The following is a 54,927-nucleotide window of genomic DNA, read 5'->3' on the forward strand; positions in this document are numbered from 1 at the left end:
ACTGGAAAGCCGTTGAAAAGTTTTACAAGCGCCATGCCAAGGGGTATAATAGTCTTATAGAAGCTAAAGAAGATTTAGAAAAAGATATTCTGTTGGCACTCTCGAAAGCCTCGCAAGAGGAATTAGTAAACGTTCTAAGTGAATATGCATCGAGCAACTGGCGGACTAATGAACCTTATGCAGAATGGTTTACACTTTTTATACGTGACGGAGGGACGCAGAGTGCCCGACTAGATAAATTATTTAAGGAGGTGTTTAGGCATGTTGATGACTAAAGAGCAATTAAAGCCTTATAAAGGACTGGCTGAGATTTATAAGCCCTACCTTAAAATAACTGATAAAGGGCATCTATACCTGCCCGAAGACGCTCCGGAATCGGCAAAAAAAGCGTGGGCCAAGCAGTTGGAATTGGATAAGCAATGCGAGGAGTGGGGCTAATACACTCCGAAAAATATATTAAAAGCCACCCAACCGGGGTGGCTTTTGTGTTGAAAGGAGATTATTTATGAAAGTGCTTTCAGGTTTAACGGAGGAGCAATTGGAGCAGGCTCTGGCCTTGGTTGAGAAATTAAATTACAGGCAGTGGTCAAGGCTTTCAAGCGCCATAGAACGTTTGTACACAAGTAAGGTCCCCCAAGTTACTCTGGGAGACCTTGAAAATGAGCGAGAATTACTGCAACAATTATTGATGTAGCTTATTCTGATGTTGAAACGACTTGGAGGAAAATAGGGTTGATGCGATAGGTAACGCCTTTGTAGTAAATTAGAACATAATCAAGTTCCTTGAATTGGTGTTCCTCTTCGCGTTTTTCGGGCGCATATACATCTGCTGAGTTACGCCACCAATCTAAAGGCGCTTCCCTATGCAACCCCATAACGCAACTAGGATCATCTCCTAAATCAACCCATTCACCTAGTAGGCACGCATAAATCTTAGTCATAAAATTCACCCCCTTTCTCGATACATTTATATTATATATTTTAAGAGGAGGCAAGCCATGGCCAAAGATGACTACCACGTTATCGTCTACTACCTACTTAGCTACCTGTACGACTGCCTGAAAAAGGGCAGGCCGGTAGATAAAAGCATTATCCGCCTGGAGGCCTATCCGGAGGAAATAGATCCGGACTACTATAGGTACATCCTTGAACACCTGCTGAAAGACGGCCTAATTGAAGGAGTATCCATACACGAAGTACCCATTTTAGGCCAGCGCAATGCCAGTCAATTGCGCGGCTTGGACAATATGCGGATTACCCCGGCGGGTATCGCCTACCTGCAGGAAAATAGCTTCATGAAAAAGGCCTATGAGACCTTAAAGGCCTTGAAAGACATCATGCCCTTTATCTAGCCAAGGAGAAGCCCATGGACAAGAAAGAAGTAAGCGGATGGCTTATGGACCTAGCCCTACAGGTAGCCGAAATCATAGCGGAAAAACGCCCCGGGGCCGCTGTCATCATTGACGCCAGCGGGGTACGGTTTGTAGAGACCGCCAAACACCTCCCGGCGACTGAACGTAAAAAGACCTGAGGTGATCCACTATCTCCCGTGCAGGGTTAAGCACAATATGTTTGATAACCTTTCAAAATGTGGTATAATCTAAGTAAGACAGAGCCTTTGCCGCCTGTCAAAAGAAGCCAATGCCAGCATGTATGGCACAAAAAACCACCGGGGGTGAGCCGGTGGTTTTTCTTTAGGCTGGTTGTCATTTGCTTTCTTCCTTATCCAGCCATTTGCAGATGAGGTGAGTAATGACACCTGCTATGATAGGGAAAGCTAAAGAAGCCAATACTTCTAGCATGCATGACACCTCCCTTCCGTTGCCGGAATGGGTAATGACAACAGAAATAGTATACCATACCGACCTGGACAAGTCGTTAAAAGGTCTATTTTCTATACCTAAAATTGGTTGCCCGACCTAAAACGGGAACGCCCGGTCATGGCGACGACCTAAAAAGCCTAGGCGAGAGAGGAGACCCCATGAATACAGACACCCTGAAAAAGTTAGGCCTAACCCAAGAGCAAATAGATGCAGTCATGGCAGAAAACGGTAAAGACATCAAGGCCGAGCAGGGCAAGGCGGAGAGCCTGAAAAAGGAAAGAGACACCCTCCAGGCCCAGCTGGTCGACGCCACCGAGACCATCAAGGGCTATAAGGACATGGACATTGATGCCATTCAGAAGTCCGCTGACGACTGGGAGGAAAAATACAAGGCCAGCGTCCAGGAACTGGAAGATCTCCGCTTTGATAGCCTCCTAGACAAGGGGCTAACCGGGAGCGGCGCCTACGACGCCGACATCGTGAAAAAGCTCCTGGACCGGGAGGCTCTCCTGGTCAAAGACGGCAAGCTAGAGGGCCTAGACAAGCAACTGGCCCACATGCAGGAACATCGTCCCTACCTATTTGCACCGCAAGAAAAGCCAGATGAGCAGCAAGAGACTAAGCCCGAGGGCAGTGGCTTCAAGCCCTTTGTCCCTCCGGCCGGCGGCGATGGCGCCGGAGGCAAAACCTCCATGGCCCAGGAAATCGCCGCTATTTTTAACCCAAGCCAAGCGGCAGATACGAAAGGATGAAGAATAAATGGCAATTAATACCTTAGAATTTACGACTCTAATGCAGACCAATCTGGACCAGCACATCGTGGCGGGGGCCGTTACCGGCTTTATGGAAGCCAATGCCGGCCAGGTCCAGTACAATGGCGGCCGAACCATCAAGCTGCCGACCATCTCCACCACCGGCCTGGCCGACTACGACCGGGACAAGGGCTTTAATAACGTCGGTTCCGTCACCCTGGAATTTACCCCCTACACCATGACCCAAGACCGTGGCGCCAGCTTCCAACTAGACGCTATGGATGTCAACGAAACCAACTTTATCGCCACTGCGGCCAACGTTATGCGGGACTTCCAGACCAACCACGTCATCCCCGAGATTGACGCCTACCGCCTGTCCACCATCGCCCAAAAGGCCAAAGAGGCCACCAACAATGAGGCCCTGGCCCTGACCGCCGACAACGCCTTCGCAAAGGTCCGGGAGCATGCCAGAGCCGTCCGTGACTATGTCGGTCAGCAGGTACCGCTTGTTTGCGCCATCACCGGTGAGGCCATGGCCTTAATCGAGGACAGCGACAAGTTCCAACGGCTGGTCAACATTGTTGGCACCGGCGCCCAAGATTTGAACCTCGGCATCCGGTCCATCGACGGGATCCAATTTATGATCGTCCCCGGTGGCCGCATGAAAGACAAGTACGAGTACTTAACCGGTGCCGGTGCAGGCAGTGCTCAAGAGAAGTTTGGCTTCAAGCCGGCCAGCGACGCTAAGGACATCAACTGGCTGCTCTTCCCGAAAAACGTGCCGATTGCCGTATCTAAGACTGATACCGTCCGCCTGTTTACGCCGGAAACCTACCAAAACGCCCACGCCTGGAAAATCGACTACCGGAAATACCACGATTTGTGGGTCAAAAAGAGCATGCTGAAAGCCCTGTTTGCATGCACCAAGGCATAAGGAGTGACAATACATGACCCTATACGTCATGGAGTGGGAGGCGGCCGTCAAGACCATTGACGCCGCCAACACCGCTAAAGTGGAAGAACTGCAGGACCTAGGCTACCGGATCGTGGCTACAAAGGAGACCGCCCATGCAGCTAAAGCTAAAGCAGAAGTACAAGCGGCAAAAAGTCCCGAAGCAAAGCCCAAATCTGGGCTCAGTGATTCGGGGCTGACCGTAGCAGAGATTAAAGCCCGCCTGGAGGCCGCCGGGGTGGGCTATCCCGGCAGCGCCAGAAAAGACATGCTGGTGTCCATCGCCCAGGCAAATGGGGTGGCGCTATGACGGCCGACGTCATCGACGCTTACGCCCGCGATTTAGCCATTAAGCTCCGGCCCTATATCCGCCAGCAGCTGGAAAGCAAGCTCCAGGTCCTCACTTTTTGCGAACCTAGCGATGACGAAATCGAGGCCATCGCCTGGGAGGGCATTGTTGACCTCCTGTACGATTGCAACCGGACCGATATCCCGTCCCACGCAGAGCTCCGGCTGGCCCGCTGGCTGGCCCTAAAGGTGCTGGTCCAGGACGCATCCTTTTCCCGGGCCCGGGCGCTAGCCGAAGAGGCCGAGAGTACAACCGGTACCGTCCAGTCCGTGACGGCCCTGTCGACCAAGGTGGACTACGCAGTCCCAGATAAGAAAAGTCGGCAGCTGGAGAGCCAGCTCCGGGCCTACGAGGCCAAGGCTGACGACATCTACCGGAAGCTGGTCCACAGCCTGCGCCGGTTCCCCCGGTGGCCGAGGCGGTCCTATGATTAATTGGGCCGCCCACCGGGCACAGGTCGAGCAGCTATACGAGGACCGGGCCACCATCATCGTTGCCCGGATGCAGCGGGACCCGAAGACCCACGAAACCGCCGAGGTATGGGTCGATACAGACACTTACCCCTGCCACTTGGACTGGCAGGGGGCCGGCATCGAGGCATCAGACACCGTGTCCCGGCAGAGCCAAAGCGTCCAGGTCATCCTGCCACCGGAGGCAGATATCCCGCCCGGCTGCCGGATGCGCATCCAGCTGGCGGCAGGTAAAAGCATTTTGTTCAAGGCCTGCTCGCCGATCGCCATTAAGCCCTCCCACCAACTGGTGGGCCTAGAGCTCCCGGAGGCGGTGGTCTGATGGCGGGGCGGGTCGATTTTAGCGAGTTTACCGGCTGGCTGGAAAATATGGACCGGATAAGCGACCCCAAGGCCACAGAGGCCTTTATGCTATCCTGCGTGGACCGCCTGGGGAGCCAGGTCTTGAGGCGGGCCATTGACCGGACCCAGGTCGGCAAAGACAGGCGGGTTAGGGGCGTGCCAATAGAAGGCGGCACGCTAAAGGGGAACTGGCAGCAAAAGCCGGCTAGGCACACCGGTACAGTCTACAAGAGCGTGATTTTTAACAACACGCCTTATGCCATTTTTGTAGAAAAGGGGCATAGGATTGTCCGGGGCGGTCGGACCATCGGCTGGGTGCCCGGGCAGTTTATGCTGGAGTCGTCGCTGAAAGAGGTCGAGGCCACCATCCCGACCTACCTGGACCGGCGGCTCCAACGGTTTATTGAAGAGGGGTGGATGTGATGCTGGAAAAGCTCATCATAGCGGTACAGGAGAGCCTGGAGGAGGCCTTCGGGCTACCCATACACGGTAAGGCCGTCGAGGAGGGCCTCAAGCTACCGGCCCTATTTGTGTCCTTGCTGCCTATCACGACAACACCCTTTTTAGACAAGAAAGGGATGCACCGGCTGACCATAGCCGTCGACTATGTAGACGACGATATGACGGCCCGGGAGATGGCAGGGGTCCACGCTAAGCTGTTCAAGGCCCTACGCTACGTCCAGGATGCCGACGGACACCTCCACCGGGGCTGGGATATCCGGCAGACGACCACCGAGGAGAACGTGCCACAGATGGTCGTCAGCTACTCAGTCGTGTTTGACCAAGACAAAGACATTGAGTATGTCGAGCGGCTCCTGCAGAGCCAATACATGAAGAAAGAGCAGACAGATATGTGAAAGGAGCAATTATATGAGCGGATGGGGCGGCGGTTTATATACCGTCCAAAACAAAGAAATTCCCGGCGCATATTTTAAATTTGAAAGCGAGCCCTCCACACCTAACGTGTTCTCGGACCGGGGCGTGGTGGCCGTCGCCGCAGAGCTGGACTGGGGCGCCGAGGGTAAGGTCGTTACGATTGACCGGGAGACCTTCCTCCGTCAATCGGACCAACTCTTGGGCTATGCCTTTACGGATAGTGAGCTAAGGCCCTGGCGGGAGTTATTCGTCGGAGCTAATAAGGTCCTGGTATATCGCCTGGGTAAAGGGGTAAAAGCCAGCAATAAATTAGCCGAGGCTGTCTACCCGGGCACAGTAGGCAACCTCCTAGCGGTGGCCATTGAGGCCACAGGCGACAAATTCGACGTGGTGACCTACCTACGGGGCCAGGAGGTCGACCGACAAACAGTCAAGGCGGCAGCAGACCTTAAGGCAAATGCCTGGGTTACCTTTAAAAGCGGCGACCTGGCCAAGGCGGAGGCCCTACCCCTCACTGGCGGCACCAGCGGCACGGCGACCGGCACCGACCACCAGAAGGCCCTGACGGCCTTTGAGGGTTACCGGTTTGACGTCCTCCTGTGTGCCTCTGACGATAAGACCACCAAAAAGCTGTACGTGGAGTGGACCAAGCAGGCGGTCCGGGAAGCGGGCCTTTACCACCAGCTGGTGGCCCATAATCTGGAAAAGGCCGATGACGAATATATCATTAACCTGTATAACACCGTCACGGACCCGGGGGCGCCTAAACACGCCCTGGCCTGGTACCTGGCCGGAATTGAGGCTGGGTGCGCTGTCAATAAGGACCTGACGGCCCATGCCTACCTAGGCGAGTACGCCATCGACACAGAAGGCCTAGGGGCCAGCAGGCAGAAAGAATTAAAGGCCCAAGGCCGGCTGGTGTTCATCAACGTGGACGATACGCCGACCGTCTTTATGGACATCAACAGCCTACACACCTTCAGTCCGGAGCACGGCGAGGACTTCCGCTATAACCAGTGCATGCGGGTCCTGAACCAGCGGGCCAACGACGTGCAAAAAATCTTTACCCGCTTTTACCTGGGCAAGGCCGGCACAGATGCCGACAGCCGGACTATGTTTAAAAACGATATTGTCAATAACATGACCAATGGCATGATCGCTGTCGGCGCGGTTAAAAACTACCTGCCTGAGGACACCATCGTTGATTTGGGTCAAGACCCCCGGAGCTACCATGTCCGGGAGCGGATTATCCCCAACATGGCCGTCCTCTACCTCTACCAAGACATCTACATCGCACGGGAAGGGAGTGCTAATTAATGGCGATTCCGTCTTTTTTAAATAACGACGTCATCAATGTTGAGAACCTTGTTGGCGGTACAGAGGCCCGGTGTTTTGCCGTCTTCCCGGATGGCCGACGCTTTAACATGGGCAACTTTATCAACCTAGAGGCCAAGCAGGACTTTAAGAAGTCCAAGGCCCCGATTTTAGGGAATCCCGGTGGCGGCAACCGCAAGGGGGCCCCGACCAATAAAATTACCGGGAAGGTCCACTACAACAATAGCTTGTTCCGCCGCTTTGCCCAGGAGTACCAGCGGATGCGGAAGGACCTTTACTTTGACATGGTCATTGTAAATAGTGATCCAACGTCTACGGTCGGGGAGCAGCGGGTCATCCTCCACGGGGTCAACATGGACAGTACCGTTATCGCCAAGTTTGACGCCGAATCTGAATTCCTGACCGAAGACTTCTCCGCTACCTTTGAGAGCTGGGAGCTGGATACTGAATTTAACAATACAGGCGTTCGTGAAGCCTAATTGAAAGGAGCTTATCCATATGGAAACAACCCTGTCTGAGTTTTTAGAGTGTGTCCCGGAGCTGCCGGAAAATGTAAAATATGTCGCATCCGAGCGGTTCAAAAGCCCCACTACCGGGGAGCCGCTGGAGTGGGAAATCCGACCCCTGTCCAATGCGGAGTCCGAGCGCATCAAGGTCCAATGCCAAAAGGAGGCCACCAAAAAGGGCCGGCTGAACCAGGCCCGGTTTACCAAGCTATACAATGACACCGTCATGGTGGAGTGCACTGTCTTCCCGGACCTCCGCAACGGCCAGCTGCAAGATAAATTTGGTGTAAAGTCCGCCGACCCGGTAGAGCTTTTAGGCAAAATGCTCTGCCTGCCCGGTGAATACAACGGCTACCTAGAAAAGGTCACCGAGGTGAATGGCTTTGTCGTCAACCAGTACGAAGAGGCTGCAGAAGAAGCAAAAAACGATTAAAGGGCAACGACTTATTTTTTAGCGTTGCCTATTTTTGTGCGGTCAAGATGGGCCGGTTTCCCCATGAGTACGCCAACCTGCCTGCCCGGGAGCGGGCCCTGGTAGACGCCATAGCGCTGGAGTGGGCAGAAAATGAGCGGAAAGCGGCCGAGGCCGCCCAGTAAAGCGAAAGGAGGTAAGCGATGGGAACCGTAAGAGGCGCCATGATTTTAGACGATCGGATGACCAGCGTACTCAAGGCCACCACCCAGGCCCTGCACATGGTCGTGGACGGCATGGCCAGCATGAATGATGAGATGGGCAGGACCCCGGACATGTCCCAGCTGGCCGCGGCTAAACGGCAGCTACAGGGCATAGACCGGGACTTTGCCAGCATCGAGCGGGAGGTTGGGGCAGCTAATGCTAAGCAGAAGCAGTTTAACACCAGCCTCAATAATGGTGCCAAGCACGCAGGGCTGCTGGAGAGCAAGATGAAGGGCGTCTTGGCGGCAGTTGTCAGCGTGGCCAGTGCCGCCAGCGGGCTCAAGGCCTTTGCCAACTACGCCGACGATATGGCCCGGATAGATGGGCGCATAAGCATCATCAATGACGGCCTCCAGACCAATGACGCCATCCAAGAGCGGATTTTACAAAAGTCCTATGAGTCCGGGGCGAATTTTAAGTCCATGGCCGATATGGTCAGCCGGATAGGCACATCGGCCTCCGGAGCCTTTAAAAACACCAATGAGATCGTGGACTTCGCCGGAGAGCTCAATAAGATGTTCGTCATCGCCGGGACATCGGCCCAGGGCATCGACGCCGCCATGCTCCAGATGACCCAGGCCCTGGCCAAGGGCAAATTGCAGGGGCAGGAATTTAACTCCATCATGGAGCAGGCCCCGGGCGTCATCAACGCCATAGCCAAGCACCTGGGCGTATCGACAGGCCAGCTGAAGCAGATGGCGGCCGAGGGGCAGATTACATCCCAGGTTATCAAGGACTCGGTCCTGGGGGCGGCAGCAGAGACGGCGGAAGCCTTTAACCAAATCCCCTGGGACCCTGACCGGCGGCATCGCCAACCGGCTCAAGACCGCCGTCACCATGGCCCTAAAGCCTGCCGCCGGGCAGTTTACCGCCCTGGTCAACAGCGAGGAGTTCCACAAGGCCTTTGAGGGGCTGGTTCAAGCCGTATACGCTTTCGGTCGGGCCCTTCTGGTCGTGGTCAATATATCCGCGGCGGTGTTTAAGTTTATGGTCAACCACTGGGACGGGCTGAAATTTATCATTCTGCCCTTGGTATCAGTTATTGGCGTTTTGATGGTAGCTGCTCTAGTCAAGATGGCCGCAGTAGCTGTCATGGCCGGGGTCTCTATGTTTGCGTCCATGATGCCGGTGCTGGGGCCCTTAATGCTCATAGCCGCCGGGATTACCTGGATTACTTTGGGCCTGCAAGGTATGGGCATTAGCTGGCAAGACGCTGGCCGAGCCGCCGTTGGCGTGGGCTATGCCATTATGGCCATGCTCCGCAACCTAGACCGGAAGGTCTATAACGCGGCGGAGTGCCTCCGGACCTGCTTCCGCAATGCCTGGGAAAAGGTTAAAGAGAGTGCTGCCAGCGCACTGAACTTTATAGCTACAGAAGCCAATAAGCTCTTCGCCAAGTTTAATACAAAGCTAGCCAAGGCTGGCATTCACGGTATTCGTTTTGACATGCTGGGCGAGGTGCACTACACAGCCGATTATGCCGAGCCTAAGACGGTGGCCTATGAAAGTATCGGCGATGCCTATAAAAAAGGCCACGATGAAGGCTTTAATTCAATCGGCGACAAGGTTGGCGGCGCTCTGGACCGGCTCAGCCAGGTCCAAAAGAACCTGTCCAAGGGCATCGGCCAAGCGGCCTACGACCAAGCCGTCCTAGCCACTGATGACGGGGCAGGCGGTAAAACCGCCGGTGACCGGGTCCGGGCAGGTAAGCTGGATAAGATCGCCGGTAACACCGATAAGATTAAAGAAAGCCTAAAAATCGCCAACGAGGACCTGGCCTATATGCGGAAATGGGAAGAGGGGCGCCGGGCCGCCCAGTACAACATTGAGAACAAAATCAAGGTGGAGACGACCATCGACCGGCCCGATGCTACCTTTGACATCGATGGTTACACCCGCGACCTCGGCGTTGGTCTCCTGACCCAGCTGGACATTACGAAAGGGGGGCTCAGTCCTGAATAAAGACTATCAACCCCGGGTGGACTATAAGTACATGACCGAGCGGCCACCCGACTACCATAAAAAGGACCTGGCCATCCAAGCCTACATCGACGAGCAGATTGCTGAAAACCGAGCAGAGCGGGACCGGCTTAAGGCCCGGAAAAAAGAAGAGTATGCCCGAAACTACGCCAAGTTTGACCTATTCCAGGGCGGCACGACCTACGACCCCTACGCCGCCACCAAGGCCGAGCGAAAGGTCGAGGCCCTCCGGCTGAAGATGGATGCCCAGCAGCTCAAGGAGATGGCGGAAGACGCACGGGCTGAAGCGGAAAAAGCCAAGGCCAACATCGTCAAGCAGCCGACCGACAAAGAATACGACATTCTGACGCAAAAAGAGATTGACAAGCGGATAGCCGAATCTAAGGCCTATGCCGCCCAGAAAGCGGCCAAGGCGGCCGACCTGGAGGCCAAGTATCTCCAGGTCCTGGCCCAGGCCAATAGGACTGACCGGTACGCCTACTATGACCTGGCCGCCAGCCAGTATGAGGTCTACTTTGGAAAGGAACTCATGCCCATAGCACCGGCAGAGATTAAGACGTCTATTGAAAGTAATGACGAGACCTTCCAGCTGGTCACCGGCCAGGGCTTTATTATCCCGGAAATGCCTAAGCTGACTAAGATGACCTTTACCCTCTGGCTCCCGGCCCACCCCTACCCCTGGGCTCAGTACCGGGGCGGTTTTAAAAAGCCGGTCTATTACCTCAACCTGTTCGAAAAGCTAAAGGTCGCCTGTAAGCCCTTTGACTTTGCCGTCATCCGCAACCACGATAAGAGCACCAACTCCGACACCTACATGAAGATGGTCATCAGCGATTATGTCATCAATGAGGATGCGGACGGCCTGGTGGACGACATCGAGGTGGACATCAGCCTCCTGCAGTTTAATGATTTAGTATCTACATCAGTTAAGCTGGCGACCAAGGACGGCAAACCGGTGGCGACCACAGATAAGACCCGGCCAGGTGGGCCTGACCGGCCTAAGACCTATACGGTCAAATATGGGGACACCCTGTGCGAGCTGGCCAAAAAGTACCTGGGGGACAGTGGCAAGTGGAAAGATATATACGATCTGAACAAGTCAAAAATCCAAGACTACAACCGGGTACCGGCAGGGACGGTGTTGCGATTTGAGTGAGAATACTGGATACACGCCCCACAAATGGCGGGTGGAAATAACCAACCCCCGACTGGGGAAGACCTTCCGGCCGGTCCTAAAAGAGCCAATAAAAGTCACCTGGAAGCGGGAAGGGGAGCCAGGCAAGCTGGAATTTACCACTGCCAAAAACGGAGACCTATCCTACCAGAATGGGAACATGGCCATCCTTTTTTGTGACGAGGACCCTGTGTTTGTAGGCTGGATCTTTACCAAGTCCCGAGGCGACCTAAAGACCATTGACTGTGTGGCCTACGACCAAATCCGCTACTTAAAGTACAAGGACACCATCCAGTATGATAGCAAGTCTTACGGAGACTTGGTCAAGATGGTCGCCGGAGACCACAACCTGCAAGTCGGGGAGGTGGCCGAAACCGGTGTCAAAATGTCCCGGACAGAGGAGGATGTGGAGCTATATGATATCTTTGATAAGGCCTACCAAAACACCCTCATCGAGGGCGGGGAGGCTTTTGTTCTCTATGACAATGTGGGCAAGTTGACGCTCAAAAACATCAAGGATATGGTCTACAGGGGTAAGGTCTTTGACGCTAAGGCCATGCAGGCCTGGGAGTATACAAATACCATCGACGAGGGCACCTATAACCGGGTCAAGATTACCGTCAAGGATGACGCTGCCGGCCAGGCGGAGACCTTGGTGGCGGAAAACCCGGAGCACATCAAGGACTGGGGCGTCTTGCAGTTCCATGCAGTATCTAATGAGCCCAAGGAGCTCATCAAGATGAAGGCAGACGACGTGCTGAAAAAGGTCGACCGACCGGTCCGGAAGCTGGCCCTCAAGGGCGTCCTGGGCGACATAGCCATTAGGGGCGGGTCGGTGATTTATGTCAACCTCCCCTTGGGCGACATGCAGGCCAGTGCGGCCTTTTGGGTGGAGAGTGTGACCCACACCATCCGGGGCAACAGCCACTTGATGGACATGGAAATCCAGAATGAAGACTTCTTACCGGCCATTGATGTGTCAGGCGTCTTTAAGAACGAGCAGAAACAAGCGGCAGACGGTGGCCTGGGCGATGGGACCTTCCACGCCCTGCCGGGGAATACCAATGCAGAACGGATATGGAATGCCTTCCGAAAGATGGGCTATAGCGCCGCAGCTACCGCCGGCATCATGGGCAATATCTGGCGGGAGAGTGGCTTTAACCCGACGATTGCTGAGACGGGCAACACTGGACACGGCCGCGGGCTGTGTCAGTGGGATGTCCGCAACCGCTGGCAGAACCTCATCCAATGGGCCAGCGCTAAGGGCCTGGATTACCGTAGCATTGAGGCCCAGTGCGGCTTTGTGGACTATGAGCTCAAAAGTGGCGGCCTAGCCTACTGGCTCAACAAACATGGGTCGCTGGAGCAATTTAAGCAGGCAAGAGACCCAGCCTGGGCAGTTGCCTGGTTTTATGATGTCTTTGAGCGAGGGTTGAGGCGCGATAGCGATATCGCTAAGTCTACACCGGTGGCCCAGCGCTATTTTAACCAGTGGAAAAACTATGGGATGACCGTCGGCGGAGGCAGTGCACCGGCCAAACTTATGGCGGCCATCAATAGCACCCCCTGGCCGGGGGCCAGTTTGTGCGCCACCTGGGTAAGCCGGGTCTTTAACCAGGTGACAGGCCAGTACCCGGATGGCAACGGGAATGACATGACCCGAAACTGGTGCCATAGTAGCAACCTCAAGGACCTCCGGCCGGGTATGGTCATCGGTTGTGTGGTTAGCCCGTATGGCCTGGGGAGGACCTACGGCCACATAGCCATATACGCCGGGGGAGACACGGTTTATAGCAGTGAGGGTAGCGGGATTGTCAAATATACTGTCAAAAAATTCATAGCAACCTATGGCCCGGCAAGCGGTGGCTCTCAAGTCCGCTGGGGCTGGATGCTGAATACGCCGCTGAGTTAGGAGGAATAGCAGTGGATACAAGATCCCTACTAGACGCCATTAAGCAGATTGCCGGGACGGTGTACGAATCCCGCAAGCCTGCCCGGGTGACCTATGCCAAGCTGACCTCCATCAGTCCGGTCGCCTTCCAGAAGAATATCAAAGTCAAATTATCCAAAGAACTGAAGAACTTGGTCCTGCCTTACGGAGTAACATTTTTACCAGAAGATGTAGGGTCTACCCATGTTTTCTTGCAGGACGAGGGTGGCCAGGTCTTTTACTACTTATACATGAAGGAGTGATGGCATGATCCCAGAAATGCCGGATACCTGGCGGGAGGCCGCCGGCGGCTATACCGAGGTCCTCAAGCCCTCCCTTACCTGGTGGATGGACGCTGAGGCCCTCCGCATCCGGGGGTACGCCGCCGAGGTGCAGGCCGTCGAGCAGGCGGTCTATACAACCCTACGGACCGAGCGATACAAGCATGTCATTTATAGCGATAGTCACGGCCTGGAGATAGCCGACCTCATCGGCCAGCCTAGACGGCTCATCTATGCCGCCCTGTGCCGACGGATACCGGAGGCCCTCCTCATGGACGACCGCATCACGGGCGTAGACGGCTTTTACCTAGACGAGCAAGCCAGCCAGGGCCATGACCTGGCCATAGGCTTTACGGTACACACAAAATACGGATCCTTAGACGGAAGGGAAGTGATAAGCGGTGTGGGAGGATAAAACCTACGAGAATTTACTGGCGGATAAGCTAAACCGCGTCCCGGACCAGTACGACACCCGGGAGTCGTCCTTGCTTTTTAACGCCTTGGCCCCGGCCTCCATGGAAACCATGAAGCTCTACCTGGACATGGCCTGGTCCTATGACCAGATGTTCCCGGAGACGGCCAACCGGGAAAACCTCATCCGCCATGCCCGCCTTTTGGGTGTCTTCCCTAAAGACGCCCAGCCTATGCGGCTCAAGGCCGAGTTTGATGCCCCCATCCAGGCAGGGGACCGATTTAACCTGGACAGGTACAATTTTTATGCGGCTGAGATGGTGGATACCAAAGGCGGCGTTTTTACCTGGATTTTAGTCGCCGAGGAGGTCGGTGCACTGGACCTGTACCCGGTAGGGTTGCCGCTAACCCCAATAAAGGAAATCAAGGACCTAAGCCGGGCCGAAGTAACCGGCCTCATCGAGCCGGGCCGGAACGAGGAAGAGACAGAGCTCTTCAGAGAGCGGTTTTTTATCGAGATCCAACGCCAGGCCTATGGGGGCAACATCGCAGACTACGAGCGGATGCTCTCCACCGTCAACGGTGTGGGGGCCTGCAAGGTCCTCCCCCACCACAAAGGGCCGGGGACCGTCGGCGTGATCATCGTTAATGACAGCTTTGACGTGCCATCGACGGAGCTGGTGCAAAGGGTCCAGGAGGCCATTGACCCGCCGGGCTACACCGGCGAGGGCAAGGGGCTGGCCCCCATCGACCACCAGGTGACCATCATGGCCGCCAAGGCCGACAAGGTGAATATCAAGCTCACCTTGACCTATGCCCCAGGGTCCTCCTGGGCAAGTCTAAAAAGTCGAGTTATCGAGACCCTCCGGGCCTACTTTGACGAGGTGCGCCGGGGTTGGACCAGCAGTGCGACACTAAGGCTGTATACATCACAGGTCGAGATGCGGCTCTTAAAAATACCGGGCATAGTAGACGCCCAGTACACTAGATTTAACGGCGTAGATGATAATCACACCGTGCCCGACGGCGCCATCCCGGTCCTGGGTGAGGTGACGGCATGAACTGGTACTTTATACGAGATATAGGCCTACTCTGCTACCTGCCGCCGGTCCTTCAGGACTATGAAGAGCTGGCCGTGCTGGCTGATGTCGAGGAAAGGACTCTCATCCAAGCCCTGCACGATGTTAACCGTCTGTATGCCGGTATTTTTATCGACACAGCAGACGGCGAGGCCCTGGCCCTCTTAGAGCGGCAGTGGGGAATCGCCCCGCCGGAAGACGCCACCCTGGAAGATCGTCGGCTGGCTGTAAGGGCCCGAATGGTCAGTATGGCCGCCCTTTATACTAAACGGTCCTTATACGCCGCCCTGGCTGCCCTGTGCGGTAGGGATGGCTTTAGCCTGGATATTAGCCATAGCAAGTACTCTGTATCGGTCCTGATTGAGCTGAAGAGTAAAAATCAGGCAGAGGCCGTCCGAGGTATGCTCCATGATATGCTACCGGCCAATATGGTCTACCAAGTAGACATCCGCTACAACCAGCACGCCACCCTGGGCAGGCTGACCCATGGTGAGATGGCGGCATACACCCACGACCAGCTCCGGACCGGCTTCAAGGTGCGTGAATTAAGCCTAGCGAAAGGATGATAAAAAGGTGAGAACCTCGGACAGACTTGGGCTTAAGCTGCCCTTTTCCGACGATTTTTATAACATACAAGATTTTAATGATAATTTTGAAACCTTGGAAAAAGACATTGAAGAAGTAGAAGGCCGGGTCAAGCAAAGCGCTACTGAAGCCATCACAACCTTTGACTGGCTTGCAGGCCAGCCGGGGGTGACGTATGAGGTCGTGCCGCAAGACAACGGCAGCTATGACAAGTGGCTGGAGACCTTGACCAAGGACAACTCTCAAATCGCCCGGCGGGCCAGCACCGAAAGCCGGGACGGCTGGACGGTCGAGGTAGAGCTTACGCTACCGGGCAAGGCAAAGGTCAGCCAGATGACAACCTGGACCGAGACCGGCGATGTTTGGAAAGGAGTGACAGCATAATGGACGTAATTAGCTTATCGGCCATAAAAAAGGCCAAGGAGGCCCTAGAGGGGAAAATTAATGCCATCCAAAGGGGCCAAAAAGATGATAGCAACACACTCAGCCGGATAGAAGACGGAGTAGGCAATCTACCCGGCTATGTTAATGGCGCCCAGGCAAGCATTGTGGATGAGTGCCAGACAATCAAGTTAAAGTTGACAGATGGGATATCCACCATAACCGGCAAGCTAACCGACCGGCTGGACGCCAAGGTATCCAGCCGGGCCAGTGCCGCCGACTGGACCGCCGACCGGGCAAGGAAGGTAGACCACCTGGATGTGAATGTGTCCAGCCGGGTAAGTCGGACGGACTTTAACCTTTGGAAGGACGAGCAAAACATCCTCCGCCAGACGACAGATGAGGTGCTGAACCGGATGGATGGGCGGATAGATGTAGACGTGTCCAGTCGTGCGAGTGCCAGCTACTATACACCAGCTAGAGCAAGCAAGCTTGACCGGCTGGATACAGATGTGTCTAGCCGGGCCAGTGCGGCGGCATTACAAGAGCTTAAAAATAGAGGCACGATAAAAAGAGTGCAGCGGGGGCAAATTGCTCCGAAAACAAGAGGGTGGGACGAACGTTATAATATCAGCAGAGATTTGTTTAAGGAAATAACCCTGCCATATGCTGTTAATCCAGATAAATCTACCGTGTCTGCCTCAGCACTATGGAATATGTCTCATGGGTCAGGCTGCCGTGGAGGCGTAATATGCAGCTTAATTAACGGCAATACATTACAGATTGGCATACCTTTTGGTGGCTACTTAGAAAATGAATTTTACATTACCTGGACAGTAGAGGAGTGGTATTAATGCTCTATCTCGTAGAAGTAGATAAAACCGGTAACAGCCTGCAACTGGCTGTAGTTGACGGAAAGCCTGAAGACTTTACCAATAGACCAGAGTGGGTGGTCTTTAACGATTACGATAGTGCACAAGCAGTCCTAGGCAAGCGACTTGTAGATGGTGAGTGGCAAGAGGTCCTCCAGGAACCACCCGCCCCACCTAAGCCCGAGCCGCAGCCGATGGAAAAAGACCTGTTAGCCATCATGGATGGCGTTGCTGCTACATACGAGCGGCAAGAAAAAGGCAACCTAGACATCATGGAAGGTATCGCAGGCCTCTATGAAGCCACGATGACAGGAGGAAATCCAAAATGATCTATATCTATGCAACCCTAGTCAAAGCCGGCAGACGGACCCTGGACCAGGTGCCAGCCCACCTGCGGGAGGAAGTCAAAAAGCTGCTGGAAGAAGAAAATGACAAAGCTGAGTAAAGCGCTCCTAACGGGCGCTATTTTTATACTCATTTTTAAGCTCAGGAAAGGAGGTGAGAATATGGTAGCTATCTATGTAGCCCTTATCATCTACGGCCGCCGGACCATCGACACCGTGCCCCGGCACCTGCGTGATGCCGTGCTGGCAGACCTTAAGGCCCTAGGCCTGGATGGGTACGGCAAGGCTTTGCCGGCAGAAGGAAAACCGGCTGAGTAACCACGCTTGCAAGAGTCATAAGCAGGTGGTATACTACAAGTAGGCAAGAAAAGAGAATGCCGCATATAAACACAAAAATACCCCTCGACCGCCATCGAGGGGTATTTTGTTGGGCTAGTTGTCATCATGCTTGCCATCTAGCCACTTGCAGATATAATGGCAAATTATACCTGCCGTGATGGAAAGCAGAAAAGAGAATGCAACGACCATATAAACACCTCCCATCTGTTGTCAGATTGGAGGATGACAACGACAATAGTATACCATACCGCCTACCTGGGCGGTATTTTTTATGGAAAGAAGGTGCGTAGTATCGCCCACATCGTACAGCAAATACTCGACTGGTCCGTCATCACGGCCTTGACATCGCTTTTTTCAGCCGGTGGGGTCGGGGGCCTCCTTTGGCGGCAGCTGACGCATAACCGCCGGCAGGATAAGGCCCTGCTGGCCTTATTGCATTTTAGGCTTTACGCCAATGCGGAGGACGCCTTGAAGAAAGGCTATACCACGGTGGCCGACATAGAGGACCTTGAGAACCTCTACGCCGCCTACAAGAGCCTAGGTGGCAACGGCACCGGAGAAAAACTCTACAAGGACAGCATGTCCCTACCCGTCAGAAAGGAGCAGAAAGCATGATAAATTGGAAGCTAAGATTAAAAAACAAGCCGACCCTCGTGGCCCTGGTGGCCTTAGTGGTCGGCTTTATTTATCAGGTGTGCGGGGTTTTTGACATCGTCCCCGCAATCAGCCAGGAGGCCATCGTCCAGGGCCTAGGTATTGTCATCAATCTTTTAGTGGCCCTGGGGGTCATCGTCGACCCGACGACCGCAGGGGTCAAGGACAGCCAGGCGGCTCAAGCCTACCTAAAACCCCGTAAGGACGCTGACCACATCGCCCCGGAGGTAGAATAATGGTAAAAATCGGGATTGACCCCGGCCATGGTGGCGCCGACGCAGGCGCCTGTGGCATGGGGTACCAAGAGAAAGACATCGCACTAGACGTGGCCCTAAAGCTCCGGGACCGGCTGGCAGCCGCCGGGGTAGAGGTGGTCATGAGCCGAGACGGCGACTGGAAGTACTACCTAGACCAGGGAGCTGATCTAACCCGCCGGGCCCAGGTTTTTAATGAGGCGGGGTGCGATGCGGTCATATCCCTACACCTCAACTCCGCCATGCAGCCCGCCTGGGGCGTCGAGACCTACACCTGGGACGGCAACAGCGTGGCTAATGCCTTTGGCGATGCGGTCCATAATGCGGTAAAGCACCTGGGCTCGGTGGACCGGGGTCGCAAGTGGGCCAATTTCGCCATCATCCGGGAAACTGATGCAGTGGCCTGCCTGGTCGAGATGTCCTTTATCAATTCTGACGATGTCTACAACGTCGCCGGTAAAGAGGACACCTGGGCCGATGCGCTGTGCAAAGGCATTTGTGGGTACTTTGGCCTAGCCGCCAAGCCCGCACCGGCAACCCAGCCCCAGCATCCGTCTAGCGACGCCATCATCGCCCCCGCCTCGGCCACCGTCGACCAGGGACGGGCCTGGGCCAAGTCCAAAGGGGCTGCCCCCTGGTTCATCGACCAGGCACAGACCTACTGGGACGTGGCTACCAAGGCGGGAGTTAACCCTGCGGGCGTATACGCCCAGTCTGCCATTGAGACCGGCTTTGGTAACTTTGGCGGCGTCATCGACGAGACCTACAAAAACCCCTGCGGCCTCAAGCGGACCGAGGGCGGCGGGAACTACGACCCAGGGGCCCACATGCGGTTTACCGACTGGCAGGAGGGCGTCACGGCGCAAGTACACCATCTACTGCTATACGCCGGCCAGCCACAAAATCCCACACCAGACCCGCGGCACTTCGCATGGCTAAGCGGCAAGGCCAAGACCTGGCAAGCCCTAGGCGGCAACTGGGCGCCCAGCACCGCATACGGCGATAAGATCGTCGCCCTTATGCGAGAGATCGAGAGCACTCCAGCCGCTAAGCCGGCTAAAGCAAAGGTCCCCGAGTGGGCCCTGGATGACTACACCAAGGCCAAGGAAAATGGTTTTATAGACGGCACGCGGCTGTTTGACGCGCCGACGCGGCTAGAGCTCGCAGTCGTCGCCCAGCGAGTGTACGACAAGCTAAAAGAGCGCTAACAAGAAGAGCCCGACCGGTCATGGTTGGGCTCTTTTTATTGGGCTTGAATTGGTGTAGTTTTGGGGGAGTTTATGGTGTAACGTAGCCACTGCAGGGTAAGCATTTAAAGCATTAAACCCCTTGGTTAAGCGATTTTCAAGCTATCGGAAGACACAGAAATGTATCACCTTAAATCCTTGTGCCCCCGTCAATTAAAGATCCCTTGTCATGGTTGCCATGGCAAGGGATCTTTTTGTTTTTATAGACTGTGGTGGGACTTTTGGTTTGGCTTCAACCGGGGGCTGAGGCTTTACGGAAGATTTACCGGGATTTTGTGAAAATGCCGGCGAGATGGTTTATACTGACCGTGAAGATAGGATACTTTAAGTCAGATGGAGGGAAGGTTTATGAACATGACAGGGGTTTCGGGTTCGGCTCTTATTATTGTTCATCAACCCAGCACCTCTATGTGCTTAGAGCAATATATGTAGGCCGTCCCTCAGGGGCGGTCTATTTATATATACTTGCGACATGGAAGGAGGGGTGGCAGTGGCTTTGCCGATGCAGAAAGGATGGTGATCCAGTATCTCCCGCGCTGGGTGACGCGTCGACCTGAGCAAGTCGCAAAACGGCTTTATTTTTCGGCAAAAAATACTGATAATTCTGATTAAATATAGTCACCAGGCTAAAACTGGTGTATAATATAGGCAATCGCCAAAAGGGACCCTTTCTAAATAAAAAGACAAAAAGTTTTCATAAAAAGCCCTTAAATATAATTGAATAATGATAATACATTCAATAAGCGGACTTGTGATTAAGGGTACAACCTGTTATAATGTATTTATAAAATATGCTGTTTGTTTTGTGGCCGTTTGTTGTTCAGTAAGATTAGAAATAAGGAGGACACATTATGTCTAAGAAAATCGTTTTAGCCGGCGCTTGCCGTACTGCTGTTGGTAAAATGGGTGGGACTTTAGCCAATACATCTGCTACGGATTTAGCGACGCATGTTATTAAAGAATCCATTAAACGTGCCGGGATTAAACCGACCGATGTAGACCAGGTACTCTTAGGTTGTGTGTTGCAGGCCGGTTTAGGGCAAAACATGGCGCGGCAAGCTTCTGTGAATGCCGGGCTCCCGGTTGAAGTACCGGCTATGACCCTGAATATCTTATGCGGGTCCGGTTTAAATGCGGTCAATACGGCTGCCTTTATGATCCAGGCCGGGGCGGCTGATGTCATTATTGCCGGTGGGGCAGAAAACATGAGTGCCTCCCCCTATCTCATCCAAAAGGGCCGGTATGGCTACCGGATGGGCCATGGCCAACTTCTGGACAGCATGATTAAAGACGGGTTAACGGATGCCTTTAATGACTACCACATGGGGATTACCGCTGAAAACGTCGCTGAAAAATATGGCTTAACCCGGGAAGAATTAGACGAATTTGCTGCCTGGAGCCAACAAAAGGCCTGCAAGGCGATTGCCGATGGCAAGTTTAAAGATGAAATCGTACCGATTGAAATCAAGAAGAAAAAAGAAACCATCGTTTTCGATACCGATGAAGGCCCCCGTGAAGGGACAACGGCTGAAGGTATCGCTAAGATGAAACCGGCCTTCAAAGAAGGCGGCGTGGTCACTGCGGCTAATGCTTCCGGGATTAATGATGGGGCTGCTGTGGTCATCGTGATGAGTGAAGAAAAGGCCAAAGAACTGGGCGTGACCCCGATGGCTACCTGGGTTGACGGTGCCCTGGGCGGTGTTGATCCTTCTATCATGGGGATTGGCCCTGTGGCTGCTACCCGGAATGTTCTGGAAAGAACCGGCCTGAAAATCGAAGACTTTGACTTGTATGAGGCCAATGAAGCCTTTGCTGCCCAAGCTGTGGCTGTCGGTAAAGATCTGGGCTTTGACAATGATAAATTAAACGTCAATGGTGGGGCTATTGCCCTGGGTCACCCGGTTGGCTGCAGTGGGGCCCGGATCCTGGTCACCCTGCTTTATGAAATGCAACGCCGGGATGCCAAACGCGGCCTAGCCACCCTCTGCATTGGCGGCGGTATGGGTGCTGCGACGGTTATTGAACGCGAATAGTTGGTTATTTCGGAGGACATGATTGTTTAGGAAATAAGGAGGCAAACATGGAATTCATTAAATACGATGTCAACGGCCGCGTGGCGACCCTGACCATTGACCGTCCCAAGGCCTTAAATGCCCTTGGGTCTCAAGTACTGGATGAACTGAACCAAACGATTGATGCCATTAACACCGATGAGGTATGGTGCCTGATCATTACCGGTGGCGGGGAAAAAGCCTTTGTTGCCGGGGCAGATATTGCTGAAATGAAGGAAATGACCCAGGCCCAAGGGGCAGAATATGCCCGCAAGGGGAATGACATCTTCCGTAAAATCGAAAAATTACCGATTCCCGTCATCGCAGCCATCAATGGCTTTGCCTTAGGCGGCGGGAACGAACTGGCCATGAGCTGTGACATCCGTCTTTGCTCTGACAATGCCATGTTTGGCCAACCGGAAGTTGGCCTGGGGATTACCCCCGGCTTTGGTGGGACCCAGCGGCTGGCCCGGGTGATTGGCTCCTTATCTAAGGCCAAAGAACTCATCCTGGTCGGTAAAAATATCAAGGCCGATGAAGCCTTGGCCATTGGCCTGGTCAGTGCGGTTTACCCCTTGGCAGAGCTAATGCCGGCAGCTGAAAAAATGGCCGGCCGGATTGCCGGGAATGCACCGATTGCTGTCCGCCACGCCAAGGAAGCCATCAACCGCGGGATCCAAACGGATATTGACAGCGGTGTAGATATTGAAGTCGACCTTTTCGGTAAATGCTTTGAAACGGCTGACCAAGCAGAGGGTATGGGCGCTTTCCTGGAAAAACGGAAAGAAAAGACCTTTACCAATAAATAAGTTTGTATGCGAACGGACCGTTCGTAAATATAATCGTCAAGTGGCGTCATAAGCGCCGGAAAGGAAGGACTCATTATGAAAGTTGGCGTTATCGGTGCCGGAACCATGGGTTCCGGGATTGCACAAGCCTTTGCTCAAACAGAAGGCTTTGAAGTGGTTTTAACAGATATTAATATGGACTTTGCCAATAACGGGAAAGCCAAAATCGAAAAAGGCCTGATGAAACGGGTCGATAAGGGTAAAATGGAAAAAGCCGCTGCTGATGCGATCTTAGACCGGATCACCACAGGCTTACGGGATGACTGCAAAGATTGCGACTTAATCATTGAAGCAGCCATCGAAAACATGGAAATCAAGAAGGAAACCTTCAAGGCCCTGGAAGAAATCTGCAAACCGGATGCTATTTTTGCGACCAATACCTCCTCCCTGTCTATCACTGAAATTGGGGCAGATATTGAACGCAGCGTCATCGGGATGCACTTCTTCAACCCTGCACCGGTCATGAAACTCATTGAAGTCATCAAGGGGATTAACACCCCGGACGAAACGGCTAAGAAAATCATCGAAATCTCCGAAAAAATCGGTAAAACCCCTGTTGAAGTTGAAGAAGGCCCGGGCTTTGTCGTTAACCGGATCCTGATTCCGATGATTAACGAAGCCATTGGCATTTATGCTGACGGTTTAGCTTCTGTAGAAGGTATTGATACGGCTATGAAATTAGGGGCCAACCACCCCATGGGTCCCCTTGCCTTAGGTGACCTGGTTGGGTTGGATATTGTCCTGGCTGTTATGGAAGTTCTTTATAATGAAACCGGCGATCCGAAATATCGTCCGCACACCCTCTTACGCAAGATGGTCCGCGGTAAGAAATTAGGGATTAAAACCGGCGAAGGGTTCTATACCTATAACAAATAGGCTGTAAGTAAAGAGGCCTTCCCGACAGCTTTTTGTATCTTGAACAAGGAAGAGGAGGTCTAATTATGGCAGTATTAGTTAAAGACGTTATGATTGAAAATCCCAAGACCCTGATTAATACGGCAAATGTGGGGGACGCAATCCAAATATTTGCCCGTGAAAAAATCAGCTCGATTTTCATCGTTGACGAATCAGGCGAATTAGTGGGTATCTTATCGGATGCAGATATCATTGATGATGTGGTCCACAATGTTCGGAAGAAAAACAAACAGCTTAACCATATCCGCAGTTGGTATCAAGTCGACTGTTTCCCCTACTATTTGAAAACAGTGGTCAATGATCCGATTGATAGCTGCTATACTTCCCGGGTGTATACGGTTCGTCCGGATGACACCATGCGGGAAGCGTCTAAAATAATCAATAAACGGCAACTGCGTCATATGCCGGTGGTCGATGAAGACAACAAGCCGGTGGGCTTGATTACAAGGAATAACGTGGTCCATGGCTTATTCAAAGAATTTTTGGATAATCCGGACGCCGAATGCCTTGAGGATAGCCAAGATGACGATTTTTAAGGAATAAGAAGGGCCCTGCGCATTTTGTTGCGCAGGGCTTTTTTGGTCGTTTTATGTATGCAGGCCGGTGCTTGGGTGGCCTATTGACAAAGCAACAAAGACCGCCTGGACCGGTGGCAGCGGGGCTGCCCTTCGGCTCAGGCGGTCTTTTTATGGACAGGGAAATATATCAGGGGCTTCGGCCTCGCTTATCAAGCTCGCAAACCGGCCTTGGCGGTCAGGCCTAGCCCCGGCGCCAGCGGCCGACGAGGGCACAGCAGGCATAGAGGCAGAGGTTGACGATGACCACGGTGGCCCCGGTGGGCAGGTCCCAATAAAAGGAGGCCGCCAGGCCGCCTAACATGGCAGCTACAGCCAGGCCTGCTGCGGTGGCCACCACCCCCTTATAGGTGTGGGAGAGGTGCATGGCCCCGGCTGAGGGAAAGATAATGAGTCCGCCAATGAGGAGGGCCCCAACTAGGCGGAGGCCTAAAACCACCGTAATGGCCGTCAGGATGGCCAGGAGCATCCGGTAAAAGTTTGCCCCCAAACCACTGGCTTTAGCAAAGTCTTCGTCAAAGCTAATGGCAAAAATCCGGTTAAAGCTGAAGAGGTAGACGCCCAGGACGGTTAGCGATAAGAGGACGGTGAGGGTGAGTTCTTCAGGGCTAATGGCTAGGATGGAGCCGAAGAGGTAGGACGAAATATCGGCGGTAATTCCCCGGGATAGGCTGGCAACCGCCACCCCGATGGCCATAGCCGCAGTGGAAATCATGGCAATGGCCCCATCGCCTTTCAAGTGTCCCCGGTCAGATAAATACAGGAGGGTCACCGAGGCCAGGGTGACCACCGGTAGGGCAAAGGCCAGGGGCGCCCAGCCAACCGCCAAGGCGACAGACATGGCTGCAAAGGCGGTATGGGAAAGGCCATCGCCAATCATGGCAAAGCGGCGGAGGACCAGGGGCACCCCTAAAACCGCACAGCAGAGGGCGATAAGGAGGCCCACCAGGAGGGCCCGACGCATAAAGTCGTAGTCTAAAAAGGCAAGGATTTAAACCAGCTCCTTTCCTGTTTGGCCGGGGTAGTCGGCTGCCGGGCCAAAGTAGACCAGCTGGCCATGGTCCATATGGAGGATGTGGCTGGCATCGGTCAGGCCATCGGTCATATCATGGGAGATGGTCACGATGGTCAGGCCCTCCTGGCGGTTGAGCCGCCGCAAGAGCCCGTAGAGGTCTGCGGCGGTGCCGGTATCCAGGCCGGCGGTCGGTTCATCCAGGAAGAGGAGGCCGTCAGCCGCCACGAGGGCCCGGGCCAGCAGTACCCGGCGGCGTTGGCCACCGGATAGGGCCTGGAAGGACCGGCCGGCAAAGGGAACCATGTCCATCTTGGCCAGGGCCGCCTGGGCCGCGGCCTTATCAGCGGCGGTATAAAAAGGGTGGTGCTGGCCTTTCAGGCAGCCGGTCAAGACCACCTCCTGGACAGAGGCCGGAAAGTTGGAGGCAATCTGGTCTAGCTGGGCCAGGTAGCCGGGCTTGGTCTCCGGTGGCGAAAATGTAATGCTGCCGGCGGCCAGGGGGACCAGGCCGGCCAGCCCCTTTAGGAGGCTGCTTTTACCGGATCCGTTTTCGCCGATGATCACCAGGTAGGCGCCGGTTGGCAGATCAAAGGTCATGTGCTGGACCACCGGCACCGGCCCGTATGCAATTGTAAGGTCCTGACATTTGATCGCGGCCATAGGGGCTCCTTTCTCCAGCTTAGTTGGTGACAGCTAGGCCCTTTTTCAGGGATTCCAGGTTTTGGCGTAAAATATCGGTGTAGCTGAGCCCCTTTTTCAGGTCCTCTTCGCTGATGGTGTGGCCGGCATGAAGCATGAGGGTTTCGGCGCCGGTGTCATCTGCCAATTGGCGGGCCAGTTTCGGGGTCGTCTGTTCAGTATAATACAGGACAGAAATGCCTTTGTCACGCATTAAATCACTGATTTGGGCAATCCGGCGGGCAGAGGCTTCGCCGTGTTCGCCATAAGAAGAGAGGACCGGGACAAAGGTGAAGCCGTAGTCGTTAGCCAGGTAGAGGAAGGGGAATTCATCGGCAACGACCAGGGGTCGGTTGTCGGCTTTTTCGCCGAGGGCGGTGTATTCCTTGTCCAGGGCCTGGAGCTCTTCGGTCAGGGTTTTGCAGTTCTTGGTGTAGTCATCTTTCCCGGCCGGGTCTTTTTCAATGAGGGCATCCCGGATGGTTTCGGCGATGATGATGTCATTCCGAATCCCGGTCCAGGTGTGGGGGTCGTAGGGGTCATTTTCATGGTGATGGTGGTGGCCGGCTTCTTCACCGGCTTCCTGGTCATGGCTGTCTTCAGTGCCCTCGTGGTCGTGGGCTTCTTCACCGACGGCCTGGTCATGCTCATGGTCATGGTCGTGGGTCGCTTCCTCGGCATCATGATGGTCGTGGTCATGGTCGGCCTCATCGTGCTCGTGTTCGGCTGCTTCCGCCTCGCCGGCTGCGGCGGTTTTGTCGTCAACCGGGATGGCCTTGGGCAGGGGGCTATTGGCCAGCAGGGCTTCGAGGGTGTCTTCCTTGGGCATGGCCAGTTTGGGCACCTTTTGGCTGACATTGACGAATTGAACCTTATCGGTATCCAACCGGTCCGGTAATTCGCTGATCCAGTGGTTCATGACCGGGTTGGTATAGAAGAGGAGGTCGGCCTTTTGGATGGCCTTCATGTCCCCGGGGCTGGGTTCATAGGAATGGGCATCGGCCCCGGGCGGAATCAGCAGGCTGACTTCGGCCCGGTCCCCGGCGATTTTTTTGGCAAAATCATACTCGGGGAACATGGTCGTTAAAACGGTAAGCCCGGTGCTCCCTTCTTCGGCAGCCGGTTCAGATGATGAATTGTTGGCGCCACAGGCGCTTAAGGTAACCAGGGCCAGGGTCAAGACACCGGCCATCACTTGTCGCATTTTCATGGATGGATCCTCCTGTTAATATGAAATATTTTTGCCCGCCTGCTTTTGGCAGTCGGCGCAGTAGCCACGGATAATAAGCTGCTGGGTATCGATGAGAAAATCATGGTCATCGGCAATATGCCGCCACAGGGCTTCGGCCTGGTGGCAGTGGTGGGTTTCTGTCTTCCCGCAGGATAGGCAATGGAGCATAAAGCCATCGGGCCGGGGCTGGTAGACGTAGAGGTCGCTGGAAATGGCCGGGTCACTCGTCCGGGTAAGCCAGCCATCGCTCGCTAGGAGGCTGAGGTTCCGGTAGAGGGTGGCCACAGATATGCCCTGTCCCTTGGCATCGAGGGCTTCCTTGAGTTGGGCGGCGGTCACCGCCTGGTCCTGGTGGCGCTCAAACCAGGCGATAATCGCTGACCGGTGGCCGGTTTGGTAGCGTTTTCCTTTCATTGGAAAGTGAATACTCCTTTCTTTATAAATAAGAATGATTATCATAATCGTTCTTATTTTAGAACTTGTCCGGGGGCCTGTCAAGGGCAGGGGATGTTTGAAAAGGGCGATTGTGGGTATATGCTTTAAAGTGACTTATTCAGTTTCCGGACTTTACCCTTTTATTGCAAAAGGGGGCCACTCGCCTTATAATAGTAGCAATTGCCGATGTAGCTCAGAGGATAGAGCAGTGGTTTCCTAAACCATTGGCCGCAGGTTCGACTCCTGTCATCGGCGTGACCTGCCAGGCTAGATTGGGTAAGTAGAGAGTGGCATGTGAGATGCCCTACGAGGAGGATTATATGTACGATATAGCAATCATTGGTAGTGGACCGGCTGGCATGACGGCGGGGATTTACGCCCGGCGGGCCGGCTATTCCGTCGCTATGTTTGAAATGGGGGTCCCCGGCGGACAAGCGGCGACCACAGACTTTATTGAAAACTTTCCGGGCTTTCCCGGTGGCATCAGCGGTTCTGAGCTGATGATGAAGTTCTATGAGCAGGCCACCACCTTTGGCGCTGAAATGATTTTTGAACGGGTGACCGATGTGGATGTCAAAGACCAGGTCAAGAAGGTTACGACCACCACCGCCAACGGTCCCCGGACCTATGAGGCCAAGGTGGTTATCCTGGCCATGGGCGCCCATCCTAAAATGCTTCGGGTCCCCAATGAAGGGAAGTTCCGGGGCCGGGGGGTCAGCTACTGTGCCACCTGCGATGGCTTCTTCTTCAAAGATAAGGATGTCTGCGTTGTCGGCGGCGGTGATGTGGCCGTCGAAGAGGCCCTTTACCTGACCAAGATGTGCAATAGCGTCACCCTCTTCCACCGCCGGGATGAATTACGGGCTAATAAACGGTCCCAGGCCCTGGCCTTTGAAAATGAGAAACTCCACATTGAATGGGACACCGTGGTAACCGAATTCTTGGGCGATGATAAGTTGGGCCAGGTGGTCACCAAAAATGTCAAGACAGAAGAGGAAAAAACCTGGGACTTCCCCGGCTGCTTCATCTTTGTGGGCTATGACCCCAATGATGATGTCATGCCGGCAGAAGTAGACTGTGACGACCATGGCTATGTCCTGGCCGGTGAAGATATGGCCACGAATGTGCCCGGCGTTTACGCTATCGGTGACCTCCGGGTCAAGAATGTCCGCCAGATTGCTTCGGCCGTCGGTGATGCCGGTGTGGTTATGCACGATATTGAGCGGTACTTCCGTGAGGAGTATAAGGCATGAGCTACCGCCATATGAAACCCTGGCAAAAAATTGCCCTCATTGTTTTAGTTGTCCTGCTTTGTTTAGGCCTTTTATTGCCCTCTTTTTTGGGCTTTTGGCTTTAAAAATAAGCTTACACGATAGGAGGAAATAAGATGAGTGAAGAAAAAGATATGCGGATTTACCAATGTCAAATGGCGACCTGCGGGTATATGTACATCCCTTCCAAGGGGGACAAAAAAGGTGGTATTCCCAAGGGCACAGCCTTTGAAGATCTGCCGGATAACTGGAAATGCCCCTTATGCGGCGCCACTAAAAAGGCCTTTAAGCCCATCGACTAATAAAAAAAGCCCCGGTGCAGACCGATTGTGAACTGCCTCCCCTTTCTTGGACACCAAGAAAGGGGAGCTTTTTCATGGTTTCAGATAACCGAGTTAAGCATGATCCATTGACACGATCCTTGGCTCTTGAATTATTTGAACGAGGATTTGGATACATGTTTGTATCATCTCATCTTGGCATTCCTTGAGATACTGTGCGACAATGGTATTATAAATATAGCGCCATTGGCTCAGGAGGAGTGTTAATGATGGGTGGAAAGCAAAAGAAGTATAGCTATGACCTAAAGCTGGAAGCTGCCAAAGCAGTCGTAGAAAGAGATATGAGCTACTCAGAAGCAATGGTTTACTTTAAGATTGCTTCTTTAGCACCCTTAAAAAGATGGTGCAAGCTATACCGTGAAGGTGGTGAGATAGCTCTGCTTCCAAAAGCGAAAGGGCGCCCCAGTGCAAGCAAGTCAAAAGCTACAGCAATGACTGAAGTGGACATGCTCAAGGCGAAAATACTACGCCTAGAAGCAGAAAATGCCTGCTTAAAAAAAGCGCAAGCCCTGAAAGCCTTAGAGAACTTCCCAACCGAACTAAAGTAGCCATTGTTTCGGCGCTTTCAGGGCAATTTTCACGCGCCATTCTCCTTGAATGTGTCGCATTAGCACGATCAAGCTATTACTACCTCCTTTCTCACCCAGTAAAGCCTACACGTCCGGAACTTCATGAGGCGGTCAAAGAAATTTTTTCGAGAACACCAAACGGTTGTGGTCATAGGCAAATCGCTATGGGCTTACGTGCTGAATTAGGCGTAAAGATAGCCAACAAAACCGTACTAAAAATTATGCATGACCTAGGACTTCATTGCCAAATTCGAAAAGTAAGAGCATCCACAAAATATAATGCCTATCATGGTGAACAGAAGAAAGTATTTGACAATATATTGAAGAGAGATTTTAATGCCAATAAGCCCTGGGAAAAGCTTGGAACAGATGTGACAGCCTTTCAGCTATCTTGGGGAAAGGCTTACTTGGCACCGATTTATGACTTTGCCTCAAAGGCAATTGTCGCCTGGTCTATTTCACAAAGCCCGACGATGGCACAGCAATATGAACTGTTAGATCAATTCTTCGCCAAGCTACCCAAAGGTGCCCATCCCATCTTACATAGTGATCGTGGCTGGCAATACCAACATGGCACTTGGTGCAAGAAACTTAAAGAGCAAGGGATTATCCAGAGCATGTCGAAGTTGGGCAACTGCTTAGATAATGCTGCAACAGAGCAGGTTTTTGGTCACCTCAAAGACGAGTTTTTCCGTGGTCAGCATTGGCATACCTTTGATCTATGATATAGTTTCTATTTATCTTGTCCAAGATTACGGGTGCAGTTCATTGACCTGCAGCGGGGCTCTTTTATGCCGACCTTGGCTGGAAAGGGGGTATTTCCTGCATCTTCTACTTGACACAGGGACTTTACCTGTTTTATAATAGCATTCGTCAAGATATTGATATAGGCCTGTAGCTCAGCTGGTTAGAGCGCACGCCTGATAAGCGTGAGGTCGGTGGTTCAAGTCCACTCAGGCCTATAAAAAAGAGCCCACCAAGGTGGGCTCTTTTTTCTTTATCCGGTCCGGTGGAGAGCTCGTCCGCCTAAGCCGGGTTGTGGTCGGCAAAGTAGTCGCGGAAGGCGTGGAGGACGTCCGGGTTATCGTCAATTCTGTAGGCCCGGCTGACCACGCCGGTCTTGTTCGGGTCGAAGTCCTCGTGGTTCCACCAAATGGCCACCTTAATGTTGGGGTAGCCGGTATCGATGGTGGCCAGCATATCTCGGACCCAGGCGGCCTTGTCGCCGCCAAAGGAGGAAGAGGAGAACTCAGTGATCATCATGGGCTGGTCGTAGAGGGCCTGGTATTCCTGGTAGAGGGGGAGGTACATGGCGTTAAAGGACCGCCACTTTTCGTGGGGGTAGTAGGTGCCATTGTTATAGGCCGTTAAGCCGATGATGTCTACATATCCATTGCCGGGCCAGGTGAGGCCGGGGTCATTCCACTTATAGGGTGGAAAGTCGGCTTCATTGGGGTTCCAGACGAAGAGTATCTGGCCGGCAACCCCCTCTTTGCTAAAGAAGTCACAAACATAGCGGTAAAAGGCCTTGTAGATATCCGGGTCCCGGGACAGGTGGACGGGGCTATAGGCACACCAGTCCCCGTTCATTTCATTGCCCACCCGGAGGAGGATGGTGGCCCGGCTCTCGCGGATGACAGCGGCCAGGTCCTTCAGGTAGTGGTCGTACTTGCCGTTAAGGATCTCGTAGACCTGGTTGGGCCCTTCAGGCGGGTTGGCCGTCTGGAAGGTCAGCTCTACGGCCCGGCCCTCGGCCTGGGCCTGGTTTAAAATGGGGGCAATCTTGCTTTCCGGGTCGGAATTGATCACGTCAATGTAGTGGACCAGGAAGGGAAAGTGGGTGTCAAAGTCCTTCTCCAGGCCATGGAGGTAGCCATAGCGCTGGTTAGCGTAATCCGGGTCAAAGATGCCCCAGCGGAGGGGGGCCTCCTTGGAAAAGTATTTGTTATAGACAGCGGCTGTTTGTTGGTTCAGGTCCAGGGGGTGGCGGCGGTTGGCCGGGTCCGGCGCCATATAGGGGCTGGCGCTGGGGGTCTGGAGTTTGAGGCTGTCAGCGATGGCATTGACTTGGTCCCGCTGGCTCTGGCTGATGGGCTGGGCGGCCCGGTACATGAAACTGATGCCCTGGCCCTTGTCGGAAATCATATCAATGGCGTAATAATGGGGCCGGTCATTTTCAACCCTGGTCAGGGGTGTCCGGTCCCAGGCGGTGGCCACTCCGGCAAGGCCGGCGAACTGGACCTCTTCCTGGAAGGTCACCTGGTGGTCCTTGCTATTGCGGAAGGCATGAGGGGCACTGGAGTCCTGGCCACTGCACAGTTGCAGGTAGTAGGCCGGGTCACTGTCGGCCGGGAGGGTTGGGGTCAGGTAAATATCCAGCCGGCTATCTTTGGTCCAGCTGATTTCCGTCCGCAGCTGGGCCCGGTCAAAGGCGACCTGGGCGCCCTTGGGGAGGATGACCCGGTAGCCATCAACCCGGTTGGTCAGGACCTGGCCCTGGCCACTGTCGGTTAACTGGTAGCTGGTCTTAAAGAGAAGGTCCTGGGTTGAAGCAGCTGCTGGGTGGACCTTTTTAGGTTCGAAACTGGCCAATCCCAGGAGGGTAGACCCGATGATGACGATGCAAATCGCTGCCCGTCCTAGCTGCGTGGATGTTTTTTCTGTAGACTTCTGCATGGAAGACCCCCTTGGCCGGTGTTATCAGAATACAAATACTAGGCTTATTATACCAGTTTTGTATTTATAAATATAGAGGCCTTTCGCATGGGGCAGAATCCAGCTTTTTAGCCGATCATCTATTGGCAGCAGGTTAGCCCTTTGTTACAATAAAGGACATAAGAATGATTTAGAAAGGGGCCTTATGGTGCCAAAACAACAAGTTTACTACCCGGCCTTAGAAGCCTTGCGCGTGATCGCCCTGGCCGGGGTCGTCCTATACCACTACTATCCCCAACACCTGCCCGGTGCCTTTATCGGTGTGGATATTTTCCTGGTCCTGTCCGGTTTTTTGCTGGCCCGGTCCTTAGAGGCCAAGTATAACCGGGGGGAACCCTTCCACTATGGGGCCTTCCTGGCCAAGCGGGCCTGGCGGCTCTGGTGGCCGCTTTTTTGGATGCTCCTCTTGGCCATCGGCTTTATCAATTGCTTTGCGCCTTCCTTCTTATTTAATGTGCGGGCGACGGCCTTATCCGGGTTGACTTTTAGCAATAACTGGTGGCAGGTCCTCCAGGGGGCTTCCTACTTTGCTGAATTTGTCCACCCCTCGGCCTTTACCCACCTCTGGTACGTGGCTCTCATCATGCAGGTCTTTGTGGTCTTTCCCCTGATCCTGCGGGCCTGTCAGCGCCTCCTGGGCCATCCCTTGCTGGAGGCCGCTGTCCTGGTGGCCCTGGCCCTGGTTAGCGCCCTGGCTATGGGCCTTATTTACGAGCCGGGCGGGGACCCCTCCCGGGTCTATTATGGGACGGACACCCGAGCCTTTGCCTTCCTTCTTGGGGCGGCGGGGGGCCTTTTGAAAGAGGGGCAGGTTGGCCGGCGGCTGGCTGAAAGGTGGCCGCTTTTGCGCCGCCTGCCCGTTGAGGACGGCCTTGCCCTGGTGGGTCTGGTGGGCCTGGTCATCCTGGCCCGGCAGCTCATGGACCAAACGGCCTTTACCTACCGGGGCGGTCTCTTCCTGGCCAGTCTGGTGGCCCTGGTGACCATTTTTGGCCTGTCCTCTAAGAACAGTGTCCTGGCCCGACTCCTGTCCTGGAAGCCCCTGGTTTGGCTGGGCAACCGGACCTATGCCCTCTACCTCTGGTATTATCCTGTTTATGCGGTCCTGGGGCGGATGTCCGGCCTGCAGAAGGTCCCGGCCCTCCAGTGGCTGATCCTCCTGGGCCTGGGGGTCTTGACCCATTCCCTGGCTCAAGGGCAGATGGGCCGTTTCTTAAAGGGCTGGCTGCAAGGCCTGCTGGCCCGGCCCAGAGAGGCCTTTAGCCGGGAGACCTTCCTGAATGATCTCCGTCGCTGGCCCGGTCGGGCGGTGGCCCTGGTGCTAATCCTGGCCTTTGCCGGCTCGGCCCTGGTCGGGGTCCTCCGGGCCCCGGCCGGAGAGAACCAAACGGTGGCCGAGCTCCAGGCCCAATTGGCTGAAACCCAGCGGAAGTTGGAAGCCAAGAAGCGGGCCGAAGACCGGGCCCAGGTCGAGGCCATGGGGGCCATCGAGGGGCTGACCGATGCCGAGCGGCTTTTTGCGGCAGATGCCAATGTGACCTTTATTGGGGATTCCATCCTCTTGAGCGCGGCAACGCCCTTGGCCGAGGCCTTCCCCAAGGCAACCATTGATGGCCAAGTCGGTCGTCAGCTCAACCAAAGCGGGGCCGTTGTCGACCAGCTGGCGGAAAATGGCCAGTTGGCGGAAACAGTGGTCGTGGTCCTGGGCTCTAACGGGCCCTTTACCGAAGACCAGCTGGAAGACCTGGCCAGCCGTTTGGGCAAGCGACGACTCTACTTTGTCAACACCCATGTCAACCGGCAGTGGCAGGAAAGCGTCAATGAGATGCTAGCCGCCTACGTGAAAGGTCATAAGAATGCCCACTTAATTGACTGGAAAAGCCATGTCGCCCCCCATCCGGAGTGGCTCTATGAGGACCAAACCCACTGTAACCCTGAAGGGGCCAGTGCCTTTATGCAATTAGTGGTAAAGACCCTCTATGAGGACCTGGGCCAGGCACCGGCCAAAGAGACAAGCGCTGCGCCATCCAGCAAGGGCAAGCAGGCTTCTACAAAAGCTAAGGCCTAGGGCCGGAAAAGACAAGAAATATTAACACTTCTGCCCAGGCCCTCGTTGACGGCCTGGGCAGCTTCTCTAAATGCGTTGAAAACTTGCATTTCAGGGGGGCTTAGGCTATAATTCTTAAAGATATTATCAAAAACCTTGAGGAGGTCTGTTCATGCCGGAAACGCCCAGTGAGCGCCTTGAGCGCCGGCGCGCAGAGCGTGCTGCCCACCGCAAACGCGCCCGACAACGCCGGTTTAGAATCGGTTGTAGCGCGTTTATCATTCTTATACTCCTGGCCTTTGTGGGTATAGGGATCCGTATGATTCAAGTAAGCCAGAATACCCAGGAAATGGAGGCTGAGAAAAAGCCGGCCATTTCTGTCACCATTGATGAAGGGGAAGCCGTTGGCGATATTGCCAACAAGCTGGAAAAAGAAGGCGTTATTAAAAATGCAGGCCTTTTCAAGTTCTATGTTCGCTTGAAAAATGAAGGGGCTGACTTCAAAGCCGGCACCCACTTATTTGCAGAAAATATGCCCATGAAAGCCGTCATCAAAGAGTTGAAGAATGCCTCCGGCGGCGGGGTCGGGATTGTCAAGGTCCTGGTCCGCGAAGGCTCTACCCTGGACCAGATTGCCGAATCGGTGGAAGAAGCCACCGGCGTTTCTAAAAAGGACTTTAAGGCGGCAGTGACCGATGAAGCCCTGATTCAAAAGCTCGTCGACCGCCACCCGGACCTCTTAAAAGAGGTCGCGGGCAAGGATGACGTCCGCTACACCCTGGAAGGGTACCTCTTCCCGGCCACCTATGATTACAACCTGAAAGAGGGCATTCCCTCACTCATCACCCAGATGGTCGACAAGTGTGCAGAAGTGGTCGCCCCCTTTGAAGCGGATATCCAGGCCACCGGACACACCGTCAACGAAATTATGGCCATGGCCTCCTTAATTGAGAAGGAGGGGGTCACCCCGGAAGACCGGAAGAAAATTTCCTCCGTCTTCTACAACCGAATTGCCCAAGGCATGCCCATCCAATCGGATATCTCTGTTTTATATGCCCTGGGAACCCACAAGGAAATGGTCACCTTTAAGGACTTGGAAGTGGATTCGCCCTACAACCTCTATAAGAACCAGGGCCTGCCGCCGGGACCGATGAATTCTCCATCGGAAGAAGCCATTGATGCTGCAGTCCACCCGGCCGACACCAACTTCATCTACTTCTATGCCGACCTGAAAACCGGTAAAGTCTACTTTACCGATGACTATGACCAGCACCTGGCCTGGCAAAAAGAATATGAGAAAAACGGCACCATCGCCGGTTAATACCAGTGTAGCGTAAGCCTTCCGGCTTACGCTATTTTTATGGATAAAAATAGGCCGGACTGGTCATGCCCGGCTGGCGAGTCCCCTGGCAGCGAGGCTTGTCTAGGCTGACTTTAAATTGTCCACAAGACTGAGGCCACTGTTTCCTGTGGCTAACTGCCTAAATCAAGCCCTTTTCCACCTTTTTAGGCAGACTTATCCCCATTATCCACAGGTCATCCACAGTTTTGCACACAAATCTATGCACAATCGATAAAGACCGCCATCAAGGCATTTGCTAAAAGGGATGAAAAAGGAGGCTGTAAAAAGCCCTTGACCAATAGGGTTGGCGATTTGTTATTAATTTGTTACTAAAACCAGGTTTTACCCAAGTTTTCCCCAACTTACCCACAGGCTGGGGAAAACAGTTGTTTTCATTCATATTTTACGATAAATAAAAGATTCTTTTACGCCCTGGGCTTATAATCAACAGGGAATAGTCATTTGAGAGTTGACAAAGCCGCAGATAGCATGAATAATAATAGAAGCGAAAGCATAAATATCAGGAAGAGGTGGACAAATGTTAGTATTAGTCATCAACAGCGGGAGCTCTTCATTAAAGTTCCAGTTACTCAACATGGAAACCGAAGAAGTTATCTCTAAAGGCGTTGTTGAACGGATCGGCTCTCGTCAAAAAGCCGAAATCACTTTACAGGCCAAGGGTCTGAAAGTTAAAGAAGAACAGGAAATTCCAAACCACCGGGTCGCTGTAGCCCGGGTGGTAGATGGTTTATTAACCGGGGATCTGAGTGTTTTGAACTCTCTTGAAGAAATTGGTGTCGTTGGGCACCGGGTTGTTCAGGGGGGTACCACCTTCGATCACGCTATTTGCCTGGATAAAGATGTTATCAGCAAAATCCGTCAGTACAGCTCCATTGCCCCCCTGCATAACCCGCCTGCTTTGGCCGGGATTGTCGCTTGCCAGGCCCATATGCCGGGGATTCCGCAGGTGGCTGTATTCGACACCGCTTTCCACCACACCATGAGTCAAGAGCACTATATGTATGCCATTGACTATGAAGACTACAAAAAATATGGCGTCCGTCGTTACGGGGCCCACGGGACCAGCCACAAGTTTGTTGCCGGTGAGCTGGCCAAGGCCATGGGCAAAGATATCCGTGACTTAAAACTCATCACTTGCCACCTGGGGAACGGGGCTTCCATCACCGCTATTGAAGGCGGGAAAGTTGTCACCACCTCTATGGGCTTCACCCCTCTTGAAGGGCTCATGATGGGGACCCGGTCCGGGGATATTGACGCCGCAGCCGTCCTTTACTTAATGGACAATAAAAACATGGACACCGTCCAAACCGATGATTACCTGAACAAACAATGCGGTCTCTTAGGGGTCAGCGGGATTTCTAACGACTTCCGTGACATCGAAGCCGCTATGGATGAAGGCAATAAACGGGCCCAGCTCGCTTATGACATGTTCGTCCTGAAGGTGCGGGAATACATCGGCCGCTATGTGGCCCTTATGAATGGGATTGATGGGATTGTCTTTACCGCCGGTATCGGTGAAAACGACGACCGGGTCCGCAAGTCCATTTGCGAAAACCTGGACTACCTGGGTATTGAAATCGATGAAGAAAAAAATGCCGGCTGCCGGGAACGCCGGGAATTAACCAAGGATGGGGCCCGGGTCCGGACCTTCGTTATCCCGACCAACGAAGAGCTGGCCATCGCCCGCGAAACCGTCGAAAGCTTGATCAAGTACCCCTGCGATTGCCTGAGCAAGGACGACGTCCAAGAAGACGACTTTTAAGCCGTATTCCTTATAAAGAAAAGCTGTCACCTGAAAGTGACAGCTTTTTTATTGCTGCTTATTTGGAATGGGGTAGTCGGCGGTTTTGTACCAAAACTGGCATTTTTCCCGGTCGCCGGACCGCCAGGCCGGGGTGTGGCGGGGGACTTCGGCAATGCCGTCAAAGTGGCCCTGGAGGTTTTCCAGTGTCCGGCGGGAGGCGATATTGTCCGGGTCGCAGGTGATGATGACTGTTTCCATCTTCATTCGGTGGGCCAGGCCCAGGAGGAGGCGGGCTGCCGCTTGGGCATAGCCATGGCCGCGGAAGGGCGGGAAAATCCGGTAGCCGATGTGGCCGGCATAGGCGATTTCCGGGGCCCAGCCGCAGCGGAGGTCACAGGCCCCCATGAGGTCGCCGTCATAATTATAAATGGAAAAAAACCAGCAGGGCAGCCGGCCCACATAGGCCGACCCGTAAGCATATTTTATGAGTTTGAGTTGCAGGTCATCGGTGGCCAGGTCTTCGTAGATAATGTCCGGCCGGTCCGGCTGGTCGTGAAAAAGTAACCGCTTGATGGTATCGCTCATGGTCATCCCCCTTTTCTTTTAGGATACCCTCCCCCGGCCGGTTCGTCAATAAAAAGGCGGTGGTAAGGGTATATGAATGAAAATGAAGAGATAGGACCAAAGGAGGCCAGCGATGGAGGCAAGCATTCAAAATAAGGTAGGCATTATTCGCTTAGATAGACCGAAAAAGCTCAATGCCCTGAGCCTTGAGGATATCCACCAAATGCAGGAGGTTCTGGAAGGTTGGGTAGAGGACCCGGCCGTCCATTGGGTTCTTTTTGAAGGAGAGGGGAAGGCCTTCTCTGCCGGCGGGGATGTAAAGGCCCTGTATGCATACAGCCTGGAGACCGGTGATTTTCCGGAAGTTTTCTTTAAGGATGAATTCGCCCTGGACCAGCTGGTCCACGCCTATCCCAAGCCGGTGGTGGTCCTCTACAAGGGGGTCACCATGGGGGGCGGCATTGGTTTAACGGTCAATGCCGACTTACGGGTCACCGATGACAGCCTGGTCTGGTCCATGCCGGAAACCCAGCTGGGCTTTATGCCGGACGTGGCCATGGGCTGGTACTTTTCCCGGCTGGACCGGGCCGATGGCCTCTACCTGTCCCTTTTAGGGGGGCGACTGGATTGGGAAGACGCCATCCACTACGGCTTTGCCGACCTGGGCATCCGGGCGGCTGACCGGGCGGCGGCCCGCCAGGCCCTCCTGGATGTGTCCACCGAGGGCCTTTCCTATGAAGCACTTGTCGCCGCCCTGAAGGCAGCCCTGGCCCCCTTTGCCCAAGCCAGCGGCCAGGGGGCCTACCAAAGGGACCTGGCCCCCCTGGCCAAGAAATACTTTGACAAGGACCACCTGGGGGCCATTATGGCTCACCTGCAACGGGGCTATGAGCCCTTTGCCGCTGAGAGCCTGGCCGGCCTCTTATCCAGAAGTCCCCTGGCTGTGGCGGTGACCTTTTTAAAGTACGCCTACGGGAAAAACTGGACCCGGGAAGAGACCTTCCGGGTGGACCTGGACCTCTTGGCCTTCCTCTGGGATAAGGCAGAGCCCATGGAAGGGATCCGGGCCACCATGGTGGATAAGAACCACCGGCCGGCCTACTGGCGCCATTCCTATGGGGACCTGGACTGGCCCGCTCTCCACGCCTTTTTTCAAGACCGGTCGTCCCGGGCCTGACCTTGTCTAGCGGCTCGCTTTCTGCTATACTAAAATAAATTCGCAGAAAGGGGCGGTAACCATGGCAAAACGCATTAAAACCATCAGCAAACAACAACTGCAAAAAACCTTGAAAACCGGTGGCTGCGGTGAATGCCAGACTTCTTGTCAGTCTGCTTGCAAAACCAGCTGCACCGTCGGCAACCAAGTTTGCAAACAACGCTAAGTCTCGCCCGCCTTGTGCGGGTTTTTTATTGCCCGAAAAAGCCTTTTTTGGCATCAGAAAAAAGCCTGTCACTAGCGACAGGCTTTTGTATTTAATTGCGAACAGGCTGCGGGGCCTAGCACAATTCTTCCTTGACCACGTCTACCACTTCCTGACCGACCCGGGCTTGGGCCTCGTAGGTTTGGGCGCCCAGGTGGGGGGTCACGCTGACATTGGGCTGGTTGACCAGGTTCGGATTGACCTCAGGCTCACCCACAAAGACATCCAGGCCGGCAGCGGCGATCTTGCCGCTTTGGAGGGCATCGATGAGGGCCTGCTCGTCGATGAGGCCCCCGCGGGCACAGTTGACCAGCCGGACCCCATCCTTCATGCTGGCAATGGCTGCCGCATCCAGGAGGGGCTTGCCGTCCTTAGAGGCCGGGGTGTGGAGGGTGATGAAGTCGGCCTTTTGGATGAGGTCCGACATCTCCATATAGGTATAGGGAACCTGGTCATCGGCGCCGACGATATCATAGTAGAGGATGTCCATACCCAGGGCCGCGCACTTTTGGGCCAGGAGCCGGGCAGTATGGCCGAAGCCGATGAGGCCCAGGGTTTTGCCGGCCAGTTCAACGCCCCGGTAGTTCTTCTTGTTCCATTGGCCCTGGCGCATGGTTACGTTGGCCGGGGCAATAAAGCGGCTAATGGCGAAGAGCTGGGCCAGGGTTAGCTCGGCCATGGCATTGGCATTGGCCGAGGGAGTGTTGCGGACATGGATGCCCTGGTCTTTGGCATAGGCATGGTCAATATTATCAATGCCAACGCCGGCCCGGACGATGAGCTTTAAGGCGCCGGTTTTGGCAATGTCAATCTGTTCCTTGCGGACCTCTGTGGCCGACCGGATGATAACGGCATCATAGCCCTTTAAGGCCTCACCGAGGGCCTCCGGTTCGTAAAAGTGTTCATCGACCTCAGCAAAGGTCCGGAGCTGGGCCAGGGCTTCTTTGGCTAAGCCATCGGTTACTAAAATTTTCATCTATATCCTCCATTAAAGGCCTAAAATATCTTCAATATCTGCCAACAGGGCATTTAAGTCGTCCATGGTGATTTCCCCCAGGTGGGCAATCCGGAAGGTTTTTTCCTTCAAGTCGCCATACCCGTTGGAGATGGCCTTGCCCCGGTCGCCCAGGGCCTTGTTCAGGTCAGCGACGGAAATCCCCCGGGTGTTTTCAATGACTGTTAGGGTATCGGCCATGTAGCCTTCTTCCGGGAAGAGGGCAAAGTGGTCCAGGGCCCAGGCCCGGCAGCGGTCGGCCAGGGCCTGGTGGCGGGCAAAACGGGCATCCAGGCCTTCGGCCAGGATGTGGTCCAGCTGTCTGTCCATGGCAAACATGAGGCTCACATTTGGGGTGGAGGGGTACTGGTAGTTCTTTTTCACAATCCGGTCATAAATGGCCCGGAGGTCAAAGTAAACCCCCCGATATTCAACCTCGGCGGTCCGGTCATAGGCCTTTTGGCTCATGGTGCAGAGGGCCATGCCCGGTGGCAGGGCCAGGGCCTTGTGGGTGGAGGTCAGTAAAATATCAATGCCCAGGCGGTCCACTTCGATTTTCATGCCGCCGGCCGAGGAAACGGCGTCGACACACCAGACCACGTCTGGAAAATCGGCCATGACCCGGCTGATTTCTTCTAAATTATTGGCCACCCCGGTGGCGGTTTCGCTGTGGGTGGTGGTGACCAGGTCGTACTTGCCGGTGGCCAGGGCCTCACGAATTTTTTCAGCGGGTACGTGGCGGCCCAGGTCGACTTCGATTAAGTCAGCCGGGACCTGGTTGGCCAGGGCCATCTTATACCAGCGCTTCCCGAAGTCGCCCATGGCGCAGCAGAGGGCTTTTTTCGCAGTACAGGAGCGGACAGAGGCCTCCATAAGGCCACTGCCGGAGGAGGTGGATAAGAGCACCAGGTTTTTGGTATAAAAGAGTTGTTGTAATTTTTCGGTGATGGACTGCTGGAGGGCGGAAATCTCCTTGGTCCGGTGGCCGATGAGGGGCTGGGCCATGGCCTCTAGGACGTCCGGCAAGACCTCAGTGGGGCCGGGGATAAATAATTGTTTGTGATCGATTTGCATATCAATGCCTCCTAATCTCCTGAAGTGCCGTTATGGTATCATATGGACGCAAGTACTTCAAGCATGGATAGATGTCCATGAAGCATTAAATATATTTATAAAATAAAAAACGAACCGAAGCTCAGCGACCGGTTGACGGATTGGTTAGCGGCAGTTATAATAAATATATGTATTAGTCATGTGACACAAATATGTGTGACCCTGACGATTGCTGGGTAAAAGAAAGTAAGACAAACCATTGGGACAACATAAGGAAGGTGAATGATGAGTTTTCAATTTCATGAAGTATTTCCCCGGGTGCAGATGAAGACGGATGCCAAGGCCGCCCTAAGGGGCAATTGGCTAACAGCCATTGCCGTTACCATCTTATATAGTATCTTCTCCTACTTGGGAAGCTACGCTATCTTAAAGATGATGCTGCCCGGGATTTCTATGCAGACATTCCTGCTCAACAGTCAAGAGCTGTTTACGGACTTTCAGCAGCAGATGCCGGCCATGGCCGAAAATCCCCAGGTCATGGGGCTGGTGGCCCTGGTCAGCCTCATTGTCGGGGTGCTTTTATCAGGGATTTTCCAAATTGCCTTTAATATGTGGTCCTTGGCCGTGGTTGAACGGGATGAGGAAAACACCGGCCTGGCTGGCTTCTTCGGCTTCTTTGCCTATGGGATTAACGGGGCCCTCCTCTTTATTTGGATGAACCTCTGGCTCTTGATCTGGATGCTGCCCTTCTTTGTGGCCCTCGGTCTCCTGGTTGCCTTTGCCGGTAACGGCAGTTCGGCCCTCTTCGGGATAGGGGTCGCCCTCATTATGCTGGGCCTGGCAGCAGTTGCCATCTGGAAGAGTATCCAGTACAGCATGGCCTTCTTTGCCCTGGCAGATGACCCGGACCTCGGTGCCCGCCGGGCCTTGCGCCTGTCTATCGAACGGACTGAGGGGCAGATTGGCCAATTGCTCCTGATGTACCTTTCCTTTTTCGGTTGGCTGATCTTAACCAGTATCGTGCCGCCGGTTCAGCTCTATGTCACCCCCTACATGAACGTGTCCTTTGCCAACGCCTGGCGGTTCCTCCGTCCCGGCGGCATTGACGGTCGTCCGGCTAGAGAAACCGAGCCGGTGCCGGTTGCCCAACCGGTGGCTAGCCCTGGCCCGCAAGACCTGCCGGCTGATTCGGTGCCGCCGGAAGACCGGACCGGTCTCCCAAGTGACCCGGCCGAGCATGACTGGGAAGGGCCCCTTGATAAGGAGGAGCGCTAATGGCAAGCGATTTTCAGCCCAAGGCTTTCACAGAAGGTCAGGGCCACCCGGAGCCGCCGCGTCAGAAGAAGCCCAAGCGCAACCGGACGGCTGTCACCGCAGGGGTCATCATTGGCCTTTTGGCCCTCCTGGTCCTCCTGGTGGTCCTGGCGCCCGCAGGCCAGCAGGGCCGGGACGGCTGGGATAGCCGGGGCGCCGCCTTTCATGACACCATCATGGCCATCGATGTCGATGGGGTCATTGAAGAAGCCGGCGCTACCTATAACCAGGCATGGCTGGAAGGAGCCATTGAAGAGGCCCGGATGGACAAGCGGAATAAGGCCATCCTCCTGCGGATTGACTCCCCCGGGGGCACCATTTATGAAAGCGATGCCGCCTGGCGGGCCCTCATGAAGTATAAAAAAGAAACCGGCCGGCCGGTTTACGCCTATGCCGAACACCTCATGGCCTCCGGTGGTTACTACATCGCCTCGGCAGCGGATAACATCGCCGCTGACCGGAACTCCATCGTCGGCTCTATTGGGGTCATCGGTGGCCGCTTTGTCGATGCAGCCGGCCTCTTTGATAAACTGGGCCTGAAGTTTACCACCATCCATACAGGGGCCAATAAGCTCATGGGGGACCCATCAGAGCCCCCTACAGAAGAGCAGGTCGCCATCATGCAGAGCATGAGCGATGAGGCCTATGCGCAATTCGTTGATATTGTCGCCCAGGGTCGGGATATGGACCCTGAAGCGGTCAAGACCCTGGCAGATGGCCGGGTCTATACTGCCAGGCAGGGGCTGGCCAATGGCCTCTTAGATGAAGTCATGACCTATGATGAATATGAAGAGAAGGTCAAAAAAGACCTCAAGGGCAAGGGCATCATGGTCGTAGAGAGAAGCTATGAAGCACCGGTCGGCTGGGGGCTTTTCCCGCTGGGGCAGAGTCTGGCAGACCTCCTGCAAACCGCTGTCCTGGGCAATGACCTGTCCGCCGCCCTGCAAACCGTCAAAGACCTGCAAATCACTGAACCCATGTATCTTTACCAGTAGCTGACTACCGGACTGGGGACCTGCGTCCCCGGTCCGGCTTTTTTTGTGGAAAGCCTTGACCCGCAGCTGTCTGGAGACCGGGCTATGCCCGATTAAGTAGGCGGGGGAGGGGGTATAAGCAGAGCATATAGCACCATAGCGGAAATAAATTGTACATTGGCGAAAAGTGTTTGTATAATGACCTTGAGTTAAGCGATTGCTAGGCTTTTTAGATGTTGTTGATACTAAGCGATATATAAAAAAGGAGTGAAACCATTGTCAAACGCGGATAACAAAACCTTCTCTTTCCAAAACGATGATAAAGACATCGTTTGTACACCGGAGAAGAAGCCGACCAATACGAAATTATATGTTCATTCATTAATCGGGATTGCTATTATGGTTGTCTTCCAATTTCTTCCGGCTATGGGCGGGATTACCCCCATCGGGATGAAAATGGTCGGTGCCTTCTTAGGGATGGTTTACCTGTGGTCCTTGGTTGATACCATGTGGCCGTCCTTACTGGGCCTTATCTTTATGGGCTTCTCCGGCTTTGCCGGCGAAGGGGCAGAGGGTATGATCAATACCATGCTCAACGCCTTTGGCCAACACACCGTTCTCTTGACCCTCTTCTGCATGGTCCTCTTCGGGGCCCTGTATGAAAGCGGCTGCACCAACTACATTGCCAACTGGTTCCTAACGAGAAAGATCATTACCGGTCGGCCCTATGTTTTCGTAGGTATCTTCTATGCAGCTTGCTACCTCTTGTCCACCCTGATTTCACCGATTTCCTCCCTCTTGGTGATGTGGCCCATCGCCCTCTCCCTGATGGAAGAACTGAAAATTGAGCTTTGTGACAAGTTTTGGCCCTATTTCTTCGTAGGGATGTTCTTTGTTTCCACCATCGGTCAGCCCCTCTTCCCCTTTATGGGTGCTCAGTTGATTGTGGTTTCCGCCTTTCAATCAATGAGCGGGACCCCTGTACCTTACGGCCAGTACATGGCTTTGAACTTAATCATGTGCTTTATTTTGACCCTCGTGTACATTCTCATCCTCAAGTATATTATTCGTCCGGATGTCAGCAAGCTGAAGGCCGTCGATGCTGAAAAAATCGCTGCGCAAAACACCCTGCCGCCGATGAATCTCCAGCAGAAAGCCTTCTTAATTATGCTGCCGGTTTACATCGTGCTCTTGCTGATGCCGTCCTTCTTACCGAAAACCTTCCCCCTGGTATCAACCTTAAGCACCTTGGGGCCTCTCGGGGTGACCATTGTTTTCGTTATTTTCTTCAGTATTATCCGCTTTGGCTCCGGCCCCTTCCTGAACTTTAAAGAAGTGGCTTACGGCCAGCTTTCCTGGGGGATTTACTTCATGATCGCAGCAGCGGTATACGGGGCCAATGGTCTTTCTGCTGATGCCACTGGGGTAAAAACCTTCCTTTTATCTGCCCTGAACCCCATTTTAGGGGGCCGGTCTGAAATGGCCTTCGTCGCCATCATGTTCACCGTGGCCCTCATTATCACCAACTTTGCCAACAATGCCGCTATGGCTGTGGTCCTGATGCCGGTTATCCTGGCCTTCAGCGAACAAATGAATATCAACCCCATGCCGGTGGCTATGGGTGTTGGGATGATGGTCTTCGTCGCCATGTTAACCCCGGCTGCTTCTCCCCACGCCGGGATGATGCACGGCCGGAAAGACATCTACACCACCGGGGATATTATGCGGATTGGCTTCCCCCAATGTATCGCTACCCTGATTTTCTACATCTTCCTGGGCTATCCCCTGGCTAAACTGCTTTTCGCCTAAATCAAGACTTTATCCTTGACCGGGAATGTGCTTTTTAGTATAATGGCCTGGACTCAATGATAGACGCTCATTGATTTTCGATGAAAAGAGGTGGAAACATGAAAGACGGAATTCATCCGGATTATCATGAAGTAAAGGTAACTTGCGGTTGCGGGAATGAGTTCACCACACGGTCTACGTCTAAAAATGACATTAAAGTAGAAGTGTGCTCTGCCTGTCATCCGTTCTACACCGGCAAACAACGCACCCATGGTGCCAAGGGCCGGGTAGAAGCCTTCAATAAAAAGTACAATCGTAAATAAGCACGACCTTCTGCAGGCCGCTGCCGGTCACCCGTGCAGCGGCCTGCTTATTTTATATCCATTTTTTGATGATCCTGTCAAAAAATCATGGATTTATCAATTGGAATTGTCTATACTGGATGTGTGTGCAAATGCCCACCGGGTGGTGACACTTGCTGGGTCGAACAAAAGGAGAAAGGATGTAGGCTTGTGCAAAAGAAAATGAATTGGCAAATGCTGGCTGTCCTAGCCATTGGACTGCTATGCCTTATGCCGGAAGCAGCGCTGGCTGCCGAGCATACCCCCCTCGGGGAACGGTTGCCGGTATGGAGCATTATCCCCTTTGTGGGGATGCTCTTGTCTATCGCCCTGGCGCCGTTGATTAATGCTGAATGGTGGGAAAATAACCAGGGTAAAACGGCTATTTTTTGGTCTCTGGTCTTCTTAGTGCCCTTTACCATTGCGTATGGTCCCGGGGAAACCATTATGGAATTATTCCATTCCATTTTACTGGACTATGTTCCCTTTATTATCCTGTTATTCGGGCTTTTCTGTGCTACCGGGGGGATTGTCCTCCGGGGGAAACTGCGTGGGACCCCGAAAGTCAACGTTATTATTTTACTCATCGGTACCCTGATTGCGTCCTGGATTGGGACCACCGGGGCTGCCATGGTCCTTATCCGTCCCCTGATCCGGGCCAATAAGTGGCGGATCCGTAAAAAACATACCATTATCTTCTTTATCTTCCTGGTATGTAACATTGGTGGTTCCTTAACCCCGGTCGGTGACCCGCCCCTCTTCATGGGCTTCTTACGGGGCGTCCCCTTCTTCTGGACCCTCCAGCACCTATGGCAACCTTATGTACTGAACTCTGCCATCTTACTCTTAATCTTCTTCATTATGGACAGCCGGGCTTACAAGAAAGACTTGGCTGACTTAGGCGGTAAGATTCCCGATGACGGCGAAGAAGGCAAGTTACGCATTGAAGGCGCCCATAACTTTATTTTCTTAGGGATGATTGTCTTAGCGGTTATCCTCTCCGGCGTCTTAACTAAGCTGCCCATGTTTGCTGACCAAGCCACCGGCGAAGTCTACGGCCTGCAGCTGTATGAATACGGCGGCGAAATCGTTACCTGGACCTACCTGAGCATCCTGCGGGATGTGGTCATCCTGCTGGCTGCCTTCCTGGCTATGAAAACCTCCAGCGAAAAGGCCCGGGCCTTCAACGAATTCAGCTGGGCCCCTATTGCAGAAGTGGCCAAGCTCTTTATCGGGATTTTCATCACCATGATTCCGGCCCTGGCTATTTTAGGGGCCAGAGGGGCTTCCCTAGGTTTGGAACACCCGGCCCAGTTCTTCTGGGGCACCGGTCTGCTGTCCTCCTTCCTGGACAACACGCCGACCTATGTGGTCTTCTTCACCACCGCAGCCTCCCTTCATGCCCATGACGTGCCCGGGGTTATGACCACCCTCGGCCTCATGCCGGAACACATCTTGATGGCTATTTCGGCCGGTGCTGTCTTCATGGGGGCCAATACCTATATTGGTAATGCGCCTAACTTCATGGTCCGGTCCATTGCTGAAAACGCTGACATTAAGATGCCCTCTTTCTTTGGCTATATGGGTTGGGCCCTGGTATTCCTGATTCCGCTCTTTATCATCGATACCCTGATCTTCTTCCTGCCCTACGCTTATTAATGCCACTAAGGACAGCCGAGTGCTGTCCTTTTTTTATTGCAAGCCGGCGGCGGTCAAGGTATGATAGAGGTATAATGAATTGAGGAGGCGACAAGCTTGAAAATCCGCATGAAAAAACTAGCTGTAATAGGGCTTTTGCTAATGATGGTGCTTTCTTTGACCGCCTGTGGCGATGAGGAAAAGGGCCCCTTGGCCGCAGCCGGCAGTGGTGACCCCCTCCAGGCCGGTGATAAGGTCGATGCGGAAGCGGCCTACGAAGGCAACCGCCTCATGACCGGCGAAGGGGTGGCCGTTCGCGGGCACAAGGTCTACCTAGACGATGTGCCCCTGGCGGTCCGGGAAAAGGACCTGGCCCGGGCCCTGCCGGATAAAGAATTATTGCGCCTGGCCGCCAAGTACCGGGCCTTTCCCACAAAAGAAGACCTGAAGACCGGCTTGAGCCCGTTGGCCCAGGATGCTGATGGGACGCCTGATGCCGCCCAGGTCATCAGCCTCAATGGCCAGCTCAAGGACCTCCTGGCTGATAAGGTCGAGGCCGCCTGGCGGGCTGACCAGGGCATCATTGCAAAAATCAGACAAAAAGACCGGTCCGTAGCGGACTGGGAAGCCTTTCTGGCCAAGCAGGATGACAAGGATAAGACAGACCTGATTTTACGACGGTAATCAGACCCCACCGGGATGGCCCCGGTGGTTTTTTTCTGTTTTAGGGGCCGTCAAGCAGGAAAAAACTGAAAAGTGTGTATTGAGTAAAGGGGGGCGGACTGCTACACTGGAAGTAGATTCATGTATAAGAAATCGGTCAATGATAGGAGGAAGCATATGGATTTTAATAAGATTTTTATCGATGGCAGTTGGCAGGCAGGGGCCTCCGGCCAGTTTATCCAAGTGGAAAATCCCTGGACCCTGGAAACCGTGGCAGAAGTGCCCCGGGGCAATAAGGATGATGTAAACCAGGCCGTAGCCGCCGCTAAAAAGGCCTTCCCGGCCTGGGCCGCCAAGACCGTCCAGGAACGGGCAGATATCATCGAAGCCGGCTTGGAAAAATTCAAGGGCTACCGGGATACCCTCATTGACCTGGAAATCGATGAGTTGGGCCAGCCCCGGGAGTGGACCAGCAAGATGCACGTGGACCGGAACTTCAAGCGGATTGAAAGCTTTCTGACCATCGCCCGGTCCTATAAGACTGAAGAGGAGCTGACCCATGGCCGGATTGTCCGGGAGCCCATTGGGGTCGTTGCCCTCCTGACCCCCTGGAACTACCCCCTGGGCCAGGTGGTTCAAAAGGTCTCTCCGGCCCTCTTGGCCGGCAACACCGTGGTCTTAAAGCCCAGCCAAACCACCCCCCTGTCAGCCTACTACCTGGTCCAGGCCTTCCATGATGCCGGTCTCCCGGCCGGGGTTCTGAACCTGGTCACCGGGGCCGGTGGGGAAGTGGGCGACGCCCTGACCACCCACCCGGATGTCCGGATGGTGAGCTTTACTGGCTCCACTGCCAGTGGCCGGCAAGTTGGCCGGGATAGCCTGTCCACCATCAAAAAAATCGCCCTGGAACTGGGCGGGAAGAGCCCCCTCGTCGTCCTGCCCGGCGCCGACTATGCCGATGCAGCTAAAATCGTGGCCGGGTCCTGCTTCGCCAATAGCGGGCAAACCTGTATTGCCTACACCCGGCTCCTGGTCCCGGGAGCAGATAAAGACAAGGCCATCGCCGCCTTAAAGGAAGAAGTGAAAAACTGGCGGGCCGGGGACCCCAGAGACCCGGCATCCACCCTAGGCCCCATTGTCTCTGCTAAGCAATACGAAAAAGTCTGCGACCACATCGCCATCGCCCTGGCTGATGGTGGCCAGATGGTCATCGGCCAGGCCCCGGATAAAAGGGCCGAAAAACGCCTGGTCCAGCCCATCGTCTTTACAGACCTCCCCGCAGATGCCAAGGCCGTCCGGGAAGAAATTTTTGGCCCGGTCTTAGTCATCCAGACCTATAAGGACCAGGAAGAGGCCGTCCGGATAGCCAATGATACCTCCTACGGCCTAGCCGCCGGCGTCGTTGGCCCGGAAGAAGAAGCCATCGCCGTGGGCCGCCGCCTGGAGGCCGGTCAGGTGACCGTCAACTTCGGCACCCGGGATGTATTCGCCCCCTTCGGCGGCTACAAGGAAAGCGGCCTGGGCCGGGAAGCCGGCGTCATGGGCTATGAAGAATACCTGGAAGTCAAGTCGCTCTTTTATTAAACAATAGCCAAATCCCTCATCCGCCTGTGGTGAGGGATTTTTTTACTGCAAGGTCTTGAATTTTCAGATAACCATGCTATCATTAAAGAAGATATATTTAAAAGAGATTAAATAAACAGACATAGACTTCCTATTATACCCTATCAGGATATATTAAGGGGCTTGCGTGCGCTTATGTTTAGCTTATCGGTATTTTTTAGAACCTGCACGATGATGAAAGGAGTTAAATATGTTCAAGAAAACCCTTGCCGGGCTACTCGCCCTGGCCTTTATGGCCGCCAACTGCCTGTTACCCTTGCCTGCTCAAGCAGGAGATTCACCTGGGCAGGCAACCAAGACCTTTATTGTGCAAACTGCAGATGGCAGAGAACTGGGCCAGTTTGACCATCTCAATGAGGCTATTGGACAAGCTGAAAAAGAACCTGAAGGGACGGCCATCACCATCTTACAGACTAGGGACCACAACCAAAATATGGATAGCGGGATTTATGCCGTCAACAGGACCGAGATCACCCTCAAGCCCGCTGATGGGGTGCGCAAAACTATTATTTCCAAAGAGAGACAGAACGTCGCTTCCGTTTACTCCAAGCTAACAGTAGAAAACATTACGATTGACGGGCAGAATAAAGGGGCCGCTTTTTCTGTCATGAAAAGCGGTACACAAAAGGGGACCCTCGTCTTAAATAACTGCAGCATCCAAAACTGTCAAAATAATAATTCAAGTTCTTCTTACCATGCCGCCATTACCACAACTGGTGGCGCTACCCTTGAGATCAAGAACACCAGCTTTATAAATAATGTAAATAAAACAACGAATGGGGACACTCAACCCATAGCTGGTGCCATTTATATGAGAGACACCTCAAGCCTGACCATGACCGGTGGGTCTTTTGAGGGCAACAGTTGTCAAAAATATGGTGGAGCGATTTATTCAGGCTCTGCCTGCCAAGTGACGCTTACAGGGGTATCCTTTAAGAACAACTCAGCCAAGGATTTCGGGGGCGCTGTCTTTGCTTATGGAGAAGCGACCGTTGACCGGTGCTCTTTTGAAGGCAATAGGGCTAAAAACGGGGGTGCTATATATACTGGTAATAAGCTCACCTCAACCAACAATACCTGGCAAAAAAATACTGCTGTGAGCGGTGGCGCCATTTCTGCAAGTGGCAAGGCTGAGCTGATGGCAACAGGGGATACTTTTGCAAACAACCAGGCCACCGGCGCTAAATGGAATTATGGTGGCGCCGTTTATATGGCCTTGCCAAAAGAGGCAGGTAAGGGTACCGCCAGCTTTAACAAATGTACTTTTACAAATAACCTGGCAGGTACAAAGGATAGCTATGGCTTAGGCGGTGCCCTTTGCCGTTACACCAGCTATGATGAGCCCCCGACTGTTGCACCGGGTCAAATTACCCTGGCCGGTTGCGCCTTTACCGGTAACCAGGCCAGTGCCCAAGGTGGGGCCAGCTATTTATGTGGGGACACAGAAGTGACGGATACTGCCTTTACAGAAAATGGCTGTGGCTTTCAAGGTGGGGCCTTTTACCTCCTCTATGGGGAGAGTACCTTTAGGAGCTTGACCTTTGACCAAAATGAAGCGGTTATTTCTGGTGGCGCCATCGGTCTGTATAATGGGGCCAAACTGGCTGCAGATGGCTGTACCTTTACAGCGAATCAAACGCTGACAAAGGCTGATAATTCAGGTACAGGCGGTGCCATTTTTGTCCGGCCTGCCGCTGGCGGGTTAGACCTTAAAAATAGTGATTTGATTGGTAACTTGGCCCGTTACGGAGGCGCCCTCTACCTTGGTAAGGACGCTAGCATCGCAAATACAACTTTTAAAGGGAACAAGGCCAGCGGCAGCGATGACCTGCCGGCAGACACCACGAAAGATGGGAAAGGCGGCTATGGCGGTGCCGTCTACTGCCTAAAGGGCAGCAGCCAAATAGCAAACACAAGTTTTGAAAAGAATAGTGCTTTTAAATCCGGCGGAGCCATCGTTGTGCGGCCGGAAGCAGCGGTTCATGTTACTCAAGGCTCCAGTTTTGATGGGAATGCCTGTACTCTGGGTCAGGGTGGTGCTATCCAGGTCCACCCCTATAGCTATGAGGAACCCTGCGATACCAGTAAGTACACAAATTTAACCACTGATCAGACAACCGTTTTCAAAAACAACAAGGCGTCTGCTCTTTATGAACCGCCATCCAATTATAAGGAGTTCAACTGGCTAGGCTTTAAGCAGACGACCTTTAGTGGAAAAACCAACCCCCATGACAAGACGCAAACCATCTTGAAAAACGATGCCCTGCTGAATAACTATGACGTCAACTATAAGCACCCTGATGATAACTCTTATTATCCGGTGACCTACCAATTTGTAGCTAAGGAAACAGGGCAGACCTTGCCTGAAGCGGTTAGCCGGCTGCTCCCCGCGCCTAGTGAAGGCATGATTGGTGCCCTCATTATTCCGCCGGTCTTGGGCCAAACCAGTGTTCAAACCGGTGACGGGACTTGGACCTTTGTCGGCTGGGAACCCATTAAGGGAGAGGTTCAGAAAGATACAGGCCTGACCTTTACCGGGACCTGGGCCTTGAAAAAAGACCGCCGGTCAGGCGGTGGTGGGGCTGTTGTGAACACGCCCGATAAGCTGAATACGGAAGACCACTATGCCTATATGGCCGGCTACCCGGACCAAACCTTCGGGCCCAACCGGTCTATGAGCCGGGCAGAAGTGGCCACCATGTTTACCCGGCTCCTAAAAGACCGACCGGATAAGACCAAGACCTATCCATCTGACTTGACGGATATTGACACCAGCGCCTGGTACGCCAACCCGGTCGGTTATGCAGCTCGGGAAAACATCGTCAAGGGCTACCCGGATGGGACCTTCCGACCGGATGCCCCCATTAGTCGGGCAGAGTTTGCTGCTATTGCTAGCCGCTTTGCCGGCTTAAAAGATGGCCCGGCCCCGGCCTTTACCGACTTGTCCCCTGATCACTGGGCCTATGAGAGCATCCGCCTGGCGGCCGGTCATGGTTGGATTGCCGGCTATCCGGATAATACCTTCCGGCCTGACCAGCCGATCAGCCGGGCAGAAGTCATTGCCATAACCAACCGGGTCTTAAACCGACAGGGCGACCAGGACTGGCTCAACCGTCACCAGGAGTCCTTCGCCCCCTTTACAGACATGGGCCAGGAGGACTGGTACTACACCACCATCATGGAAGCCGTCCTCGGTCATGACTATAAGCGGCTGGAAGATGGCAAGGGTGAGCATTGGCTGAAACTGAATGACAAGACTTTTATTTGATCAGATAGTGGCATTTCTCTAGGCAGATATATTTGGCGCTACGCAGGAATTTGCGTGGCGCCTTTTATATTTGCAGTGGGCTGTCTCCACCAGCTGGAACCGTACGGTGCCTTTTCCGGATGATTTTTCCGGAAAAAGCTTGACAAGTCCCTTCCTTGTCGTTAGAATAGGTTTAAATTAAGCATCAAAGCAAACCGATGATCAAGAAGAGTAACCAATCAACCGAGCTTTCAGAGAGTTGCCGATGGTGGGATGGCAGCAGTGACGGGGTTGCGTGAATGGGCTTGAGAGGGTGGCGGCAAAAATAAGAGTAGTCGCTAACGGAGTGTCCACCGTTATCAGGGACAGGCATATGATGGTATGCTGATCGAGTGGGTCTTTTGACCAAGCCGGGTGGTACCGCAGAAGCGTTCGCTTTTGTCCCAGTAGGGACAGGGGCGTATTTTTTTTGCCTTGAATAGGTCATTGGTGAAAGGATGAAGAAGATGCACGAACAAGTTACTTTTTCAAATTACAGTATCGGCGAGGCGGTTTATGATGATGTCGTCAGCCTTTGCCGACCGGTGGGTCAGCGGATTGCCCTTATTGTTGGCGACCATGGCTTTCCGGCTTTAAAAGATAAACTCATGCCAGTTTTAGATGAGGCCGGCTTTATAACAGGCGACCCCATCCATTATGGCGGCGTGGCCTCCCATGAGGCGGTTGACCGCTTAGCCGGTCTGGAGGCGGTCCGGGCAGCGGACATGATCTTCGGTATTGGCGGGGGCCATGTCCTGGATACGGCCAAGTGCCTGGCCGACCGCCTGGCCAAGCCGGTCTTTACCTTTCCGACCATTGCCTCTAACTGTGCAGCGGCTACGGCGGTATCCATTATGTACCAGCCGGACGGCAGGGTCGCAGGCCCGGCCTTTCTCAAGGAGGCCCCCAGGCACGTCTTTATTGATGAGGAGGTCCTCTTACAAGCCCCGCGGATTTACATCTACGCCGGCATTGGCGATACCTATGCCAAGTACTATGAGGTGACCATTAATTGCCGGCAGGAGGCTCTGACCTTCCCCCTTAGCCTGGGTGAGCACATCAGCGGGGCCTGCGCCTCGGCCATGCAGGCCCATGCCGTAGGGGCTATGCAGGCAGTCGATGAAGGCCGGCTGAACGATGACTTCCGGCAAACCGTCCTCACTATTTTAATTACCACAGCGATGGTTTCTATCCTGGTGACCCTGGACCACAGCCCGGATTATAACTCCGGCCTGGCCCACGCCATCTACTACGCCCTGACCGGGGTCAAGGACTTTGACCACGAGGCCCATCCCCATGGGGAAGTGGTTGGCTTCGGGGTGACGGTCCTCCTCCTGGTCGACCGATGGCGGGAGGCCTACCGGGACGTGATGGCCTTGAACAAGGCCCTGGGCTACCCGGTGGTACCGGAGGACCTGGGCCTAACCATGGCAGATATCCGGGCCATTTATCCGGCCATCCTCCAGGCCTCGGATATCCGCCACAACCCCTACCCAATTACTGAAGATATGCTGGATGCGGCCTTTGCCGCCTTATACGATGAAAAGAGAGAGGAAAAATAATCATGAAAACCTTTAAAAAAATAACTGCTGCCCTGTCTATCCTAGCCCTGACCCTCAGCCTGACCGCCTGTGGCGGCGGAGGCGGGGCGGACAGCTCTTCTGCACCGGCAGCCTCTGCTGACCAAGGCGACAAACAATATAAGATTGGGATTATTCAGCTGGTGGAAAATGGGGCCTTTGACGACATGAAAAAGGGCTTCAAGGCTGAAATGGAGAAAGAATACGGGGCCGGTAACGTTGAATTCGTTGAAAAATCCGCCCAGGGGGATGCTTCTAACATGAACACCATCGCCCAG

The 54,927-nt window shown here is 53.9% G+C and carries 63 protein-coding genes, 2 tRNA genes and 1 other annotated feature (1 of these 66 only partly in view); of the genes, 56 read left to right on the forward strand and 9 right to left on the reverse strand.

Annotated elements, in window-relative coordinates:
* From ACKQTC_RS02990 to ACKQTC_RS03000, 3 genes are all read left to right on the forward strand, one after another.
* Positions 1 to 275 (forward strand): hypothetical protein (locus tag ACKQTC_RS02990; RefSeq protein WP_408976946.1); only part of this gene is annotated, 275 nt, incomplete at its 5' end.
* Positions 262 to 438, forward strand: a complete 177-nt coding sequence (locus ACKQTC_RS02995; RefSeq protein WP_408976947.1) for a hypothetical protein — start codon at positions 262 to 264, stop codon at positions 436 to 438. The genes ACKQTC_RS02990 and ACKQTC_RS02995, both read left to right, overlap by 14 nt.
* A 67-nt stretch (positions 439 to 505) precedes the next feature.
* Positions 506 to 694 (forward strand): hypothetical protein, encoded by a 189-nt coding sequence (locus ACKQTC_RS03000; protein ID WP_408976948.1) that lies wholly within the window; start codon positions 506 to 508, stop codon positions 692 to 694.
* A 1-nt stretch (position 695) separates the two neighbouring features.
* Here ACKQTC_RS03000 and ACKQTC_RS03005 read toward each other — a convergent pair whose 3' ends face one another.
* The gene (locus ACKQTC_RS03005) at positions 696 to 941 is read right to left on the reverse strand and encodes a hypothetical protein (protein ID WP_408976949.1); all 246 of its coding nucleotides are present in this window, start codon (positions 939 to 941) and stop codon (positions 696 to 698) included.
* Between the two features lie 57 nt (positions 942 to 998).
* Here ACKQTC_RS03005 and ACKQTC_RS03010 point away from each other — a divergent pair, with 57 nt between their 5' ends.
* The 32 genes from ACKQTC_RS03010 to ACKQTC_RS03165 all read left to right on the forward strand — a co-directional run bounded on the left by ACKQTC_RS03010 (position 999) and on the right by ACKQTC_RS03165 (position 23,962).
* A complete protein-coding gene (locus ACKQTC_RS03010) occupies positions 999 to 1,352 on the forward strand; it encodes a YjcQ family protein (RefSeq protein WP_408976950.1) in 354 nt (117 codons plus the stop codon).
* A gap of 14 nt (positions 1,353 to 1,366) precedes the next feature.
* A complete protein-coding gene (locus ACKQTC_RS03015; RefSeq protein WP_408976951.1) occupies positions 1,367 to 1,531 on the forward strand; it encodes a hypothetical protein in 165 nt (54 codons plus the stop codon).
* A 450-nt stretch (positions 1,532 to 1,981) separates the two neighbouring features.
* Complete coding sequence (locus ACKQTC_RS03020) at positions 1,982 to 2,575, forward strand: phage scaffolding protein (RefSeq protein WP_408976952.1); 594 nt, start codon at positions 1,982 to 1,984, stop codon at positions 2,573 to 2,575.
* Positions 2,576 to 2,582: 7 nt separating this feature from the next.
* Positions 2,583 to 3,509 carry a hypothetical protein gene (locus ACKQTC_RS03025; RefSeq protein ID WP_408976953.1) on the forward strand — a complete coding sequence of 309 codons (927 nt, stop codon included), beginning with the start codon at positions 2,583 to 2,585 and terminating at the stop codon, positions 3,507 to 3,509.
* A gap of 13 nt (positions 3,510 to 3,522) precedes the next feature.
* Complete coding sequence (locus tag ACKQTC_RS03030; RefSeq protein WP_408976954.1) at positions 3,523 to 3,837, forward strand: hypothetical protein; 315 nt, start codon at positions 3,523 to 3,525, stop codon at positions 3,835 to 3,837.
* Positions 3,834 to 4,310 carry a hypothetical protein gene (locus ACKQTC_RS03035; RefSeq protein ID WP_408976955.1) on the forward strand — a complete coding sequence of 159 codons (477 nt, stop codon included), beginning with the start codon at positions 3,834 to 3,836 and terminating at the stop codon, positions 4,308 to 4,310. The genes ACKQTC_RS03030 and ACKQTC_RS03035 overlap by 4 nt, the downstream gene beginning before the upstream one ends.
* Positions 4,303 to 4,668 carry a hypothetical protein gene (locus ACKQTC_RS03040; protein WP_408976956.1) on the forward strand — a complete coding sequence of 122 codons (366 nt, stop codon included), beginning with the start codon at positions 4,303 to 4,305 and terminating at the stop codon, positions 4,666 to 4,668. The genes ACKQTC_RS03035 and ACKQTC_RS03040 overlap by 8 nt, the downstream gene beginning before the upstream one ends.
* Positions 4,668 to 5,111 carry an HK97 gp10 family phage protein gene (locus ACKQTC_RS03045; protein WP_408976957.1) on the forward strand — a complete coding sequence of 148 codons (444 nt, stop codon included), beginning with the start codon at positions 4,668 to 4,670 and terminating at the stop codon, positions 5,109 to 5,111. The genes ACKQTC_RS03040 and ACKQTC_RS03045 overlap by 1 nt, the downstream gene beginning before the upstream one ends.
* Positions 5,111 to 5,545 carry a phage tail terminator family protein gene (locus tag ACKQTC_RS03050; RefSeq protein WP_408977113.1) on the forward strand — a complete coding sequence of 145 codons (435 nt, stop codon included), beginning with the start codon at positions 5,111 to 5,113 and terminating at the stop codon, positions 5,543 to 5,545. The genes ACKQTC_RS03045 and ACKQTC_RS03050 overlap by 1 nt, the downstream gene beginning before the upstream one ends.
* Before the next feature lie 13 nt (positions 5,546 to 5,558).
* Positions 5,559 to 6,881: a phage tail sheath subtilisin-like domain-containing protein gene (locus tag ACKQTC_RS03055; RefSeq protein ID WP_408976958.1), complete on the forward strand. Its 1,323-nt coding sequence runs from the start codon at positions 5,559 to 5,561 to the stop codon at positions 6,879 to 6,881.
* Complete coding sequence (locus ACKQTC_RS03060; protein ID WP_408976959.1) at positions 6,881 to 7,378, forward strand: phage tail tube protein; 498 nt, start codon at positions 6,881 to 6,883, stop codon at positions 7,376 to 7,378. The genes ACKQTC_RS03055 and ACKQTC_RS03060 overlap by 1 nt, the downstream gene beginning before the upstream one ends.
* 19 nt (positions 7,379 to 7,397) lie before the next feature.
* A complete protein-coding gene (locus tag ACKQTC_RS03065; RefSeq protein WP_408976960.1) occupies positions 7,398 to 7,838 on the forward strand; it encodes a phage tail assembly chaperone in 441 nt (146 codons plus the stop codon).
* A 182-nt stretch (positions 7,839 to 8,020) separates the two neighbouring features.
* Positions 8,021 to 8,989: a tape measure protein gene (locus ACKQTC_RS03070; protein WP_408976961.1), complete on the forward strand. Its 969-nt coding sequence runs from the start codon at positions 8,021 to 8,023 to the stop codon at positions 8,987 to 8,989.
* Positions 8,919 to 10,043, forward strand: coding sequence for a hypothetical protein (locus ACKQTC_RS03075; protein WP_408976962.1), 1,125 nt, complete (start codon positions 8,919 to 8,921; stop codon positions 10,041 to 10,043). Before ACKQTC_RS03070 ends, ACKQTC_RS03075 begins: the two co-directional genes overlap by 71 nt.
* Before the next feature lie 16 nt (positions 10,044 to 10,059).
* Complete coding sequence (locus ACKQTC_RS03080; RefSeq protein ID WP_408976963.1) at positions 10,060 to 11,217, forward strand: LysM peptidoglycan-binding domain-containing protein; 1,158 nt, start codon at positions 10,060 to 10,062, stop codon at positions 11,215 to 11,217.
* Positions 11,210 to 13,147 carry a phage tail tip lysozyme gene (locus ACKQTC_RS03085; RefSeq protein WP_408976964.1) on the forward strand — a complete coding sequence of 646 codons (1,938 nt, stop codon included), beginning with the start codon at positions 11,210 to 11,212 and terminating at the stop codon, positions 13,145 to 13,147. The genes ACKQTC_RS03080 and ACKQTC_RS03085 overlap by 8 nt, the downstream gene beginning before the upstream one ends.
* Positions 13,148 to 13,158: 11 nt before the next feature.
* Complete coding sequence (locus ACKQTC_RS03090; protein WP_408976965.1) at positions 13,159 to 13,428, forward strand: hypothetical protein; 270 nt, start codon at positions 13,159 to 13,161, stop codon at positions 13,426 to 13,428.
* 4 nt (positions 13,429 to 13,432) lie between these two features.
* The gene (locus ACKQTC_RS03095; RefSeq protein ID WP_408976966.1) at positions 13,433 to 13,861 is read left to right on the forward strand and encodes a DUF2634 domain-containing protein; all 429 of its coding nucleotides are present in this window, start codon (positions 13,433 to 13,435) and stop codon (positions 13,859 to 13,861) included.
* A complete protein-coding gene (locus ACKQTC_RS03100) occupies positions 13,848 to 14,918 on the forward strand; it encodes a baseplate J/gp47 family protein (protein ID WP_408976967.1) in 1,071 nt (356 codons plus the stop codon). Before ACKQTC_RS03095 ends, ACKQTC_RS03100 begins: the two co-directional genes overlap by 14 nt.
* A complete protein-coding gene (locus tag ACKQTC_RS03105) occupies positions 14,915 to 15,502 on the forward strand; it encodes a putative phage tail protein (protein ID WP_408976968.1) in 588 nt (195 codons plus the stop codon). Before ACKQTC_RS03100 ends, ACKQTC_RS03105 begins: the two co-directional genes overlap by 4 nt.
* A gap of 94 nt (positions 15,503 to 15,596) precedes the next feature.
* Complete coding sequence (locus ACKQTC_RS03110; protein WP_408976969.1) at positions 15,597 to 15,905, forward strand: hypothetical protein; 309 nt, start codon at positions 15,597 to 15,599, stop codon at positions 15,903 to 15,905.
* A complete protein-coding gene (locus ACKQTC_RS03115) occupies positions 15,905 to 16,756 on the forward strand; it encodes a hypothetical protein (RefSeq protein WP_408976970.1) in 852 nt (283 codons plus the stop codon). Before ACKQTC_RS03110 ends, ACKQTC_RS03115 begins: the two co-directional genes overlap by 1 nt.
* Positions 16,756 to 17,103: a hypothetical protein gene (locus tag ACKQTC_RS03120; protein WP_408976971.1), complete on the forward strand. Its 348-nt coding sequence runs from the start codon at positions 16,756 to 16,758 to the stop codon at positions 17,101 to 17,103. Before ACKQTC_RS03115 ends, ACKQTC_RS03120 begins: the two co-directional genes overlap by 1 nt.
* Positions 17,100 to 17,219, forward strand: a complete 120-nt coding sequence (locus ACKQTC_RS03125) for a CD1375 family protein (protein WP_408976972.1) — start codon at positions 17,100 to 17,102, stop codon at positions 17,217 to 17,219. The genes ACKQTC_RS03120 and ACKQTC_RS03125 overlap by 4 nt, the downstream gene beginning before the upstream one ends.
* Positions 17,220 to 17,280: 61 nt before the next feature.
* A complete protein-coding gene (locus ACKQTC_RS03130) occupies positions 17,281 to 17,436 on the forward strand; it encodes a CD1375 family protein (RefSeq protein ID WP_408976973.1) in 156 nt (51 codons plus the stop codon).
* Positions 17,437 to 17,679: 243 nt separating this feature from the next.
* Positions 17,680 to 18,072, forward strand: a complete 393-nt coding sequence (locus ACKQTC_RS03135) for a hypothetical protein (protein ID WP_408976974.1) — start codon at positions 17,680 to 17,682, stop codon at positions 18,070 to 18,072.
* Complete coding sequence (locus ACKQTC_RS03140; RefSeq protein ID WP_408976975.1) at positions 18,069 to 18,347, forward strand: phage holin; 279 nt, start codon at positions 18,069 to 18,071, stop codon at positions 18,345 to 18,347. The genes ACKQTC_RS03135 and ACKQTC_RS03140 overlap by 4 nt, the downstream gene beginning before the upstream one ends.
* A complete protein-coding gene (locus tag ACKQTC_RS03145; protein ID WP_408976976.1) occupies positions 18,347 to 19,573 on the forward strand; it encodes an N-acetylmuramoyl-L-alanine amidase in 1,227 nt (408 codons plus the stop codon). The genes ACKQTC_RS03140 and ACKQTC_RS03145 overlap by 1 nt, the downstream gene beginning before the upstream one ends.
* 890 nt (positions 19,574 to 20,463) lie before the next feature.
* Positions 20,464 to 21,645: an acetyl-CoA C-acetyltransferase gene (locus ACKQTC_RS03150; protein WP_408976977.1), complete on the forward strand. Its 1,182-nt coding sequence runs from the start codon at positions 20,464 to 20,466 to the stop codon at positions 21,643 to 21,645.
* Between the two features lie 47 nt (positions 21,646 to 21,692).
* Positions 21,693 to 22,472 (forward strand): enoyl-CoA hydratase-related protein, encoded by a 780-nt coding sequence (locus tag ACKQTC_RS03155; protein WP_408976978.1) that lies wholly within the window; start codon positions 21,693 to 21,695, stop codon positions 22,470 to 22,472.
* A gap of 75 nt (positions 22,473 to 22,547) precedes the next feature.
* The gene (locus ACKQTC_RS03160; protein WP_408976979.1) at positions 22,548 to 23,387 is read left to right on the forward strand and encodes a 3-hydroxyacyl-CoA dehydrogenase NAD-binding domain-containing protein; all 840 of its coding nucleotides are present in this window, start codon (positions 22,548 to 22,550) and stop codon (positions 23,385 to 23,387) included.
* Positions 23,388 to 23,452: 65 nt separating this feature from the next.
* Positions 23,453 to 23,962 carry a CBS domain-containing protein gene (locus ACKQTC_RS03165; RefSeq protein ID WP_408976980.1) on the forward strand — a complete coding sequence of 170 codons (510 nt, stop codon included), beginning with the start codon at positions 23,453 to 23,455 and terminating at the stop codon, positions 23,960 to 23,962.
* A gap of 223 nt (positions 23,963 to 24,185) precedes the next feature.
* Here the strand turns inward: ACKQTC_RS03165 and ACKQTC_RS03170 are convergent, their stop codons facing one another.
* From ACKQTC_RS03170 to ACKQTC_RS03185, 4 genes are read right to left on the reverse strand one after another with little or no spacing between them, the layout of a single operon-like run.
* A complete protein-coding gene (locus tag ACKQTC_RS03170; RefSeq protein WP_408976981.1) occupies positions 24,186 to 24,965 on the reverse strand; it encodes a metal ABC transporter permease in 780 nt (259 codons plus the stop codon).
* A 27-nt stretch (positions 24,966 to 24,992) separates the two neighbouring features.
* Entirely contained in the window at positions 24,993 to 25,676 is a 684-nt protein-coding gene (locus tag ACKQTC_RS03175; protein ID WP_408976982.1) for a metal ABC transporter ATP-binding protein, read from the reverse strand.
* A gap of 19 nt (positions 25,677 to 25,695) precedes the next feature.
* Entirely contained in the window at positions 25,696 to 26,904 is a 1,209-nt protein-coding gene (locus ACKQTC_RS03180) for a metal ABC transporter substrate-binding protein (protein ID WP_408976983.1), read from the reverse strand.
* Positions 26,905 to 26,919: 15 nt separating this feature from the next.
* Positions 26,920 to 27,339, reverse strand: coding sequence for a Fur family transcriptional regulator (locus tag ACKQTC_RS03185; RefSeq protein ID WP_408976984.1), 420 nt, complete (start codon positions 27,337 to 27,339; stop codon positions 26,920 to 26,922).
* Between the two features lie 203 nt (positions 27,340 to 27,542).
* Here ACKQTC_RS03185 and ACKQTC_RS03190 point away from each other — a divergent pair.
* The 6 genes from ACKQTC_RS03190 to ACKQTC_RS03215 all read left to right on the forward strand — a co-directional run bounded on the left by ACKQTC_RS03190 (position 27,543) and on the right by ACKQTC_RS03215 (position 30,503).
* Positions 27,543 to 27,615, forward strand: a tRNA-Arg gene (locus ACKQTC_RS03190).
* Positions 27,616 to 27,680: 65 nt separating this feature from the next.
* Positions 27,681 to 28,613, forward strand: coding sequence for a thioredoxin-disulfide reductase (gene trxB / locus ACKQTC_RS03195; protein ID WP_408976985.1), 933 nt, complete (start codon positions 27,681 to 27,683; stop codon positions 28,611 to 28,613).
* 134 nt (positions 28,614 to 28,747) lie between these two features.
* A complete protein-coding gene (locus ACKQTC_RS03200) occupies positions 28,748 to 28,933 on the forward strand; it encodes a rubredoxin (RefSeq protein ID WP_408976986.1) in 186 nt (61 codons plus the stop codon).
* A gap of 245 nt (positions 28,934 to 29,178) precedes the next feature.
* On the forward strand, positions 29,179 to 29,520 hold the full coding sequence (locus ACKQTC_RS03205; protein ID WP_408976987.1) for a transposase: 342 nt from the start codon (positions 29,179 to 29,181) through the stop codon (positions 29,518 to 29,520).
* Complete coding sequence (locus ACKQTC_RS03210) at positions 29,460 to 30,266, forward strand: IS3 family transposase (RefSeq protein WP_408977114.1); 807 nt, start codon at positions 29,460 to 29,462, stop codon at positions 30,264 to 30,266. The genes ACKQTC_RS03205 and ACKQTC_RS03210 overlap by 61 nt, the downstream gene beginning before the upstream one ends.
* Positions 30,267 to 30,429: 163 nt before the next feature.
* A tRNA-Ile gene (locus ACKQTC_RS03215) sits at positions 30,430 to 30,503 on the forward strand.
* Between the two features lie 64 nt (positions 30,504 to 30,567).
* On the opposite strand, the gene ACKQTC_RS03220 is transcribed toward ACKQTC_RS03215, so the two are convergent.
* Positions 30,568 to 32,217 (reverse strand): glycoside hydrolase family 26 protein, encoded by a 1,650-nt coding sequence (locus ACKQTC_RS03220; RefSeq protein WP_408976988.1) that lies wholly within the window; start codon positions 32,215 to 32,217, stop codon positions 30,568 to 30,570.
* 187 nt (positions 32,218 to 32,404) lie between these two features.
* Between ACKQTC_RS03220 and ACKQTC_RS03225 the strand changes: the two genes are divergently transcribed.
* The 3 genes from ACKQTC_RS03225 to ACKQTC_RS03235 all read left to right on the forward strand — a co-directional run bounded on the left by ACKQTC_RS03225 (position 32,405) and on the right by ACKQTC_RS03235 (position 37,428).
* Positions 32,405 to 34,324, forward strand: a complete 1,920-nt coding sequence (locus ACKQTC_RS03225) for an acyltransferase family protein (RefSeq protein WP_408976989.1) — start codon at positions 32,405 to 32,407, stop codon at positions 34,322 to 34,324.
* A 151-nt stretch (positions 34,325 to 34,475) separates the two neighbouring features.
* Entirely contained in the window at positions 34,476 to 35,624 is a 1,149-nt protein-coding gene (mltG, locus tag ACKQTC_RS03230) for an endolytic transglycosylase MltG (RefSeq protein WP_408976990.1), read from the forward strand.
* A gap of 559 nt (positions 35,625 to 36,183) precedes the next feature.
* Complete coding sequence (locus ACKQTC_RS03235; RefSeq protein WP_408976991.1) at positions 36,184 to 37,428, forward strand: acetate/propionate family kinase; 1,245 nt, start codon at positions 36,184 to 36,186, stop codon at positions 37,426 to 37,428.
* A gap of 48 nt (positions 37,429 to 37,476) precedes the next feature.
* Here the strand turns inward: ACKQTC_RS03235 and ACKQTC_RS03240 are convergent, their stop codons facing one another.
* A complete protein-coding gene (locus ACKQTC_RS03240) occupies positions 37,477 to 37,995 on the reverse strand; it encodes a GNAT family N-acetyltransferase (RefSeq protein ID WP_408976992.1) in 519 nt (172 codons plus the stop codon).
* Positions 37,996 to 38,107: 112 nt separating this feature from the next.
* On the opposite strand from ACKQTC_RS03240, the gene ACKQTC_RS03245 reads away from it, so the two are divergent.
* Positions 38,108 to 39,151 carry an enoyl-CoA hydratase/isomerase family protein gene (locus tag ACKQTC_RS03245; protein WP_408976993.1) on the forward strand — a complete coding sequence of 348 codons (1,044 nt, stop codon included), beginning with the start codon at positions 38,108 to 38,110 and terminating at the stop codon, positions 39,149 to 39,151.
* A 61-nt stretch (positions 39,152 to 39,212) separates the two neighbouring features.
* Complete coding sequence (gene scfA, locus ACKQTC_RS03250; RefSeq protein ID WP_408976994.1) at positions 39,213 to 39,356, forward strand: six-cysteine ranthipeptide SCIFF; 144 nt, start codon at positions 39,213 to 39,215, stop codon at positions 39,354 to 39,356.
* A gap of 115 nt (positions 39,357 to 39,471) precedes the next feature.
* Here the strand turns inward: scfA and ACKQTC_RS03255 are convergent, their stop codons facing one another.
* Both ACKQTC_RS03255 and ACKQTC_RS03260 read right to left on the reverse strand, forming a co-directional pair.
* On the reverse strand, positions 39,472 to 40,371 hold the full coding sequence (locus ACKQTC_RS03255) for a D-2-hydroxyacid dehydrogenase (RefSeq protein WP_408976995.1): 900 nt from the start codon (positions 40,369 to 40,371) through the stop codon (positions 39,472 to 39,474).
* Positions 40,372 to 40,383: 12 nt separating this feature from the next.
* A complete protein-coding gene (locus ACKQTC_RS03260) occupies positions 40,384 to 41,463 on the reverse strand; it encodes a pyridoxal-phosphate-dependent aminotransferase family protein (protein WP_408976996.1) in 1,080 nt (359 codons plus the stop codon).
* A 264-nt stretch (positions 41,464 to 41,727) separates the two neighbouring features.
* Here ACKQTC_RS03260 and ACKQTC_RS03265 point away from each other — a divergent pair, with 264 nt between their 5' ends.
* The 10 genes from ACKQTC_RS03265 to ACKQTC_RS03310 all read left to right on the forward strand — a co-directional run.
* A complete protein-coding gene (locus ACKQTC_RS03265; RefSeq protein ID WP_408976997.1) occupies positions 41,728 to 42,717 on the forward strand; it encodes a DUF975 family protein in 990 nt (329 codons plus the stop codon).
* On the forward strand, positions 42,717 to 43,751 hold the full coding sequence (sppA, locus tag ACKQTC_RS03270; RefSeq protein WP_408976998.1) for a signal peptide peptidase SppA: 1,035 nt from the start codon (positions 42,717 to 42,719) through the stop codon (positions 43,749 to 43,751). Before ACKQTC_RS03265 ends, sppA begins: the two co-directional genes overlap by 1 nt.
* A gap of 246 nt (positions 43,752 to 43,997) precedes the next feature.
* A complete protein-coding gene (locus ACKQTC_RS03275; protein WP_408976999.1) occupies positions 43,998 to 45,539 on the forward strand; it encodes an SLC13 family permease in 1,542 nt (513 codons plus the stop codon).
* Between the two features lie 98 nt (positions 45,540 to 45,637).
* Positions 45,638 to 45,841, forward strand: coding sequence for a 50S ribosomal protein L31 (gene rpmE / locus ACKQTC_RS03280; protein ID WP_408977000.1), 204 nt, complete (start codon positions 45,638 to 45,640; stop codon positions 45,839 to 45,841).
* Positions 45,842 to 46,030: 189 nt separating this feature from the next.
* Positions 46,031 to 47,518 (forward strand): sodium:proton antiporter, encoded by a 1,488-nt coding sequence (locus tag ACKQTC_RS03285; RefSeq protein ID WP_408977001.1) that lies wholly within the window; start codon positions 46,031 to 46,033, stop codon positions 47,516 to 47,518.
* A 141-nt stretch (positions 47,519 to 47,659) separates the two neighbouring features.
* Positions 47,660 to 48,181, forward strand: coding sequence for a hypothetical protein (locus ACKQTC_RS03290; protein WP_408977002.1), 522 nt, complete (start codon positions 47,660 to 47,662; stop codon positions 48,179 to 48,181).
* A 156-nt stretch (positions 48,182 to 48,337) separates the two neighbouring features.
* Positions 48,338 to 49,744 (forward strand): aldehyde dehydrogenase family protein, encoded by a 1,407-nt coding sequence (locus ACKQTC_RS03295; protein ID WP_408977003.1) that lies wholly within the window; start codon positions 48,338 to 48,340, stop codon positions 49,742 to 49,744.
* A gap of 229 nt (positions 49,745 to 49,973) precedes the next feature.
* Positions 49,974 to 53,051 (forward strand): S-layer homology domain-containing protein, encoded by a 3,078-nt coding sequence (locus ACKQTC_RS03300; protein WP_408977004.1) that lies wholly within the window; start codon positions 49,974 to 49,976, stop codon positions 53,049 to 53,051.
* Between the two features lie 188 nt (positions 53,052 to 53,239).
* Positions 53,240 to 53,479: a binding site (T-box leader), on the forward strand.
* A gap of 57 nt (positions 53,480 to 53,536) precedes the next feature.
* Positions 53,537 to 54,631: an iron-containing alcohol dehydrogenase family protein gene (locus ACKQTC_RS03305; RefSeq protein WP_408977005.1), complete on the forward strand. Its 1,095-nt coding sequence runs from the start codon at positions 53,537 to 53,539 to the stop codon at positions 54,629 to 54,631.
* Positions 54,632 to 54,633: 2 nt separating this feature from the next.
* Positions 54,634 to 54,927: the 5' portion of an ABC transporter substrate-binding protein gene (locus ACKQTC_RS03310; protein WP_408977006.1), read on the forward strand. The gene runs 723 nt beyond the window's last position; the window shows 294 of its 1,017 coding nt (coding positions 1-294); it begins with the start codon at positions 54,634 to 54,636; its stop codon lies off the right edge, out of view.

The sequence above is a fragment of the Peptococcus simiae genome, from assembly GCF_046097595.1.
Lineage (GTDB): Bacteria > Bacillota > Peptococcia > Peptococcales > Peptococcaceae > Peptococcus > Peptococcus simiae.

Excerpts from the sequence above, each read along its gene's own strand:
- rpmE (WP_408977000.1), top strand. The coding sequence starts at position 45,638 with ATGAAAGACGGAATTCATCCGGATTATCATGAAGTAAAGGTAACTTGC.
- ACKQTC_RS03255 (WP_408976995.1), bottom strand. The coding sequence starts at position 40,371 with ATGAAAATTTTAGTAACCGATGGCTTAGCCAAAGAAGCCCTGGCCCAG.
- ACKQTC_RS03125 (WP_408976972.1), top strand. The coding sequence starts at position 17,100 with ATGATCTATATCTATGCAACCCTAGTCAAAGCCGGCAGACGGACCCTG.
- ACKQTC_RS02995 (WP_408976947.1), top strand. The coding sequence starts at position 262 with ATGTTGATGACTAAAGAGCAATTAAAGCCTTATAAAGGACTGGCTGAG.
- ACKQTC_RS03030 (WP_408976954.1), top strand. The coding sequence starts at position 3,523 with ATGACCCTATACGTCATGGAGTGGGAGGCGGCCGTCAAGACCATTGAC.
- ACKQTC_RS03025 (WP_408976953.1), top strand. The coding sequence starts at position 2,583 with ATGGCAATTAATACCTTAGAATTTACGACTCTAATGCAGACCAATCTG.
- ACKQTC_RS03265 (WP_408976997.1), top strand. The coding sequence starts at position 41,728 with ATGAGTTTTCAATTTCATGAAGTATTTCCCCGGGTGCAGATGAAGACG.
- scfA (WP_408976994.1), top strand. The coding sequence starts at position 39,213 with ATGGCAAAACGCATTAAAACCATCAGCAAACAACAACTGCAAAAAACC.
- ACKQTC_RS03035 (WP_408976955.1), top strand. The coding sequence starts at position 3,834 with ATGACGGCCGACGTCATCGACGCTTACGCCCGCGATTTAGCCATTAAG.
- ACKQTC_RS03130 (WP_408976973.1), top strand. The coding sequence starts at position 17,281 with ATGGTAGCTATCTATGTAGCCCTTATCATCTACGGCCGCCGGACCATC.
- ACKQTC_RS03135 (WP_408976974.1), top strand. The coding sequence starts at position 17,680 with ATGACAACGACAATAGTATACCATACCGCCTACCTGGGCGGTATTTTT.
- ACKQTC_RS03220 (WP_408976988.1), bottom strand. The coding sequence starts at position 32,217 with ATGCAGAAGTCTACAGAAAAAACATCCACGCAGCTAGGACGGGCAGCG.
- ACKQTC_RS03015 (WP_408976951.1), top strand. The coding sequence starts at position 1,367 with ATGGACAAGAAAGAAGTAAGCGGATGGCTTATGGACCTAGCCCTACAG.
- ACKQTC_RS03295 (WP_408977003.1), top strand. The coding sequence starts at position 48,338 with ATGGATTTTAATAAGATTTTTATCGATGGCAGTTGGCAGGCAGGGGCC.
- ACKQTC_RS03240 (WP_408976992.1), bottom strand. The coding sequence starts at position 37,995 with ATGAGCGATACCATCAAGCGGTTACTTTTTCACGACCAGCCGGACCGG.
- trxB (WP_408976985.1), top strand. The coding sequence starts at position 27,681 with ATGTACGATATAGCAATCATTGGTAGTGGACCGGCTGGCATGACGGCG.
- ACKQTC_RS03180 (WP_408976983.1), bottom strand. The coding sequence starts at position 26,904 with ATGAAAATGCGACAAGTGATGGCCGGTGTCTTGACCCTGGCCCTGGTT.
- ACKQTC_RS03185 (WP_408976984.1), bottom strand. The coding sequence starts at position 27,339 with ATGAAAGGAAAACGCTACCAAACCGGCCACCGGTCAGCGATTATCGCC.
- ACKQTC_RS03115 (WP_408976970.1), top strand. The coding sequence starts at position 15,905 with ATGGACGTAATTAGCTTATCGGCCATAAAAAAGGCCAAGGAGGCCCTA.
- ACKQTC_RS03205 (WP_408976987.1), top strand. The coding sequence starts at position 29,179 with ATGATGGGTGGAAAGCAAAAGAAGTATAGCTATGACCTAAAGCTGGAA.
- ACKQTC_RS03005 (WP_408976949.1), bottom strand. The coding sequence starts at position 941 with ATGACTAAGATTTATGCGTGCCTACTAGGTGAATGGGTTGATTTAGGA.
- ACKQTC_RS03075 (WP_408976962.1), top strand. The coding sequence starts at position 8,919 with ATGGCCCTAAAGCCTGCCGCCGGGCAGTTTACCGCCCTGGTCAACAGC.
- mltG (WP_408976990.1), top strand. The coding sequence starts at position 34,476 with ATGCCGGAAACGCCCAGTGAGCGCCTTGAGCGCCGGCGCGCAGAGCGT.
- ACKQTC_RS03170 (WP_408976981.1), bottom strand. The coding sequence starts at position 24,965 with ATGCGTCGGGCCCTCCTGGTGGGCCTCCTTATCGCCCTCTGCTGTGCG.
- ACKQTC_RS03145 (WP_408976976.1), top strand. The coding sequence starts at position 18,347 with ATGGTAAAAATCGGGATTGACCCCGGCCATGGTGGCGCCGACGCAGGC.
- ACKQTC_RS03235 (WP_408976991.1), top strand. The coding sequence starts at position 36,184 with ATGTTAGTATTAGTCATCAACAGCGGGAGCTCTTCATTAAAGTTCCAG.
- ACKQTC_RS03000 (WP_408976948.1), top strand. The coding sequence starts at position 506 with ATGAAAGTGCTTTCAGGTTTAACGGAGGAGCAATTGGAGCAGGCTCTG.
- ACKQTC_RS03105 (WP_408976968.1), top strand. The coding sequence starts at position 14,915 with ATGAACTGGTACTTTATACGAGATATAGGCCTACTCTGCTACCTGCCG.
- ACKQTC_RS03095 (WP_408976966.1), top strand. The coding sequence starts at position 13,433 with ATGATCCCAGAAATGCCGGATACCTGGCGGGAGGCCGCCGGCGGCTAT.
- ACKQTC_RS03165 (WP_408976980.1), top strand. The coding sequence starts at position 23,453 with ATGGCAGTATTAGTTAAAGACGTTATGATTGAAAATCCCAAGACCCTG.
- ACKQTC_RS03150 (WP_408976977.1), top strand. The coding sequence starts at position 20,464 with ATGTCTAAGAAAATCGTTTTAGCCGGCGCTTGCCGTACTGCTGTTGGT.
- ACKQTC_RS03245 (WP_408976993.1), top strand. The coding sequence starts at position 38,108 with ATGGAGGCAAGCATTCAAAATAAGGTAGGCATTATTCGCTTAGATAGA.
- ACKQTC_RS03040 (WP_408976956.1), top strand. The coding sequence starts at position 4,303 with ATGATTAATTGGGCCGCCCACCGGGCACAGGTCGAGCAGCTATACGAG.
- ACKQTC_RS03120 (WP_408976971.1), top strand. The coding sequence starts at position 16,756 with ATGCTCTATCTCGTAGAAGTAGATAAAACCGGTAACAGCCTGCAACTG.
- ACKQTC_RS03290 (WP_408977002.1), top strand. The coding sequence starts at position 47,660 with ATGATGGTGCTTTCTTTGACCGCCTGTGGCGATGAGGAAAAGGGCCCC.
- ACKQTC_RS03045 (WP_408976957.1), top strand. The coding sequence starts at position 4,668 with ATGGCGGGGCGGGTCGATTTTAGCGAGTTTACCGGCTGGCTGGAAAAT.
- sppA (WP_408976998.1), top strand. The coding sequence starts at position 42,717 with ATGGCAAGCGATTTTCAGCCCAAGGCTTTCACAGAAGGTCAGGGCCAC.
- ACKQTC_RS03020 (WP_408976952.1), top strand. The coding sequence starts at position 1,982 with ATGAATACAGACACCCTGAAAAAGTTAGGCCTAACCCAAGAGCAAATA.
- ACKQTC_RS03155 (WP_408976978.1), top strand. The coding sequence starts at position 21,693 with ATGGAATTCATTAAATACGATGTCAACGGCCGCGTGGCGACCCTGACC.
- ACKQTC_RS03060 (WP_408976959.1), top strand. The coding sequence starts at position 6,881 with ATGGCGATTCCGTCTTTTTTAAATAACGACGTCATCAATGTTGAGAAC.
- ACKQTC_RS03140 (WP_408976975.1), top strand. The coding sequence starts at position 18,069 with ATGATAAATTGGAAGCTAAGATTAAAAAACAAGCCGACCCTCGTGGCC.
- ACKQTC_RS03300 (WP_408977004.1), top strand. The coding sequence starts at position 49,974 with ATGTTCAAGAAAACCCTTGCCGGGCTACTCGCCCTGGCCTTTATGGCC.
- ACKQTC_RS03305 (WP_408977005.1), top strand. The coding sequence starts at position 53,537 with ATGCACGAACAAGTTACTTTTTCAAATTACAGTATCGGCGAGGCGGTT.
- ACKQTC_RS03065 (WP_408976960.1), top strand. The coding sequence starts at position 7,398 with ATGGAAACAACCCTGTCTGAGTTTTTAGAGTGTGTCCCGGAGCTGCCG.
- ACKQTC_RS03175 (WP_408976982.1), bottom strand. The coding sequence starts at position 25,676 with ATGGCCGCGATCAAATGTCAGGACCTTACAATTGCATACGGGCCGGTG.
- ACKQTC_RS03055 (WP_408976958.1), top strand. The coding sequence starts at position 5,559 with ATGAGCGGATGGGGCGGCGGTTTATATACCGTCCAAAACAAAGAAATT.
- ACKQTC_RS03200 (WP_408976986.1), top strand. The coding sequence starts at position 28,748 with ATGAGTGAAGAAAAAGATATGCGGATTTACCAATGTCAAATGGCGACC.
- ACKQTC_RS03260 (WP_408976996.1), bottom strand. The coding sequence starts at position 41,463 with ATGCAAATCGATCACAAACAATTATTTATCCCCGGCCCCACTGAGGTC.
- ACKQTC_RS03010 (WP_408976950.1), top strand. The coding sequence starts at position 999 with ATGGCCAAAGATGACTACCACGTTATCGTCTACTACCTACTTAGCTAC.
- ACKQTC_RS03070 (WP_408976961.1), top strand. The coding sequence starts at position 8,021 with ATGGGAACCGTAAGAGGCGCCATGATTTTAGACGATCGGATGACCAGC.
- ACKQTC_RS03160 (WP_408976979.1), top strand. The coding sequence starts at position 22,548 with ATGAAAGTTGGCGTTATCGGTGCCGGAACCATGGGTTCCGGGATTGCA.
- ACKQTC_RS03050 (WP_408977113.1), top strand. The coding sequence starts at position 5,111 with ATGCTGGAAAAGCTCATCATAGCGGTACAGGAGAGCCTGGAGGAGGCC.